The sequence below is a fragment of the Streptomyces hokutonensis genome (assembly GCF_042751305.1).
Taxonomy (GTDB): domain Bacteria; phylum Actinomycetota; class Actinomycetes; order Streptomycetales; family Streptomycetaceae; genus Streptomyces; species Streptomyces hokutonensis_A.
In genome coordinates this window covers 188,674-245,594 of the sequence record NZ_JBHYWD010000002.1, presented here as the reverse complement: position 1 = coordinate 245,594, position 56,921 = coordinate 188,674, and the positions used below count along the sequence as shown (strand labels likewise).

Annotated in this window: 48 protein-coding genes (1 of these 48 running past the window's edge); 26 read left to right on the top strand and 22 right to left on the bottom strand. The window is 71.1% G+C overall.

All coding sequences use genetic code 11. The features are described from left to right. Positions 1-189, top strand: the end of a protein-coding gene (hemC, locus tag ACFXC1_RS07235) for a hydroxymethylbilane synthase (protein ID WP_381239974.1). The gene continues 747 nt to the left of window position 1, outside the view; only the last 189 of its 936 coding nucleotides appear in the window; its start codon lies beyond the left edge, outside the window; the stop codon is at positions 187-189. Positions 190-201: 12 nt separating this feature from the next. Here hemC and ACFXC1_RS07230 read toward each other — a convergent pair whose 3' ends face one another. The 4 genes from ACFXC1_RS07230 to ACFXC1_RS07215 all read right to left on the bottom strand — a co-directional run bounded on the left by ACFXC1_RS07230 (position 202) and on the right by ACFXC1_RS07215 (position 3,039). Then, complete coding sequence (locus ACFXC1_RS07230; RefSeq protein ID WP_381239971.1) at positions 202-717, bottom strand: hypothetical protein; 516 nt, start codon at positions 715-717, stop codon at positions 202-204. 189 nt (positions 718-906) lie between these two features. Then, positions 907-1,767, bottom strand: coding sequence for an ABC transporter permease (locus ACFXC1_RS07225; RefSeq protein ID WP_381239968.1), 861 nt, complete (start codon positions 1,765-1,767; stop codon positions 907-909). Continuing rightward, on the bottom strand, positions 1,727-2,587 hold the full coding sequence (locus ACFXC1_RS07220; RefSeq protein ID WP_381239965.1) for an ATP-binding cassette domain-containing protein: 861 nt from the start codon (positions 2,585-2,587) through the stop codon (positions 1,727-1,729). Before ACFXC1_RS07220 ends, ACFXC1_RS07225 begins: the two co-directional genes overlap by 41 nt. Further along, the gene (locus tag ACFXC1_RS07215; protein ID WP_381239962.1) at positions 2,584-3,039 is read right to left on the bottom strand and encodes a MarR family winged helix-turn-helix transcriptional regulator; all 456 of its coding nucleotides are present in this window, start codon (positions 3,037-3,039) and stop codon (positions 2,584-2,586) included. Before ACFXC1_RS07215 ends, ACFXC1_RS07220 begins: the two co-directional genes overlap by 4 nt. Before the next feature lie 144 nt (positions 3,040-3,183). Here ACFXC1_RS07215 and ACFXC1_RS07210 point away from each other — a divergent pair, with 144 nt between their 5' ends. Further along, on the top strand, positions 3,184-3,987 hold the full coding sequence (locus ACFXC1_RS07210) for a VOC family protein (RefSeq protein ID WP_381239959.1): 804 nt from the start codon (positions 3,184-3,186) through the stop codon (positions 3,985-3,987). A 3-nt stretch (positions 3,988-3,990) separates the two neighbouring features. On the opposite strand, the gene glgX is transcribed toward ACFXC1_RS07210, so the two are convergent. Further along, positions 3,991-6,126: a glycogen debranching protein GlgX gene (gene glgX, locus ACFXC1_RS07205; RefSeq protein ID WP_381239956.1), complete on the bottom strand. Its 2,136-nt coding sequence runs from the start codon at positions 6,124-6,126 to the stop codon at positions 3,991-3,993. Continuing rightward, positions 6,123-6,626, bottom strand: coding sequence for a pep a2 (locus ACFXC1_RS07200; protein ID WP_381239953.1), 504 nt, complete (start codon positions 6,624-6,626; stop codon positions 6,123-6,125). Before ACFXC1_RS07200 ends, glgX begins: the two co-directional genes overlap by 4 nt. A gap of 298 nt (positions 6,627-6,924) precedes the next feature. On the opposite strand from ACFXC1_RS07200, the gene ACFXC1_RS07195 reads away from it, so the two are divergent. From ACFXC1_RS07195 to ACFXC1_RS07170, 6 genes are all read left to right on the top strand, one after another. Beyond that, positions 6,925-7,233 carry a DUF5133 domain-containing protein gene (locus tag ACFXC1_RS07195; RefSeq protein ID WP_381239950.1) on the top strand — a complete coding sequence of 103 codons (309 nt, stop codon included), beginning with the start codon at positions 6,925-6,927 and terminating at the stop codon, positions 7,231-7,233. 72 nt (positions 7,234-7,305) lie between these two features. After that, a complete protein-coding gene (locus ACFXC1_RS07190; RefSeq protein ID WP_381239948.1) occupies positions 7,306-9,297 on the top strand; it encodes an alpha-1,4-glucan--maltose-1-phosphate maltosyltransferase in 1,992 nt (663 codons plus the stop codon). After that, on the top strand, positions 9,294-11,012 hold the full coding sequence (gene treS / locus ACFXC1_RS07185; RefSeq protein WP_381239945.1) for a maltose alpha-D-glucosyltransferase: 1,719 nt from the start codon (positions 9,294-9,296) through the stop codon (positions 11,010-11,012). Before ACFXC1_RS07190 ends, treS begins: the two co-directional genes overlap by 4 nt. 28 nt (positions 11,013-11,040) lie before the next feature. Beyond that, positions 11,041-12,402 (top strand): maltokinase N-terminal cap-like domain-containing protein, encoded by a 1,362-nt coding sequence (locus ACFXC1_RS07180; RefSeq protein ID WP_381239942.1) that lies wholly within the window; start codon positions 11,041-11,043, stop codon positions 12,400-12,402. 248 nt (positions 12,403-12,650) lie between these two features. Next, positions 12,651-14,822: a 1,4-alpha-glucan branching enzyme gene (gene glgB, locus ACFXC1_RS07175; protein ID WP_381241119.1), complete on the top strand. Its 2,172-nt coding sequence runs from the start codon at positions 12,651-12,653 to the stop codon at positions 14,820-14,822. Positions 14,823-14,958: 136 nt separating this feature from the next. Further along, positions 14,959-16,875, top strand: a complete 1,917-nt coding sequence (locus ACFXC1_RS07170) for an AMP-dependent synthetase/ligase (protein ID WP_381239939.1) — start codon at positions 14,959-14,961, stop codon at positions 16,873-16,875. 156 nt (positions 16,876-17,031) lie between these two features. Here the strand turns inward: ACFXC1_RS07170 and ACFXC1_RS07165 are convergent, their stop codons facing one another. Then, complete coding sequence (locus ACFXC1_RS07165; protein WP_381239936.1) at positions 17,032-17,856, bottom strand: methyltransferase domain-containing protein; 825 nt, start codon at positions 17,854-17,856, stop codon at positions 17,032-17,034. 251 nt (positions 17,857-18,107) lie between these two features. On the opposite strand from ACFXC1_RS07165, the gene ACFXC1_RS07160 reads away from it, so the two are divergent. The 4 genes from ACFXC1_RS07160 (at position 18,108) to ACFXC1_RS07145 (ending at position 22,685) form a co-directional block, all read left to right on the top strand. Then, complete coding sequence (locus ACFXC1_RS07160; RefSeq protein ID WP_381239933.1) at positions 18,108-19,484, top strand: NAD(P)/FAD-dependent oxidoreductase; 1,377 nt, start codon at positions 18,108-18,110, stop codon at positions 19,482-19,484. 47 nt (positions 19,485-19,531) lie between these two features. Then, a complete protein-coding gene (locus tag ACFXC1_RS07155; protein ID WP_381239930.1) occupies positions 19,532-21,775 on the top strand; it encodes an FUSC family protein in 2,244 nt (747 codons plus the stop codon). 29 nt (positions 21,776-21,804) lie between these two features. Next, positions 21,805-21,984: a hypothetical protein gene (locus tag ACFXC1_RS07150; protein WP_381239928.1), complete on the top strand. Its 180-nt coding sequence runs from the start codon at positions 21,805-21,807 to the stop codon at positions 21,982-21,984. A gap of 251 nt (positions 21,985-22,235) precedes the next feature. After that, positions 22,236-22,685: a cyclic nucleotide-binding domain-containing protein gene (locus ACFXC1_RS07145; protein WP_381239925.1), complete on the top strand. Its 450-nt coding sequence runs from the start codon at positions 22,236-22,238 to the stop codon at positions 22,683-22,685. 8 nt (positions 22,686-22,693) lie between these two features. Here the strand turns inward: ACFXC1_RS07145 and ACFXC1_RS07140 are convergent, their stop codons facing one another. Together ACFXC1_RS07140 and ACFXC1_RS07135 are read right to left on the bottom strand one after the other, a co-directional pair. Then, entirely contained in the window at positions 22,694-24,004 is a 1,311-nt protein-coding gene (locus tag ACFXC1_RS07140; protein WP_381239923.1) for an MFS transporter, read from the bottom strand. An 80-nt stretch (positions 24,005-24,084) separates the two neighbouring features. Beyond that, the gene (locus ACFXC1_RS07135; protein WP_381239921.1) at positions 24,085-24,696 is read right to left on the bottom strand and encodes a LysE/ArgO family amino acid transporter; all 612 of its coding nucleotides are present in this window, start codon (positions 24,694-24,696) and stop codon (positions 24,085-24,087) included. Positions 24,697-24,765: 69 nt separating this feature from the next. Between ACFXC1_RS07135 and ACFXC1_RS07130 the strand changes: the two genes are divergently transcribed. Continuing rightward, positions 24,766-25,662 (top strand): LysR family transcriptional regulator ArgP, encoded by an 897-nt coding sequence (locus ACFXC1_RS07130; RefSeq protein ID WP_381241117.1) that lies wholly within the window; start codon positions 24,766-24,768, stop codon positions 25,660-25,662. On the opposite strand, the gene ACFXC1_RS07125 is transcribed toward ACFXC1_RS07130, so the two are convergent. Further along, positions 25,659-26,435, bottom strand: a complete 777-nt coding sequence (locus tag ACFXC1_RS07125) for a TetR/AcrR family transcriptional regulator (RefSeq protein ID WP_381239918.1) — start codon at positions 26,433-26,435, stop codon at positions 25,659-25,661. The genes ACFXC1_RS07130 and ACFXC1_RS07125 overlap by 4 nt on opposite strands. A gap of 99 nt (positions 26,436-26,534) precedes the next feature. Here ACFXC1_RS07125 and ACFXC1_RS07120 point away from each other — a divergent pair, with 99 nt between their 5' ends. Continuing rightward, a complete protein-coding gene (locus tag ACFXC1_RS07120; protein ID WP_381239915.1) occupies positions 26,535-27,755 on the top strand; it encodes a saccharopine dehydrogenase family protein in 1,221 nt (406 codons plus the stop codon). Positions 27,756-27,761: 6 nt separating this feature from the next. Here the strand turns inward: ACFXC1_RS07120 and ACFXC1_RS07115 are convergent, their stop codons facing one another. From ACFXC1_RS07115 to ACFXC1_RS07100, 4 genes are read right to left on the bottom strand one after another with little or no spacing between them, the layout of a single operon-like run. Then, entirely contained in the window at positions 27,762-29,588 is a 1,827-nt protein-coding gene (locus ACFXC1_RS07115; protein ID WP_381239912.1) for a HAMP domain-containing sensor histidine kinase, read from the bottom strand. Continuing rightward, positions 29,585-30,283: a response regulator gene (locus ACFXC1_RS07110; RefSeq protein ID WP_381239909.1), complete on the bottom strand. Its 699-nt coding sequence runs from the start codon at positions 30,281-30,283 to the stop codon at positions 29,585-29,587. The genes ACFXC1_RS07115 and ACFXC1_RS07110 overlap by 4 nt, the downstream gene beginning before the upstream one ends. Before the next feature lie 18 nt (positions 30,284-30,301). Then, on the bottom strand, positions 30,302-31,054 hold the full coding sequence (locus ACFXC1_RS07105) for a L,D-transpeptidase family protein (RefSeq protein WP_381239906.1): 753 nt from the start codon (positions 31,052-31,054) through the stop codon (positions 30,302-30,304). 41 nt (positions 31,055-31,095) lie between these two features. After that, positions 31,096-32,520 (bottom strand): M1 family metallopeptidase, encoded by a 1,425-nt coding sequence (locus ACFXC1_RS07100; protein ID WP_381239903.1) that lies wholly within the window; start codon positions 32,518-32,520, stop codon positions 31,096-31,098. A gap of 168 nt (positions 32,521-32,688) precedes the next feature. Here ACFXC1_RS07100 and ACFXC1_RS07095 point away from each other — a divergent pair, with 168 nt between their 5' ends. After that, on the top strand, positions 32,689-33,039 hold the full coding sequence (locus tag ACFXC1_RS07095; protein ID WP_381239901.1) for a DUF488 domain-containing protein: 351 nt from the start codon (positions 32,689-32,691) through the stop codon (positions 33,037-33,039). 30 nt (positions 33,040-33,069) lie between these two features. On the opposite strand, the gene ACFXC1_RS07090 is transcribed toward ACFXC1_RS07095, so the two are convergent. Together ACFXC1_RS07090 and ACFXC1_RS07085 are read right to left on the bottom strand one after the other, a co-directional pair. After that, positions 33,070-34,743, bottom strand: coding sequence for an FAD-binding dehydrogenase (locus tag ACFXC1_RS07090; protein WP_381239900.1), 1,674 nt, complete (start codon positions 34,741-34,743; stop codon positions 33,070-33,072). A gap of 17 nt (positions 34,744-34,760) precedes the next feature. Beyond that, a complete protein-coding gene (locus ACFXC1_RS07085) occupies positions 34,761-35,387 on the bottom strand; it encodes a TetR/AcrR family transcriptional regulator (protein WP_381239898.1) in 627 nt (208 codons plus the stop codon). A 114-nt stretch (positions 35,388-35,501) separates the two neighbouring features. On the opposite strand from ACFXC1_RS07085, the gene ACFXC1_RS07080 reads away from it, so the two are divergent. The 3 genes from ACFXC1_RS07080 (at position 35,502) to ACFXC1_RS07070 (ending at position 38,284) form a co-directional block, all read left to right on the top strand. Further along, positions 35,502-36,131, top strand: a complete 630-nt coding sequence (locus tag ACFXC1_RS07080; RefSeq protein ID WP_381239895.1) for an alpha-ketoglutarate-dependent dioxygenase AlkB — start codon at positions 35,502-35,504, stop codon at positions 36,129-36,131. 158 nt (positions 36,132-36,289) lie between these two features. Continuing rightward, the gene (locus ACFXC1_RS07075; protein WP_381239893.1) at positions 36,290-37,039 is read left to right on the top strand and encodes an MBL fold metallo-hydrolase; all 750 of its coding nucleotides are present in this window, start codon (positions 36,290-36,292) and stop codon (positions 37,037-37,039) included. A gap of 9 nt (positions 37,040-37,048) precedes the next feature. Beyond that, positions 37,049-38,284 carry a DUF4032 domain-containing protein gene (locus tag ACFXC1_RS07070; RefSeq protein WP_381239891.1) on the top strand — a complete coding sequence of 412 codons (1,236 nt, stop codon included), beginning with the start codon at positions 37,049-37,051 and terminating at the stop codon, positions 38,282-38,284. A 5-nt stretch (positions 38,285-38,289) separates the two neighbouring features. Here ACFXC1_RS07070 and ACFXC1_RS07065 read toward each other — a convergent pair whose 3' ends face one another. Further along, positions 38,290-39,321 carry a LacI family DNA-binding transcriptional regulator gene (locus ACFXC1_RS07065; protein ID WP_381239889.1) on the bottom strand — a complete coding sequence of 344 codons (1,032 nt, stop codon included), beginning with the start codon at positions 39,319-39,321 and terminating at the stop codon, positions 38,290-38,292. 169 nt (positions 39,322-39,490) lie between these two features. Here ACFXC1_RS07065 and ACFXC1_RS07060 point away from each other — a divergent pair, with 169 nt between their 5' ends. Both ACFXC1_RS07060 and ACFXC1_RS07055 read left to right on the top strand, forming a co-directional pair. Next, complete coding sequence (locus ACFXC1_RS07060; RefSeq protein WP_381239887.1) at positions 39,491-40,276, top strand: TIM barrel protein; 786 nt, start codon at positions 39,491-39,493, stop codon at positions 40,274-40,276. Positions 40,277-40,348: 72 nt separating this feature from the next. After that, positions 40,349-41,365, top strand: coding sequence for a Gfo/Idh/MocA family oxidoreductase (locus ACFXC1_RS07055; protein WP_381239885.1), 1,017 nt, complete (start codon positions 40,349-40,351; stop codon positions 41,363-41,365). A 2-nt stretch (positions 41,366-41,367) separates the two neighbouring features. On the opposite strand, the gene ACFXC1_RS07050 is transcribed toward ACFXC1_RS07055, so the two are convergent. Further along, positions 41,368-42,240, bottom strand: coding sequence for a universal stress protein (locus ACFXC1_RS07050; protein ID WP_381239883.1), 873 nt, complete (start codon positions 42,238-42,240; stop codon positions 41,368-41,370). Positions 42,241-42,301: 61 nt separating this feature from the next. Between ACFXC1_RS07050 and ACFXC1_RS07045 the strand changes: the two genes are divergently transcribed. The 5 genes from ACFXC1_RS07045 to ACFXC1_RS07025 all read left to right on the top strand — a co-directional run bounded on the left by ACFXC1_RS07045 (position 42,302) and on the right by ACFXC1_RS07025 (position 49,302). Then, positions 42,302-42,655: a VOC family protein gene (locus ACFXC1_RS07045; protein ID WP_381239880.1), complete on the top strand. Its 354-nt coding sequence runs from the start codon at positions 42,302-42,304 to the stop codon at positions 42,653-42,655. A gap of 120 nt (positions 42,656-42,775) precedes the next feature. After that, the gene (locus tag ACFXC1_RS07040; protein WP_381239878.1) at positions 42,776-44,452 is read left to right on the top strand and encodes an NAD(P)/FAD-dependent oxidoreductase; all 1,677 of its coding nucleotides are present in this window, start codon (positions 42,776-42,778) and stop codon (positions 44,450-44,452) included. Continuing rightward, positions 44,449-45,906 carry an ATP-binding protein gene (locus ACFXC1_RS07035; RefSeq protein ID WP_381239876.1) on the top strand — a complete coding sequence of 486 codons (1,458 nt, stop codon included), beginning with the start codon at positions 44,449-44,451 and terminating at the stop codon, positions 45,904-45,906. Before ACFXC1_RS07040 ends, ACFXC1_RS07035 begins: the two co-directional genes overlap by 4 nt. Beyond that, positions 45,903-46,253, top strand: coding sequence for a UBP-type zinc finger domain-containing protein (locus ACFXC1_RS07030; RefSeq protein ID WP_381239874.1), 351 nt, complete (start codon positions 45,903-45,905; stop codon positions 46,251-46,253). The genes ACFXC1_RS07035 and ACFXC1_RS07030 overlap by 4 nt, the downstream gene beginning before the upstream one ends. A 76-nt stretch (positions 46,254-46,329) precedes the next feature. After that, positions 46,330-49,302, top strand: a complete 2,973-nt coding sequence (locus ACFXC1_RS07025; protein WP_381239871.1) for a helix-turn-helix transcriptional regulator — start codon at positions 46,330-46,332, stop codon at positions 49,300-49,302. 3 nt (positions 49,303-49,305) lie between these two features. Here the strand turns inward: ACFXC1_RS07025 and ACFXC1_RS07020 are convergent, their stop codons facing one another. From ACFXC1_RS07020 to ACFXC1_RS07005, 4 genes are read right to left on the bottom strand one after another with little or no spacing between them, the layout of a single operon-like run. Further along, entirely contained in the window at positions 49,306-50,487 is a 1,182-nt protein-coding gene (locus ACFXC1_RS07020; RefSeq protein WP_381241116.1) for an SGNH/GDSL hydrolase family protein, read from the bottom strand. A gap of 41 nt (positions 50,488-50,528) precedes the next feature. After that, positions 50,529-52,895, bottom strand: coding sequence for a glycosyl hydrolase family 95 catalytic domain-containing protein (locus ACFXC1_RS07015; RefSeq protein ID WP_381239868.1), 2,367 nt, complete (start codon positions 52,893-52,895; stop codon positions 50,529-50,531). A gap of 23 nt (positions 52,896-52,918) precedes the next feature. Further along, positions 52,919-54,703: an alpha-galactosidase D gene (locus ACFXC1_RS07010; RefSeq protein WP_381239865.1), complete on the bottom strand. Its 1,785-nt coding sequence runs from the start codon at positions 54,701-54,703 to the stop codon at positions 52,919-52,921. Between the two features lie 40 nt (positions 54,704-54,743). Beyond that, complete coding sequence (locus tag ACFXC1_RS07005; RefSeq protein WP_381239862.1) at positions 54,744-55,916, bottom strand: ROK family transcriptional regulator; 1,173 nt, start codon at positions 55,914-55,916, stop codon at positions 54,744-54,746. A 135-nt stretch (positions 55,917-56,051) separates the two neighbouring features. On the opposite strand from ACFXC1_RS07005, the gene ACFXC1_RS07000 reads away from it, so the two are divergent. After that, entirely contained in the window at positions 56,052-56,795 is a 744-nt protein-coding gene (locus tag ACFXC1_RS07000) for a hypothetical protein (protein ID WP_381239860.1), read from the top strand. Positions 56,796-56,921: the final 126 nt, after the last annotated feature.

Genomic DNA, 56,921 nt, shown 5'->3' with positions numbered 1-56,921 from the left:
GGGTACGCCCAGGTCGACCGGAGCGGTGAACTGTCGCTGCGCGCCTGTGTGTTCACCCCGGACGGCAAGACCCGGCTCAACGCCCACGAGTGGGCGGGCCGGCTGGACCCGGCGACGCTCGGCACCTCGGTGGCGGTGGCGCTGCTGCGGCAGGGCGCCCGCGAGATCATCGACGGCATCCCGCACTGACGCCCGAGAGGCTCAGGGGGTGCCGGGTTCCGCTTGGTCGCGGAGGAAGTTGCTCACCTGGTGCGCCAGGCCGTCCCGCCCGGCACAGGCCGCGACGGCCTCCTCGCACAGCCCGATACCGCCCGCCCACAGGCGCCGCTCGGTCCACTCCTCCTCGACCCGCAGCTGCACCTGTACGTCCACCTGTGTCAGGGACGCCTCCGGACCGGCCGCGTACAGGACGGCTGTGGCGCGGCGCAGCGGATAGACGTCGAAGCCCTCGATGAACTGCGAGCTGCGCCAGTCGATGAAGGCGCTCTCGCCGTCCGGACCGACCCTGATGTCGATCTGGCCGTCCTCCAGGTGGATGCCGAGGTGCCGGGTGCCGCGGTTCTCGACGGTGACACGGAGAGTGAAGTACGTCAGCCCTTCGGCGGCGTCGTCGCGTCCGCGCGGCGGCTCGGCTGCCGCCAGGCTGTGGACGCGGACACGCAGACCGGCATGTTCGTCGTACTCGTGCCAGTCCCCGACCACGTTCGGCTCGTACACAATGCACCCTCTCGACCTCAGAGAGCTGCTTCCTATCTGTGTGCTCAGCGCACTGTCAAATGAGCAGAATGCGCTGTGGCCAGCGTTTTCGCCCGCTTGATCACTGATCAAGCCGTGCGCAGCAAGAATCCGGTTTCCGGCCACCGAACCGTGCTCGGGGGCGTGCCGCACATCACGTCCCCGGCAAGATCAGCGAGCCAGCCGTCCGAGCAGGGAGGAAGCGGCCGCGATGCCCAGCGCGGCGGCCACCAGAAGGACGGCGAAGTCGGTGCCCACATGCGACGGGGTACCCAGAAGGAGCCCGCGCAGGGCGTCCACTTCGTAGCTGAGCGGGTTCGCCTTGCTCACCGCCTGCAGCCAGCCGGGCATGATCGCCACCGGGTAGAGGGCGTTGGAGCCGAAGAACAGCGGCATGGTGATCGCCTGTCCGAAACCCATCAGCCGGTCCCTGCTGAGCACGATGCCGGCGATGGTCATCGAGAGGCAGGAGAAGAAGGCCGAGCCGAGGATCACGATCGCCCCGACGCCGATCAGCTTCAGCGGGTTCCAGGTCAGCGCCACCCCGAGGCTCGCGGCGATGACGACCACGACGACGGCCTGGATCAGCGACTTCACACCGGCCGCGAAGGCCTTGCCGGTGATCAGCGCCGAACGCGGGGTGGGGGTGACGAGGAGCTTGTTGAGGATGCCGGCGTCGCGCTCCCAGATGATCTGGATGCCGTAGAAGATGGCGATGAACATCGCGGACTGGGCGATGATGCCCGGGGCGAGGTAGTCGATGTAGGGGATGCCGCCGGTGGGGATCGCCTTGATGCGGGTGAAAGTCTGGCCGAAGATCAGCAGCCAGAGGGCCGGTTGGACGGCCCGGGTGTACAACTCGGTGCGGTCGTGGCGGAGTTTCTGGAGTTCCACCGCGCACATCGCGATCACGCGGGCGGGCAACAGGCGCCAGCCGGACCGGGGTTGGGGCGGGGTGAGCAGCAGGTTCAGGTCGTACTCGGGTGCGGGGTCAGCCGACGCGGTTCGCGGTGCGGCGGGTGCTTCGGACATCGCGGAAACCTCCTGACCGGTCTTCGAGACCGCTGCCGGCGATGTCCCGGAAGACGTCCTCGAGGGTGGGCAGCGGATCGGTGGCGGGCGCACCGTCGGCGCGGCGGCGTTCGCCGAGGCCCTCGCGGAGCTGGACCGGGGTGCCCAGGGCGCGGATGCGGCCGCGGTGCATCAGGCCGACGCGGTCGCAGTACTGGTCGGCCTCGTCCATGTAGTGGGTGGTGACCAGGACCGTCATGCCCGTCGCCTCGCGCACGGCGTTGATGTGCTCCCACACGCTGGTGCGGGCGATCGGGTCGAGGCCGATGGTGGGCTCGTCGAGGATGAGCAGCCGGGGCGCGCTGACCAGGGCCTGCGCGAGTTCGAGGCGGCGGACCATGCCGCCGGAGTAGGTGTTCGCGAGCCGGTCGGCGGCGTCGGTGAGGTCGACGGCCCGTAGCGCCTGGGCGACGCGGGCAGCGCGTTCTCTGCGCGGGACGTCGAAGACGCGGGCGAAGAGAGCGACGTTCTCGCGGCCGGTGAGCCCGCTGTCGGCGGACAGCTGCTGTGGGACGTAGCCGAGCATGCGGCGTACCGACATCTGCTCCTTGGCCGTGTCGTGGCCGAAGACGTGCACCATGCCCGCCGGGACCGGCAGGAGGGTGGTGATACAGCGGATGGCCGTGGTCTTTCCGGCGCCGTTGGGGCCGAGCAGTCCGAAGACCTCGCCCTCCCCCACGGACAGGTCGAGCCCGTCCACCGCGGTGGTCTCGCCGAAGGAGTAGGCGAGCCGGGTGCAGCTGACGGCTGCGGACCGCCCGGTGGCAGTGTCCTGCGTCATGAGTCCTCGGCCTCCTCGTGCAGATTGACGGCCAGCTGGTGCAGGGCCGGGATCGCCGCGCGCAGCGCGTCCCGGTCCGCCTGGTCGAGACGGTCGACCTGCGCTCGTACGAGGGCCGCGCGCCGTGCGTGCCAGTCGCCGAGGCGGGTCTTGGCCGTCTCGGTGAGCTGGAGGCGGGCGGCGCGCCGGTCGGCGGGGTCCGTCTCGCGGATCAGGAAGCCGTCCCGGGCGAGCTGGTTGACCAGGGTCGACACCGAGTTGCTCGCGAGGAACAGCTCCTTGGCCGCCTCCGAGATGCCGATACCGGGCCGGACCTCGACCAGGCGCAGCAGCTCCACCTCGGCGCCGCGCAACCGCGGCATGGTCATCTCGCTCCGCAGTCGCCTGCGGATCAGCCGCTGGACCCCGACGAGCGCGTCGGCCAGCTCTTCCGGGAATTTCTCCGTCTCCACACCCGGAGATTACCTCTTTAGCAGAGGTAACTAACCCAAAAGGATGGTCAAGACACCCGCTCGGGAGGCAGCGGAACCGGTTCCGGTTGGACACTGAGGAGGAGACCGGTGGCCGCCGGTCCAGGAGATCGGAACGCGACTGCCATGAACCACGACAGGACAACGTCCCCCGGAGAACCTGACTCCGTCTCCACCCGCACGGTGTTCGGCGCCCCCTGCTGGGTGAGTCTCACCAGCCGCGACGTGGATACCACCGAGGCGTTCTACGAGGCCGTGTTCGGCTGGAAGTGGCGCTCGGCCCGGCTCGGCGACCAGTTCCGGATCGCCACGGCGAACGACATTCCGGTGGCCGGCCTGGGCGCGGTGGCCTCGATGTGGCAGATCCCGGTGGCCTGGACGCCGTACTTCGCCGTGCCCGACGCGGATGTGGCCGCGGCAAGGGTCCGCGAGCGCGGCGCCACGGTCGCCGTGGGCCCGCTCTCCTTCCCGCCCGGCCGCGCGGCCCTGCTCGGCGACCGGGACGGCGCGACCTTCGGCATCTGGGAGGGCGACCTCATGGGCGGCTGGGAGACCTGGCGCCGCTCGGCCCCGGCCTTCGTCCGCCTGCACACCCGGGACGCCTTCGACGCGGCGATCTTCTACGGCGAGGTCCTCGACTGGGCGTCGGCGGACCCGGCGAGCTGCGAGGTGCGGTACGAGGGCGGCGAGGTCGTCCTGCGCAGCGGCGGCAATGTCGTGGCGCGGATCGAGTCCGGCGCGCTGGAGGCGGCTCCCGACCCGACCGTCCGCCCGCACTGGCAGGTCCACTTCGCGGTCTCGGACATCCGGTCCTCCTCCCGGGTCGTGGCCTCGCACGGCGGGAGCGTCCTGCGGGAGAACGCCCACGAGGCCGTGCTGCGCGACCCGGACGGCGCCCAGTTCACGGTGACCTCGCGCGGGGCCCCCTGACGCTCAGCGCCGGGCGGGCCGCGAGAGCAGCACCAGACTGCGCGCCTCCACGACCATCTCCGTGTCGGCCTTGTGTTCCGTCTCGTCCGGGGTGCCCTGCGGTTCGGCGGTGTCGATCAGGGTCGTCCAGCGCTCGCCGTAGGTGACGTCCGGGAGACGGAAGTCGACCGGCTCCCAGTAGCTGTTCAGCAGGAGCAGGAAGGAGTCGTCGACGACGGGCCCGCCGTGCGGGTCGCGTTCGGCGATGGCGTCACCGTTGAGGAAGACCCCTACCGAGTGCGCGTCCGAGCGCTGCCAGTCCTTGTCGGTCATCTCGCGGGCGTCGGGCAGCAGCCACACCAGGTCGGGCAGCGGCTGTCCGGGGTGCACGGCGGTCTCGCCGCGGAAGAACCGGCGCCGGCGCAGCACGGGATGGGCGGCGCGCAGCCCGATGACGTACCGCGTGAACGCTGCGAGTTCGCGCTGCTCGTCGGTCAACTCCCAGTCGATCCAGGAGACTTCGTTGTCCTGGCAGTAGGCGTTGTTGTTGCCGCGTTGGCTCCGGCCCAGTTCGTCGCCGTGGCTCAACATCGGGATGCCCTGCGAAAGGAGCAGCGTGGCAAGGAAGTTGCGCTGCTGCCGGGCGCGCAGCTCCAGCACGCCGGGGTTGTCGGTCTCCCCCTCGGCCCCGCAGTTCCAGGACCGGTTGCCGCTCTCGCCGTCCCGGTTCCCTTCCCCGTTGGCCTCGTTGTGCTTGTCGTTGTACGACACCAGGTCGCGCAGGGTGAACCCGTCGTGCGCGGTGACGAAGTTGACGCTGGCGCGGGGTCGGCGCCGGCTGTGCTGGTAGAGGTCGGAGGAGCCGGTGAGCCGGGACGCGAACTCGCCGAGCGTGTGCTCGCCGCCGCGCCAGAAGTCCCGTACGGCGTCCCGGTACTTGCCGTTCCACTCCGACCACAGCGGCGGGAAGTTGCCCACCTGGTAGCCGCCCTCCCCGACGTCCCACGGCTCCGCGATGAGCTTGACGCGGCTGATCACCGGGTCCTGCTGGATCAGGTCGAAGAACGCCGAGAGCCGGTCCACCTCGTGGAACTGCCGGGCCAGCGTGGCCGCGAGGTCGAAGCGGAAGCCGTCGACATGCATCTCGGTGACCCAGTAACGCAGCGAGTCCATGATGAGCTGGAGGACGTAGGGGTGCCGCATCAGCAGGCTGTTCCCGGTGCCCGTCGTGTCGTAGTAGTGGCCCCAGTCGCCGTCCACCAGGCGGTAGTAGGAGGCGTTGTCGATGCCCCGGAAGGAGAGGGTGGGGCCCTTCTCGTTGCCCTCGGCGGTGTGGTTGTAGACGACGTCGAGGATCACTTCGAGCCCGGCGGCGTGCAGCGCCTTCACCATGGACTTGAACTCGGTTACCTGTCCGCCGCGTTCGCGGTGTGCGGCGTAGGCGTTGTGGGGCGCGAAGAAGCCGATGGTGTTGTAGCCCCAGTAGTTGGACAGGCCCCGGTCCTGGAGCACTCCGTCCTGGATGAACTGGTGCACCGGCATCAGCTCGACGGCGGTCACCCCGAGCGAGACGAGATGGTCGACGACGGCCGGGTGCTCGAGCCCCGCGTAGGTGCCCCGGAGTTCTTCCGGGACCTCCGGGTGGGTGCGGGTCAGCCCCTTCACATGGGCCTCGTAGATCACTGTGTCGGCGTACGAGCGCCGGGGCGGGCTGTCGTCGCCCCAGTCGAATGCGGGGTCGGTGACCACGCCGAGCATGCCGTGCCCGGCGCTGTCGCCGGGGGCGGGTCCGGCCGAACGCTCGTACAGCGAGGGGTCGTTGTCGATCTGGCCGTCCACCGCCCGGGCGTACGGGTCGAGGAGCAGCTTCGCCGGGTTGCAGCGGTGTCCTGCGGCCGGAGCCCACGGGCCGTGCACCCGGTAGCCGTAGCGCTGCCCGGGCCCGACGCCCGGCAGGTAGCAGTGCCACACGAAGCCGTCGGCCTCGGTCAGCCGGACGTTCCGGTGGCTGCCGTCGTCCTCGACGAGGACCAGGTCGACGCGTTCGGCGACCTCGCTGAAGAGTGCGAAGTTGGTGCCCTTCCCGTCGTAGGAGGCACCCAATGGATAGGGGTGCCCGCTCCACACGGACACCCCTTTCCGGCGCTGGCTCGCGGTCACCGGGCGTCCTCCAGGACGCCGAGCACCGGGCGGGCCGGCAGCGCGGGCGGTACCGCGCGGGGAAGTTGCAGCATCTCCCGCAGGCGCGGCGCGGGAGTGGTGGGAACACGCGGGACGCGTTCGCCGCTGGGGGCGCGCTGCGAGAACCAGATGACCTTGCTTCCGGTCTCGGTGGCACAGCAGCCCCAGCCGTCGCTCATCGCGGCGATCCGGGCAAGGCAGGGACGGAGATCCTGGTCCGGGCGCAGATCGCGGTCGTTGTCGCCGATGGCGGTGATCAGGTGCTGGCCGTTCCACCAGAGCTCGATCGACGCGTCCTTGTCCGTGGCGTGCTCGTCGATGGCCCGCAGCAGCAGCTCGGCGCCGCGGCAGACGGGGTCCACGAGAACCTCCAGGTCCCAGAGGCGGAGATGGGCGGCCAGGATGCGCCTGACCTGCCCGACCCGTTCCGGACTGACTTCCACGTCGAGGTGGTAGTAGCAGGGCACTGCGGTCTTCATCTTCGTTGGCTCCCTACCGGCGAAGCTCGCGCTTCCCCTCGCCCTGCGGGGCCGGGGCCCCGAACACGAAGCGTGAGCACTGATCGCTTCTGAGTCAGCTCCAGAGTGCGAGCGCTAGGCCATTCGTGCAACACGAGCGACCCATGAGGTAGTTGAAGATCCAACAAGACGCTTGGTCATCACCTGTGCACCATGAGTGAAAGCCTCGACTGCCGTGCCGGAGCCATGCCGCTCCGCGCACGGCCGCCACCCGATGGTCGGGAACCGCGGTCCGCCGAGGCGGAAGGTGAACAGCGCCATGCTGCTACCCGCCAAAGCCGAAGTGGCCCGCCAACTGCGGCGCTACCGGGCGTGGGAACGCGTGATGCTCGCATCGCCGGGCGACCGGACGGTACGGGCCACCTTCGAGGACTCGGGCTACACCCTGTGCGTGCTCATGGGGAAGCGCTGCGCGCGCGAGGCCGCGGAAGCCGCCGAACGCTATCTGCACAGCAGCACGGGCTCGTACCTCCAGGAGCAGAACGGACGCCCCCGTACGACGGCCGTCGTACACCGCGGGCCACCGGTCACCGTCGCCGTCGACCGGCGTTCCCCGGCGGGAAGGTAGTCCCCCTTCCGGCGCAGCTTGGCCCCCCACCGGGTGAACAGCCCGGCCACGAGCACGGCGGAGGTGAGACCCATGAACGCGACCCCGGCACCGATCGGCCGCATTCCGGTACGTGACGTGCGCCCGGCCGTGGAGAGCGGCGCGCGCCCGGCGAAGGCGGTGGTCGGCGAGACGTTCGAGGTCACGGCCACCGTGTTCCGCGAGGGCCACGACACGATCGGCGTGAACGTCGTTCTCCACGACCCCGACGGCCGCCCCGGCCCGTGGACGCCGATGCGCGAACTCGCCCCCGGCAGCGACCGCTGGGGCGCCGAGGTCACCCCGGACGCGCCGGGGCGCTGGTCCTACGTCGTGGAGGCCTGGGGCGATCCCATCGCCACCTGGCGCCGGGCCGCCCGCATCAAGATCCCGGCCGGCGTCGACGTCGGCCTGATGCTGGAGGAGGGCGCGGAACTCCACGCGCGCGCCGCCACCGGGGTGCCCGAGGGACCGGCACGGGCCGCGGTGCTCGCCGCCGCGGAGACGCTCCGCGACGACTCACTGCCGGTGGGGACGCGGTTCGTGGCCGCGTTGACGCCGGCGGTGCAGGGAGCGCTGGAGCGATATCCGCTGCGGGAGTTGGTGACTGCTTCGGAGCCTCGTGCGCTGCTGGTGGAGCGGGAGCGGGCGCTCTACGGCTCCTGGTACGAGTTCTTCCCCCGCTCCGAGGGCACGGCTGCCGAGCCCCACGGCACGTTCCGTACGGCCGCGCGGCGGCTCGATGCAATCGCGGCGATGGGCTTCGACGTGGTGTATCTCCCGCCGATCCATCCGATCGGGACGGCCTTCCGCAAGGGTCCGAACAACACGCTGTCCGCCGGGCCCGAGGATGTCGGTGTCCCCTGGGCGATCGGCTCCCCCGAGGGCGGCCACGACGCGATCCACCCCCGGCTCGGCACGCTGGAGGACTTCGACGCGTTCGTCGCCCGCGCCGGTGAGCTGGGCATGGAGATCGCGCTCGACTTCGCCCTCCAGTGCTCGCCGGACCACCCCTGGGTGGACAAGCACCCGGAGTGGTTCCACCACCGCCCCGACGGCACCATCGCCTACGCGGAGAACCCGCCGAAGAAGTACCAGGACATCTACCCGATCGCCTTCGACCGCGACATGGACGGCCTGGTCGCGGAGACGCTGCGGGTGCTGCGGCACTGGATGGACCACGGGGTGCGGATCTTCCGCGTCGACAACCCGCACACCAAGCCGGTGGTGTTCTGGGAGCGGGTCATCGCCGACATCAACGCCACCGACCCGGACGTGATCTTCCTGGCCGAGGCGTTCACCCGCCCCGCGATGATGGCCACCCTCGCCCAGGTCGGCTTCCAGCAGTCGTACACCTACTTCACCTGGCGCAACACCAAACAGGAACTCACCGAGTACCTGACCGAGCTCTCGGGCGAGGCGGCCGCCTACATGCGGCCCAACTTCTTCGTCAACACCCCCGACATCCTCCACGAGTTCCTCCAGCACGGCGGCCGCCCCGCCTTCGAACTCCGCGCGGTGCTGGCGGCGACGCTCTCCCCCACCTGGGGTGTCTACAGCGGCTACGAACTGTGCGAGAACGCCGCTCTCCGGCCGGGCAGCGAGGAGTATCTCGACTCCGAGAAGTACCAACTCCGGCCCCGCGACTGGACGTCCGCCGAGCGGGAAGGCCGTAGCATCGCTCCCCTCATCGCCTCGCTCAACGCGATCCGGCGTCGCCACCCGTCGCTGCACCGGCTCAGGAATCTCCGCTTCCACCGGACGGACAACGACGCACTGATCGCGTACAGCAAGACCACGGGCGTGGACACGGTTCTGGTGGTCGTCAACCTCGATCCGCACCACACCCAGGAGGCCACGGTCTCGTTGGACATGCCGCAACTCGGCCTGGAATCACACGAATCCATGTCGGTGCACGACGAACTGACGGGTGAGTCCCATCAGTGGGGCAGGACCAACTATGTGCGTCTGGAACCCGGCCGGGCTCCCGCGCACGTGTTCCACGTCCGGCGGTCCACACAGAGCGGAGGGTCAAGAGCTTCATGACTGTCAACGAACCGGTCCACGACACCTTCGAGGACACTCCCGCCAAGGACCGGGACCCCGAGTGGTTCAAACGCGCCGTCTTCTACGAGGTCCTGGTCCGCTCCTTCCAGGACAGCAACGGCGACGGCATCGGTGACCTCAAGGGCATCACCGCCAAACTCGACTACCTCCAGTGGCTCGGCGTCGACTGCCTCTGGCTCCCGCCGTTCTTCAAATCCCCGCTCCGCGACGGCGGTTACGACGTCTCCGACTACACCGCCGTCCTCCCCGAGTTCGGGGACCTCGCCGACTTCGTCGAGTTCGTGGACTCCGCGCACCAGCGGGGCATGCGGGTCATCATCGACTTCGTCATGAACCACACCAGCGACCAGCACCCGTGGTTCCAGGAATCCCGCAGGGACCCCGACGGGCCGTACGGCGACTACTACATGTGGGCCGACGACGACAAGCAGTACCCCGACGCCCGCATCATCTTCGTCGACACCGAGGCGTCGAACTGGACCTTCGACCCGGTCCGCAAGCAGTACTACTGGCACCGCTTCTTCTCCCACCAGCCGGACCTCAACTACGAGAACCCGGCCGTCCAGGAAGAAATCCTGGCCGCCCTCCGCTTCTGGCTGGACCTCGGCATCGACGGCTTCCGGCTCGATGCCGTCCCGTACCTCTACGCGGCCGAGGGCACCAACTGCGAGAACCTGCCCGCCAGTCACGACTTCCTGAAGCGCGTCCGCCGCGAGATCGACGCGATGTATCCGGACACGGTGCTGCTGGCGGAGGCGAACCAGTGGCCCGAGGACGTCGTCGACTACTTCGGCGACTTCCAGAGCGGCGGCGACGAATGCCACATGGCGTTCCACTTCCCCGTCATGCCCCGCATCTTCATGGCCGTACGCCGGGAGTCCAGGTATCCCGTCTCGGAAATCCTCGCCAAGACCCCCGCGATTCCATCCGGTTGCCAGTGGGGCATCTTCCTGCGCAACCACGACGAGCTGACCCTGGAGATGGTCACCGACGAGGAACGCGACTACATGTGGGCCGAGTACGCCAAGGACCCCCGCATGCGCGCCAACATCGGCATCCGCAGGCGTCTGGCGACTCTGCTGGACAACGACCGCAACCAGATCGAGCTGTTCACCGCCCTGCTGCTCTCCCTGCCCGGCTCGCCGATCCTCTACTACGGCGACGAGATCGGCATGGGCGACAACATCTGGCTCGGCGACCGCGACGCCGTCCGCACCCCCATGCAGTGGACGCCCGACCGCAACGCGGGCTTCTCCTCCTGCGATCCGGGGCGCCTCTTCCTGCCGACGATCATGGACCCCGTCTACGGCTATCAAGTCACCAACGTCGAGGCGTCGATGTCGTCGCCCTCCTCGCTGCTGCACTGGACCCGCCGCATGATCGAGATCCGCAAGCAGAATCCGGCGTTCGGCCTCGGCTCCTACACGGAGCTCCAGTCGACGAACCCGGCGGTGATCGCGTTCCTGCGCGAGTACGAGGACGATCTCGTGCTCTGTGTGCACAACTTCTCGCGGTTCGCGCAGCCGACCATGCTGGATCTGCGGGAGTTCGACGGCCGGCATCCCGTGGAGCTGATCGGCGGGGTGCGCTTCCCCGCGATCGGTGAGCTGCCGTATCTGCTGACGCTCGCGGGACACGGCTTCTACTGGTTCCGGCTCTCGCGAGCCGCTCCCCGCAACGGCCGACGACTTTGAGGATGTGCCCGCGAAAGGACGCGTCACCATGCCGAAGACCGCACCCCTCCGACCGAGCGGCCCCGCCGTCGACCGGCCGCCGGCCACGCTCGCCGGACTGCTGCGCGAATGGCTGCCCGGGCAGCGCTGGTTCGCCGGCAAGGACCGGCCGGTGGCCGACCTCGACGTGCTGTCCACCACTGAACTGTTCCCGGGCTGCCTCCATCTGCTGGTGCACGCCTCCCACACGGGAGTTCCCGCGCCGGGCGGCACTCCCCCGCCCGGCGACTGCTACCAACTCCTGCTCGGCGTAAGGGAACACGTCTCGCCGAGGCTCGCCCGGGCCTTCGTCGGCCGGGTGGAGGAAGGCCCGTTGGCCGGACTCGCGGTGTACGACGCCTTGCAGGACCCGCGCTCGGCCGAACTGCTGCTGGAGCGGCTGCGGCACCCCGGTACGGCGGGCCCCCTGCGCTTCGAGGCGGACCCGTCGATGCCGGTGCCCGGCGGACTCGCGCCCCGGCTGCTGGACGCCGAGCAGTCCAACTCGTCGCTGGTGTACGGCGACCGGTTCATCCTGAAGGTGTTCCGGCGCATCCAGCCCGGCGTCAATCCGGACCTGGAGCTGCCGGGGGCGCTGGCGGCGCAAGGCTGCACCCGGGTCCCGGCGCCGGTGGCGTGGTTCCGGACGGCTCAGCCATGGGCCGCGACGCTCGGTGTGCTCCAGCCGTTCCTGCCGGACGCGTCCGACGGCTGGGCGCTGGCGCTGCGCGCACTCGCCGTTGGAGATCAATTCACCACAGAGGCTCACGAGTTGGGGCAGGCAACCGCCGATGTCCATCTCGCGCTGGCCGCGGCTTTTCCGTCCGAGAGCGCGACGGGAAACGAACACACGGCCGCCGCAATGACCGAGCGTCTGGAAGCCGCCGCGCACTCCGTTGCCGCCCTGCGGCCGTCCGTGCCCGGGCTGCGGGCCGCGTTCGGCGCCCTGGTCGGCCGTGACGCCGGGCCGCCCGCCCAGCGGATCCACGGCGATCTGCATCTCGGGCAGGTGCTGCGGGCCGGCCGCGACTGGTTCGTCATCGACTTCGAGGGCGAGCCGTCCAAGCCGCTGGCCGAGCGGCGCAGCGCGCAGTCACCGGTGCGGGACATCGCCGGGATGCTGCGTTCCTTCGACTACGCGGCCAGGCAGCGCCGTCCCTGGCGCCCCGAGTGGGCGCGCCGCTGCCGGGAGGCCTATTGTGCGGGCTACGCGGCCCGGGCCGGCTGGGACCCCCGCACCAAGCACGCCCTGCTCCGCGCCTACGAGACGGACCGGGCGGTCTACGAAGTGCTGTACGAGGCCAGACACCGCCCGGACTGGCTTCCCGTACCCATGGCGGCGATCGAGCGACTCGCCGTCCGAGGAGGCTGAACTCCGTGGCCCTGCGCGACACTTCACCTTCGGAGGCGGGCGGTCCGGCCACGCCCGGCGGCCCGGCCACCCCGGACGCGGGCGGCCCGACCGGGCCTGACGCGACGGAGACCGGCTCGCGGCCCGTCACGGAGGCTCCGGAGTCGGCCGGCTCACCCACGGCGGCCGTCCTGGAGACAGGCGAACCAACCGGGCCCGCCACTCCGGAGACCGGCGCCCCGGCCGCGCCCGCGGCCGTTCCGGTTCACCTGGGCGCAGGTGGTCCCACGGCGTCCGCCCCGCTGGACCCGGCCGACCGCGAGCGCCTGCTGTCGGGCGCCCACCACGACCCGCACGCGCTGCTCGGCGCGCGTCCGGTATCGGGCGGGATCGCCTTCCGGGCGCTACGGCCGTACGCCCGGGCCGTGAGTGTCGTGATCGACGGGATGCGCAACCCGCTCGCCTCTGAAGGGGGCGGTCTCTTCTCCGGCGTGCTGCCGCTCGACGCGATCCCGGCGTACACGCTGCTGGTGTCGTACGCGGAGGGCGACGAGCACGAGGTGCACGACCCGTACCGCTTCCTGCCCGCGCTCGGGGATCTCGATCTGCACCTGATCAGGGAGGGGCGTCACGAGGAACTGTGGAAGGCGCTCGGCGCCGAGCCGATGACCCACGAGGGAGTCTCCGGCACGCGCTTCTCCGTGTGGGCGCCGAACGCCCAAGGGGTGCGTGTCGCCGGGGACTTCAGCTCCTGGGACGGGACGGCCTTCCCGATGCGGTCGCTCGGTTCGTCGGGTGTGTGGGAGCTGTTCCTGCCGGGAGTGGGCGAGGGCGCCCGCTACAAGTTCGAGATCACCTCGCGGCACGGCGACCGCTTCCTCAAGGCGGACCCGATGGCCCGCCGTACGGAGGTGCCGCCCGCCACGGCGTCCATCGTGACGGCCTCGCACCATGAGTGGGACGACGCGGAGTGGATCGCCCGCCGGACGGAAACACCGGTCCACGAAGCGCCGTTCTCCGTGTACGAGGTGCATCTCGCGTCCTGGCGGCCCGGGCTGACGTACCGTCAGCTGGCCGTCGAACTCCCCGCGTACGTCAACGACCTGGGCTTCACCCACGTCGAGTTCATGCCCGTGACCGAGCATCCCTTCGGCGGTTCCTGGGGCTACCAGGTCACCGGCTTCTACGCCCCGACCGCCCGCCTCGGCACGCCCGACGACTTCAAGTTCCTCGTCGACGCCCTGCACCAGGCCGGAATCGGCGTGATCATGGACTGGGTGCCGGCGCACTTCCCCAAGGACGACTGGGCGTTGGCCCGGTTCGACGGGGAGCCGCTGTACGAGCCCGGGGACGCGCGGCGGGCCGAGCACCCGGACTGGGGGACGTACGAGTTCGACCTCGGGCGGACCGAGGTGCGCAACTTCCTTGTGGCGAACGCCGTGTACTGGTGCCAGGAGTTCCACATCGACGGCCTGCGCGTGGACGCGGTCGCCTCGATGCTCTACCTCGACTACTCACGCGACTCGGGCCAGTGGACCCCGAACGTCCATGGCGGGCGCGACGACCTGGACGCGGTCGCCTTCCTCCAGGAGACGAACGCGACCGTGTACCGCCGGGTGCCCGGTGTCGTGACGATCGCCGAGGAGTCCACCGCCTGGGACGGCGTGACCCGCCCCACCGACACCGGCGGCCTCGGCTTCGGACTGAAGTGGAACATGGGCTGGATGCACGACTCGCTCGGCTACATGGCGCACGAGCCCGTCCACCGCAAGTTCCATCACCACGAGATGACCTTCTCGATGGTGTACGCGTACAGCGAGAACTACGTCCTGCCGATCTCGCACGACGAAGTGGTCCACGGCAAGCGGTCCTTGGTGTCGAAGATGCCCGGCGACTGGTGGCAGCAACGCGCCAGCCTCCGCGCCTACCTCGCCTTCATGTGGGCCCACCCCGGCAAGCAACTCCTCTTCATGGGCCAGGAGTTCGCCCAGGGCGCCGAATGGTCCGAATCCCACGGCCCCGACTGGTGGCTGCTCGACCCGGCCTACGACGCCTCGCCCGACCACCGGGGTGTCCAGAGCCTGGTCCGCGATCTCAACACCGTCTACCGCCGCACACCCGCCCTCTGGCAGCTCGACACCCAACCCTCCGGTTTCCGCTGGGTATTGGGCGACGCGGCCGAGGACAACGTCTTCGCGTTCCTGAGGTTCGACGCCGGGGGCGCGCCGCTTCTCGCCGTCAGCAACTTCTCCCCCGTCGTCCGCCACGACTACCGGCTCGGGGTCCCGGAGGACGTCCCGGCCTGGCGCGAAGTCCTCAACACCGACGGCGCCGCCTTCGGCGGCAGCGATGTGATCAACCCGGATCCGGTCAAACCGGAGGACGGTCACATCCGGCTCACGCTCCCGCCCCTGGCGACGGTGTGGCTGACACCGGGGTGAATCCGCTCGCCGCCAAACTCGGTAAGGGCACTTCCCTGTTCCCCTCACCAATCGCTCACACCTGGGCTACATTCGAGCACCGTCGATAACAGCAATGATCGGCAGAGTCACGCCCCGTACAACCCAGGAGCAGCGCATGCGCGACTTCGCCGTCGCTCCACCCCCCACCTCCGCCCTGTCCACCCTGACCGGCGGCCTCGCCGACAGCGTCTTCGAGACCGCGGCCGTCAATCCCACCCGTCCGCTGATCGCGCGCCGCCCCGACCCCTCCGTCGCCGTGTGGGAGGAGGTGACCGCGGTCGAACTGCGGGACGAAGTCGTCGACGTGGCAAAGGGGTTGATCGCCTCCGGGATCTCGCCGGGCAGCCGGGTCGCGATCATGGCCCGCACCCGTTACGAGTGGACGGTGTTCAGCCACGCCCTGTGGGCCGTCGGCGCCGAGGTGGTGCCGGTCCATCCGACGTCCTCGCGCGAGCAGGTCGAGTGGATCCTGCGGGACGCCAACTGTGTGGCCGTGGTCGTGGAGGACGAACAGGGCATCATGACGGTCGGCACGGTGTGTGCCGCGCTGCCGCTGCTGCGACACGTCTGGCAACTGGACTCCGGGGCGCTGGCCCAGCTCGTGGAGCGGGGCACGTACATCCCGCAGACCACGGTGGACTCGCTGCGCCGGATCGTGATGCCGGACTCGACCGCCGTCGTCGCCTACACCTCGGGCACCTCGGGCCGGCCCATGGGCTGCGCGCTGACCCACCGCAGCCTCGCCAGCCCATGCGACATCTTGCTCTCGGGCTGGCCGAACACGGCGGCGCCCGCGGGGGAACAGCCGGCCGTGCTGGCCTTCCTGCCCTTCTCGCATGTGTACGGCCTGATGATCCAGGGCCTGTGCACGCGTGGCGGCTGGCTGATGGCCCACGAGCCGGAGATGACCGAGGCCGCTCTGGTGTCGGGGCTGCGGTCCTTCCGGCCCACCTATCTCTACGCCGTGCCGTCGGTCTTCGAGAAGATCTACAAGAACATGTTGCGGACGGCCCAACAGCTGGGCCGCGGCGCGCTGTTCGAGCGGGCCGCGGCGACCGCGCGGGAGTTCGCGGCGGCCGAGGAGCGGCTGAGACTCGGCCGGGGCTCGGGCCCCGGACTCGATCTGCGGCTGCAGCACGCCGTGTTCGAGCGGACGGTCTACCGCAAGCTGCGCGCGGGCCTGGGCGGCCGGGTGGTCGGCGGCACCTCGGGCGGCTCTCCGCTGAACCGTGAACTGTCCTTGTTCTACGCGGGCATCGGCATCATGGTGCACGACGGCTACGGGCTCACGGAGACCGCCGGCGGGATCACCATGCAACCGGCGGGCCGCGAGAAGATCGGCACCGTGGGGCAGGCGCTGCCGGGCACCGAGATCCGGGTCGCGGAGGACGGCGAGATCCTGGTGCACGGTCCCTCGGTGTTCCAGGGCTACATCAACGACGAGCGGGCGACCCGGGCGACCATGCACGCGGGCTGGCTGGCGACCGGGGACATCGGGCGGCTGGACACCGAGGGGTATCTCACGATCACCGGCCGCAAGAAGGACATCATCATCACCAGCAGCGGCAAGAGCGTGGCGCCGGCCGCCCTGGAGAACCGGCTGCGCATGCATCCCCTGATCCATCAGGCGGTGGTCGTCGGCGACGACCGTCCCTGTGTGGGGGCGCTGCTGACCCTGGACCCGGAGTTCGTGGCGCACTGGCAGGCCGGCCTCGCGATGCAGAGCGACGCGCGGGGCCGGGAGGCCCGTGAGGAGAACGCGCTGCGGGAGGAGATCACCCGGGCCGTGGCAGCCGCCAACAGCCCGGTGGGGCGTGCCGAGTCGATCCGGGTGTTCCGGGTGCTCCCGCAGCCGTTCGACGTCGCGGGCGGGCTGCTGACGCCGTCGATGAAGCTGCGCAGGGACGCCATCGTGCGGAAATACGCGTTCGAGATCGACGCGATGTACCAGGCACGCGCGCGTGCCCCGCGACTGCCGCCAGTGGAGGAGCAGGTCACGGGGTGGGAGGACGCGGACAACGTGTTCCGGTGAGGTCACCGGCACACGGGGTCGCTCCGGGCGGCGGGCCCGCCGGTCGCGCGAAGCAAAGACCGCGAGCATCGGTGACCGGCGACGACGCTGCTGGACCCCACGCCTTCGGGCCCCTGCCGGGCCCCGCCGGACAGGCCCCAGGTCACCGGCCTGCGATCACTCCGGGCGGTGGGCCACGACCGCGAACATCGTCACCGACATGTGCAGCGCGCCCTGTTCGGCCGCCTCGCTGAGGTCGGCGTACGCGCGATCGCGCTGAGCCTCTGTGAGCGCGCCGCGGCGCACCGCGGACTCGCCGAGCATGCGGATCAGCGGCCAGACGACCGACCGGTGGTCCTGGAGCAGCGCCTGCGAGCCGCGGTCGTCGACGACGAATCCGGCCGCGCTGAGCTGGCCGACGAGCCGGCGTCCCGCGTAGGGGTTGGCCGCGCCGGTGAGGGCGCCCGAAGTGAGCGCGGACATGATCTCCGGGTCGCCGGGGTGCAGGATCGTGGTCGCCCAGTCGGTGTCGAGGAGGGCCACGCGCCCGCCGGGGCGCAGCGCGCGGGCCATCTCGGCGACGGCCTTGTCCGGCTCGGCGAGGTGCTGGAGGACCCGTTCGCACCAGACGACGTCCACGGAGGCGTCCGGGACGGGCAGGGACAGCGCGTCGCCGTCCGTGAAGCGGGCCGGGTTGCCGGCCTCGGCGGCGCGCTCCTGGGCGATCGTCCGCAGCCCGGGATTGGGCTCGACTCCGAGCGCCGACCCCGTCGGGCCGACAGCCGCGGCGAGTTCACGGGTCGTCGAGCCGGTGCCGGACCCGATGTCGAGGGCGCGCTCGCCGGCACGCGGGGCGAGTGCCTCGTGCGCCCAGGCCCGCAGGCGTCGTACGCCGGGATTGGCCTCCTGTATGTCGAGCGCGGCCACCAGCCGCGGCACGCCGCCGGGGTCGATGTTCTGGGTGCGGAAGCCGGACCCCGGCTCGGGCTGAGTGTGCGACATGGCGTGCACTCTACGGTCCGAAGCGGTCACCCAAGAGCGGGTCGGGGCCGGTTCACGTACGCCATTTGTTCACGCGCCCGGGGCGTACGCCGGGCGTCGGCGGGGCATGCTGGTGCCCACGCGTTCGTCTGCCTGCCGCGCTCAGCTGGCGGAACGGCTCCCGGCACGGTGGGATCGATGTTGGTGTGCGAAGCAGCGATCCAGGGGCAGGCGTACGGCGTCGAGGCAGACCGCCTGGAGCCGCAGAAGGGATGAACACCGTGACACGACCGAGGATCCTGGTGGTTGGCGCAGGCTTCGCAGGAGTTGAGTGCGTTCGCCGCCTGGAACGGAAACTGAACACCGACGAGGCCGACGTCACCCTGGTGACGCCGTTCTCCTACCAGCTCTATCTCCCCCTGCTGCCGCAGGTCGCCTCCGGCGTCCTGACCCCGCAGTCGATCGCCGTCTCGCTGCGCCGCAGCAAGAAGTACCGCACCCGGATCATCCCGGGCGGTGCCATCGGTGTGGACATCAAGGCCAAGGTCTGTGTGATCCGCACGATCAACGACGAGATCGTCAACGAGCCCTACGACTACATCGTGCTGTCCCCCGGCAGCATCACCCGCACCTTCGACATCCCGGGGCTGACGGATCACGCCTTCGGGATGAAGACCCTCGCCGAGGCCGCCTACATCCGCGACCACGTGATCACGCAGCTCGACCTCGCGGACGCGAGCGACGACCCGGCGGAGAAGGCCTCGCGGCTGCAGTTCGTGGTGGTCGGCGGCGGGTACGCCGGCACCGAGACGGCCGCCTGTCTGCAGAAGCTGACGCACGCCGCCGTCAAGCGCTACCCCCGGATCGACCCGGGCCTGATCAAGTGGCACCTCATCGACATCGCGCCGAAGCTGATGCCCGAGCTGGGCGACAAGCTCGGCAAGAGCGCGCAGCAGATCCTGACCAGGCGCGGTATCGACATCTCCCTGGGTGTCTCCATCGCCAAGGCCGGGCCGGAGGAGGTCACCTTCACCGACGGGCGCGTGGTGCCGACCCGGACGCTGATCTGGACGGCCGGTGTGGTCGCCAGCCCGCTGATCGCCACCCTCGGCGCGGAAACGATTCGCGGGCGGCTCGCGGTCACCGCCGACATGAACCTCCCCGGACACGACGGGGTGTTCGCGCTCGGGGACGCCGGCGCGGTGCCGGACGAGGCCAAGGGCGATGAAGGCGCGATCTGCCCGCCGACCGCGCAGCACGCGATGCGGCAGGGCAAGGTCGTCGCCGACAACGTGATCGCGACCCTGCGCAACCAGCCGCTGAAGCCGTACGTCCACAAGGACCTCGGGCTGGTCGTGGACCTCGGCGGCAGGGACGCGGTGTCCAAGCCGCTCGGCATCGAACTGCGCGGCCTGCCCGCCCAGTTCGCCGCCCGCGGCTATCACTGGGCGGCATTGCGCACCAACGTCGCCAAGGTCCGCGTCGCGACGAACTGGACGCTCAACGCGCTGGCCGGCGACGACTTCGTGCGCACCGGCTTCCAGGCCCGCAAGCCGGCCACGCTGAAGGACTTCGAGTACACCGACTCGTATCTCTCGCCGGAGCAGGTGCGGGCCCAGGTCGAAGGGACCGGGACCCAGGAGCCGTAGCATCGGTGGTACGGATCTTGAAGTGAACCCGGGGAGAGTACGGCGGCGTGAGGGCAGCGGGACGGGCGGCGTGGGCACGGCTGTGGGATCGGGTCGCGGCGTCCGATCCCGGACTGCTGCGGCTGACGGCCGGGCTGCGGACCGTGGCCTCGATCGCGCTCACGCTGACCGTGCTCTCCCTGCTGCACGCCTCGGTGCCTCATCTGGTGGCCGGGGCGATGGCGGCGATGGTCTCCACGTTCGCGATCCGCGAGAAGCAGCGCGCGCAGCAGGCGGTGACGCTCGCGCTCGGCCTGCCGGTGGCGCTGGCCTCGGTGTCGCTGAGCGCGCTGCTGAACTCGCGGGTGGTCGCCGGTGACGTCTTCTTCGTCCTGCTGATCTTCGGCGCGGTCTACAGCCGCCGCTTCGGCGACCGCGGCACCGCGCTCGGCCTGATCGGCTTCCAGATCTACTTCCTGTCCCTGTTCATCGGCGCGACCGTCTCCGCACTGCCCCGGCTGTACGGCGTGATCGGCGTGGCCTTCGTGTGCAGCGCGCTGGTGCGGTTCGCGCTGGTGCCGGAGACGCCCACAGGGACGCTCGACCGGCTGCGGCGGGCGTTCCGGGCGCGGTTCGCCCAACTGGTCACTGCGCAGCTCGCGTTGCTCGACGCCGGCCCCGACGACATGGAGAAGGCTCTCGACGACGTACGGGAGGGGACCGCTCGGCTGCACGAGACGGCGCTGCTGATCCAGGGCCGGCTGGAGGACGGGACCTCCGACGAGGCGGTGGCGCGGCTGGTGCAGCGGCGTATCGCCGACGCCGAGATCGCCGCCGAGCGGCTGGGGCTCCTGCTGCTGACCGCGCGCAGCGCCGAGCGGGGCCACACCCTGACCCTGCATCTGCCGGGCGCGCCCGTGCCGTCGGCCGACCGGCTGCCGGTGCGGGACGAGACGACCGACACCTTGCGCCACGAGCTGGAGGCGCTGCGCCTGCTGGTCCTGCGGCCCGCGGGCGCGGACTCGGGCACCGGCCTGGCCCGTGTGCGCAACCGGCTGCTGGGCTATCGCGAGGAGGAGAACCTCCCGCCCGCATCGGACGCCGTGCAGGACGTGTTCCGGGGCATCGGTGAGGCCGCGCGTGCGGTGCTCGGGTTGCGGATCGCCGTGGACGGGCCGCAGGACGAGTCCGAGGACACGCCCGCGACGACCCGCTCGCGCGAGGAGCTGGACGCGGAGGACGTCGCCATCACAGGCAGCGAGGAGGCCGAGGACGCGGAGCGCACCGGGCTGCGGCGGCCGACGACACGCGCTGCCGTGCAGGTGGCGGTGGGGTCGTCGCTGGCGATCATCGGCGGCGAGTTCCTGTCCAGCCAGCGCTGGTACTGGGCGGTGCTGACCTGCTGGATCGTGTTCCTCAACACCTCGTCCACCGGAGAGATCCTGGTCAAGGGCTACCGGCGGCTGCTCGGCACGGTCCTCGGTGTCGTGGCGGGTATCGGTCTCGCGGGCCTGGTCGGGCACCACACCTGGACCGCGTTCGCGCTGGTGCTGCTGTTCATCTTCGCGATGTTCTACACGGCACCGCTGTCGTACACCCTGATGTCCTTCTTCGTCACCGCGATGCTGGGCCTGCTCTACACGCTGCTGCACACCTACAGCGCGTCGGTGCTGGTGCTGCGGGTCGAGGAGACGGCGCTCGGCGCGGCCTGCGGGGTGGTCGCGGCGGCGCTGGTGCTGCCGGTGCACACGGACCGCCGTACGAACGAACTGCTCGGGACGGTGCTGGCGCGGCTCGCGGAGGTCACCGAGGCCTCCGTCGAGCAGCTCAGCGGTGGAGCCCCGGCCGAACTCCTCGACAAGGCACGGGACTTGGACCAGGTGCTGGCCGACCTGAGCGCTTCGACGCAGCCGCTGACGCACCCGATCACGCCGCTGCGGGCGCGCCGGGACACCGCCCGGTTCGTCGTCGCGCTCCTGGAGACCTGCGCCTATCACGCGCGGTATCTGGCGGCGACCGCCGAGCTGCTGCCGACGCATCCGTCGATCGCGGCGGATCCCCGGCTGCGGGAGGCGGGGCGGCGGATCGTGCACAACATCGAGGTCATCGGCGCGCATGTCGCCGACGGGGACGCCGTCGGCCTGATCGAGACCGGGCCGAGCATCGCGTCCCTGCTGCGGCCCGGCACCCCCGGGACCCCGCGCTACGGCCGGGTCACCGACCGTGTGCTGCGGCATCTTCAGCGTCTCGACGAGGCCGTGGTCGGTCTGGCGCGACCGCTCGGTGTGCCGATTCCGGCGCCCGCGCAGTGAACTCCGCGCGCTGGGGGTAGACGTCCGGCATGACTGATGTCGTGGACTCGGGTGAATTGTTGCGGCGCATCCAGCGGGCCAGGGCCTTCGCCGCCCAGGAGGCGCACTCGTGGTCGGAGCAGGGTGACCCGGTACGGGAGGTGGCCTACGAGGCCGTTCTGCGGGTGCTGGACGAGATCGTGGCCCCCGGCCGGCATGCCGAGAAGTGAAACCGGTCACGCGACCGGTTCAGCTGGGTACGAAATGCCCGCTGATGGTTTACGGTTCATTCATACGTGGTCACGGAGTCGACCGTACCGTCCTCCGCCGCCACCGCTTAACGGCCCTGGCTGGTCTCCCCCGTCCAGCCAGGGCTTTTTCACGCCCCGATTCCGTCCCCCGAGGTGCCCGGGACGTCGACAGCGGCTGAAATGGGCGTAGGGAGAATTCCGGAACCGCTGCCGGCGAGGAGCCCTGTGCCATGACCCAAGCGATAAAACTGCTGACCGCCCTGCCCCAGGCCCAGCGCGAACGGCTGATGGAGCTCGCGCAGGAGGTGTCGTTCGCCGAGGACTCCAGAATCTTCGAGGCGGGCGGCACGGCCGACCGCTTCTGGGTGATCCGCTCCGGCGCGGTCTCGCTCGACCAGCGGGTGACGCCCGAGCAACGGGTCACCGTGGGCACGCTCGGGGCGGGCGACCTGCTCGGCTGGTCGTGGCTGTTCCCGCCGTACCAGTGGGACTTCGGCGCGGAGGCGTTCAGTGCCGTGCGCGCCTACGAGTTCGACGCGGCCGCCGTTCTCGCGCTGTGCGTGGAGGATCCGCTGCTTGGGCTCTCCCTGGTGCGGATCGTCGCGGAGATCCTCGCGCACCGGCTGGAGCTGACCCGGGGCAAGCTCATGGAGCACTACACGCTCCACGGGCATGTCTGAGCGCACCCTCAGATGCGGTAGCGGCGCAGCGCCGGGACCGCGAAGGCCAGGGTCAGCATGATGACCACGACCAGGATTCCGCCGCCCGCGACGGCCGTGCGGGGGCCGAAGGCCGAGCCCGCCGTGCCGTGCAGGACGTCGGCCAGGCGGGGGCCGCCCGCGACGACGACGGTGAAGACGCCCTGCATACGGCCACGCATCTCGTCGGTGGCGGCGGAGAGCAGGATCGCCCCGCGGAACACCATGGAGACCATGTCGGCGACCCCGGCGGCGGCGAGGAAGGCCACGCCGATCCACAGGTTGCTGCTCAGCCCGAACCCGGTGATGGCCACGCCCCAGGCGACGACCGCGCCGATCACCATCCAGCCGTGCCGCCGCGCCCGCGAGAACGTGCCCGAGAACAGCCCGCCGACCACCGCCCCGATCGGGATCGCCGCGAACAGCATGCCGAGCGCGAGGCCCTCTCCGTAGGGCGCGTAGGTCTGGGCGGCGAGCTGCGGGAACAGGGCGCGGGGCATGCCGAAGACCATCGCGACGATGTCGGCGAGGAACGACAGCAGCAGCACCTTGTGCAGCGAGATGTAGCGGAACCCGGCGGCCACCTCGCGCCATCCCGCGCGGCGCGGTGTGGCGGACTCCTGGGGCGGCAGCGCGGGCAGCCGGACGACCGCCCACAGCGTGACGCACAGCGCCAGCGCGTCGATCAGATACAGCTCGGGCAGGCCGATGACCGGGATGAGGGCGCCCGCGAGGAGCGGTCCGACGACCTGGCCGGTCTGCATCACGGTCGAGCCCAGCGCGTTGGCGGCGGCCAGCTGCTCGGCGGGGACCAGACGGGCGATGGAGGCGTTGCGGGCGGGCGCGTTGAGGCCCCAGAAGGCCTGCTGCATCGCGAGCAGCAGCATCAGCGCGGCCACCGATTCCAGCCCGGTGACGGCCTGGAGCCAGAACAGCACCGAGGTGACGGCTATCCCGCTGTTGGTGATCAGCAGCAGTTTGCGGCGGTCCATGCTGTCGGCGATCGCGCCGCCCCACAGCGCGAACACGATGAGCGGCAGCAGGCCGGCCATGCTGGCGGCGCCGACCCAGGCGGAGGAGCCGGTGATGTCGTAGATCTGCTTGGGTACGGCGACGGCGGTGAGCTGGCTGCCGACGGCCGTGACGATGGTGGAGGACCACAGGGGGCGGTAGGTGGGGATGCGCAGCGGGCGGGTGTCCATCGCCCAGCGGCGCCAGCCGCGCCGGGGTCCGGTCGCCGGTTCCGCGTCCTTCTCGGCCTTGGGTTCGGTGCCGCTGTCGGTGCTCTCGCTGGTGTCCACTGGCTTCCTGGCTGCTCGCTACATCTAATCGACCAGGGTTCACTATCGCAGCACCGGCTGTGGCTGCCGAATCCGCGATCTCACGCTCCGGCGACGAGAGTTGCCCCGAGGCCGATCATCGTCGCGGCGACCAGGCCGTCCAGCACGCGCCAGGCCGAGGGCTTGGCGAGAAAGCGGCTGAGCAGGCGAGCGCCGAAGCCGAGCGCGGTGAACCAGCACACGCTGGCGCACACCGCGCCGAGTCCGAAGGTCCAGCGCAGCGGGCCGCGGTCGGCGGCGATCGAGCCGAGCAGGAAGACGGTGTCCAGGTAGACGTGCGGGTTGAGCCAGGTCATCGCCAGACAGGTGAGGACGGCCCGGCGGCGCGAGCCGGTCCCCTCGCCCTCGGCGCGCAGGGCGGCGGGCCGGAACATCCGGCGGGCGGCGAGGACTCCGTAGACGAGCAGGAAGGCGCCGCCGATCAGGCCGACCGCCCTGAGCGCGCCCGGCCAGGCGACGACGACCGCGCCGACCCCGCCGACGCCCAGCGCGATGAGGAGGGCGTCGGACAGGGCGCAGATGCCGACCACGGCGAGGACGGCCTCGCGGCGGATGCCCTGGCGCAGGACGAAGGCGTTCTGGGCGCCGATGGCGACGATGAGCGAGAGGCTGGTGCCAAAGCCGGCGGCCGCTGCGGAGAGGGCGTTGGTCATGCTCTCGACGCTAGAGAGGCGGACATCAGGAGTACAGCTAAAGATTCTTACGTAACATTAGCGCTCGTGATGGTTTCGGAGCTCCCCCTCGACCAGGTGCGGACGCTGCTCGCGGTGGTCGACGAGGGCACGTTCGACGCGGCGGCCACCGTTCTGCATGTGACGCCCTCGGCGGTCAGCCAGCGGGTGAAGGCCCTGGAGCAGCGCACGGGCCGGGTCCTGCTGCTGCGCACCAAGCCGGTGCGGACCACCGAGTCCGGCGAGGTCGTCGTCCGCTTCGCCCGCCAACTCGCCCGCCTGGAGCGGGACGCGCGCGCCGAGCTGGGGATGAGCGACGCCGGGGAGCCGACCCGGGTGTCGATCGCGGTCAACGCGGACTCGCTCGCCACCTGGTTCCTGGGCGCCCTCACCCGCGTCCCGCGCGAACTCAAAGTCTGCTTCGAACTCCGCCGCGAGGACGAGGCCCATACGGCGGCCCTGCTGCGCGAGGGGCTGGTGATGGCGGCGGTGACCTCGTCGCCGGACGCGGTGCCGGGCTGCTCGGTGCGGACGCTGGGGCGGATGCGCTATCTCCCCGTCGCGAGCCCGGAGTTCCGGGACGCATGGCTCGCCGGCCCCTTGCGGGACGCCCTGCCCGAGGCACCGGTGGTGACCTTCGACCGGCTGGACGACTTCCAGGACGCCTTCGTACGGCGGGTGCGGCGCGGGCAGGGCGGGGCGAGTGCGGTACGGCATCTCGTGCCGACCTCGGAGGGGTTCGTCGAGTCCGTCGCCGCCGGGCTGGGGTGGGGCATGGTCCCGGAAACGCAGGCCGAACCGCTGGTGCGTGCGGGTGAGTTGGTGAATCTCGCGCCCTCGCGGGCGGTCGACGTACCGCTGTACTGGCAGCAGTGGAAGCTTGATTCGCCGGCGTTGGCCGCGGTGGCCGATGCGGTAGCCACCAGGGCCGCGGGGGCGCTGCGCTAGGTGGGGTCGTCTGTCAGCTGCTGCGCCGTCGTGGCTGGTCGCGCAGTTCCCCGCGCCCCTTTGGGGCGCTGCCCGAACGATGGCAATTGGGCGGCGACGCTGTCCAACAGCATCTCCAGGGCCGTCGGGTAGGCGCTCTGGACCATGCGGGTCGCCAGGAGCGGTGCCGCCTCCGCGATGCGGGGGTGGGTGGTGCGGGGCAGGCGGGCGTAGGTCGAGCGCCACATGTCCTCGTCCGCGCGGAGCGAGGCGCTCGGCAGTGCCAGGGACGCCGCGTCGAGGGCGGCGAAGGCCAGGGTCTGGTCGATGAACGCGTGGTAGATCCGGACGGTGTCCGGCAGCGGGAGGCCGGCCGCGCGCAGGACGTCGAGTACGGCCTCGTCGGCGGCGAGTTCGTTGGCGCGGCCGGTGACACGGCTCGCCGTGAGCTGGGCGGCCTGCGGGTGGGCGACGTACGCGGCGTGGATGCGCAGGCCGATCGCGCGCAGGTCGGCCCGCCACTCCCCCGTCGGCTCCCAGCCGCGCAGCGCCTGCCCTACCAGGGCGTCGCCGATGGCCAGGGTCAGTTCGTCCATGCCCCGGAAGTAGCGGTAGAGCGTGCTGGGGTCGGCGTCCAGGGCGAGGCCGAGGCGGCGGGCGGTGAGGCCCGCGCTGCCGTGTTCGCGGAGCATGCGCAGGGCCGTGTCGACGATCAGCTGCTCGGACAGGACGGTGCCGCTCTTGGTGGGACGACGCCGTCGCCGCTTCTCCTCGGACACCACCGGTTTCGGCATCTCGATCTCCCTCGGCGCCTTATGCCAACGCCATTGACCTTATCCGGACGACCGGCGTTGTATCACCGGTGAGATATCGGCACTGAAGGAGTTCTTGCCATGCGTGTACTGCTCGTGGGAGCCGGTGGTGTGGGTGGCGCGATCACCCGGATCGCGGCCCGGCGTCCGTTCTTCGACGCGATGGTGGTCGCCGACTACGACCTGTCCCGGGCGGAGGCGGCCGTCGCCGCGCTCGGGGCCGAGGGTGCCCGGTTCCGCGCCGAGCGGCTGGACGCGAACGACGAGGAGGCCGTCGTGGCGGCCCTGCGCGCGCACGAGTGCGATGTGCTGCTCAACGCGACCGACCCGCGCTTCGTCCTCCCCCTGTTCCGGGCGGCGCGGGCCGCCGGGGCCAACTACCTCGACATGGCTATGTCGTTGTCCCGGCCGCATCCGGAACGGCCGTACGAGGAGTGCGGGGTCAAGCTCGGGGACGCGCAGTTCGAGGACGCGGCCGAGTGGGAGAAGGCGGGCGCGCTGGCCCTCGTCGGGATGGGAGTGGAGCCGGGGCTCTCGGACGTGTTCGCGCGGTACGCCGCCGACGAACTCTTCGACGAGATCGAGGAGATCGGCATCCGCGACGGCGCGAACCTCACCGTCGACGGCTACGACTTCGCCCCCTCCTTCTCCATCTGGACCACGATCGAGGAGTGCCTGAACCCGCCGGTGGTCTACGAGGCCGACCGCGGCTGGTCCACCACGGAACCGTTCAGCGAGCCCGAGGTCTTCGACTTCCCCGAGGGCATCGGCCCGGTGGAGTGCGTGAACGTGGAGCACGAGGAGGTGCTGCTCGTCCCGCGCTGGGTCGACGCGAAGCGGGTCACCTTCAAGTACGGGCTCGGCAACGAGTTCATCGAGACCCTGAAGACCCTGCATCTGCTGGGGCTCGACCGCACCGAGCCGGTCACCGTGCCGAGCGCTTCGGGCCCGGTCGCCGTGTCACCGAGGGATGTCGTCGCCGCCTGTCTGCCCGATCCGGCGACTCTGGGCGACCGGATGCGCGGCAAGACCTGTGCGGGCACGTGGGTGCGGGGCACGAAGGACGGGGCGCCGCGCGAGGTGTACCTCTACCACGTGGTCGACAACGAGTGGTCGATGGCGGAGTACGGCTCCCAGGCCGTGGTGTGGCAGACCGCGATCAACCCGGTGATCGCGCTGGAGCTGCTGGCCACGGGCGCGTGGACCGGCTCGGGTGTGCTGGGTCCGGAGGCGTTCCCGGCCGGCCCGTTCCTGGACCTGTTGACGGCGTACGGCTCGCCGTGGGGTCTGCGGGAGCAGTGACCCGGCTCAACTGCCCTCCGGCGAGGGCGAGTCGGGAAGCCTCAGGGTGAACGTGGAGCCCGTGCCGGGTGTGCTCGCCGCCTCGACCGTGCCGCTGTGGGCGGCGGCCAGGTCACGGACGATGGAGAGGCCGAGGCCGCTGCCCCCGGTGCGGCGGCTGCGGGACTGGTCGGCGCGCCAGAACCGTTCGAAGACGTGCGGGAGGTCCTCGGGCGCGATGCCGGTGCCGGTGTCGGTGACGGTCAGGACGGCCCGGTCGTCCTCGCGCCACGCGGTGAGGGTCACCGTGCCGTCGACCGGTGTGTGGCGCAGCGCGTTGGACACGAGGTTGCCGAGCACCTGGCGCATGCGGACCGGGTCCGCGTCCAGCCAGAGGGTGCGGTCCGCCTTGGTGAGCAGGGCGACCCCGGCCGTGTCGGCGGTGACGCGGTACGCGGCCGCGACCTGGTCGAAGAGGTCCTCGACGCGCACGGGTTCGCGGTGCAGCCGCAGGGTGCCGGCGTCGGCGGCGGCGAGGTCCTGGAGGTCGTCGATGACGCGCTGGAGGACCATCGCCTCCTCGTGCAGCGAGCCGAGGAGCGCCGGGTCGGCTTCGACGAAACCGTCCCGGGTGACCTCCAGCCAGCCCCGGATGTTGGTGAGCGGGCTGCGCAGTTCGTGGGCGATGTCGCTGACCATGGCCTTGCGCTGGGCCTCCATGCGTTCACGGCGGTCGGCGAGGTCGTTGAAGGCCTCGGCCAGGATGCCGGTCTCGTCCCGGGTCTTCACCGGTACCCGGACGTGCAGCTCCGGCGGCTGCTGGGCGGCCTCGGTCAGCGCGCGCAGGGGCCGTACGAGCCGCGTGGCGACGACCGCCGTCACCAGGACCGTGAGCGCCAGTACGGCCGCCGCCGCGCCGACGACCTTGGCCTTGTTCGCCGGGGAGACGTCGAAGCGGGGGGCGGTGGTGTCGCCGCCGCCCAGGAAGAGTTCGGCCACCGGGGCTACGTAGGGGGCGAGTTGGGCACGGCGGGCGTTGTCGGTGCAGGCCTGCGCCTTTCGGATGTCGGCCGCGTCACCCAGCTTGTTGTACGCACCCGTGACGTAGCGGGAGCCGAGGCTCTTGTCGAAGACGTCGACGCCGAAGTACGGGACCTTGAAGCTCAAGCCTCCCTCCTTCAGGCAGGGTTGGGCGCGCACGAGCAGGTTCTTCAGCGCCTTGCTCTCGGTGAGGGTCGGGGTGTTGAGCTTCCCGTCGGCACACTGCTCGGGCACATGGTCGTTGGCGTCGTTGCCGTCCGCGTCGGTGAGGACGGGACGGCCGCTCGGCGTCATCGTGATGGTCGTGTCGATTCCGGCCTGGGCGAAGCACGCGAGCCGCTCCTTGGCCAGCCCCATCAGCCGGGCCCGCTCCCTCGCGCTCACCCGGTACGGGCCGACGACTCGCGGGTCGAGACCGCTGAGCTGTGCGCCCGCTTCCGTGTACGTGTCGGTGTGCAGCGGGTCGACGCTCGCGGCGGCGCGGGGCGGCAGGGAGGTGCCGTGCGGTGCGGAGTCGGCGATGAGGGTGCGGTCGGAGGTCGTGAGGGCGATACGCCGGCCCATCTTCTTCGACAGGGCGCGGACGGTGGGTGCGACGCCCTTCCACTCGGGGTGGGTCGCGGCGTATCCGCTGAGCTGCGCGAGGATGCGCATGTCGTCGGCGAGGTCCTGGCCCTGTTCCTCCCGGATGGCCCGGGTGGTGGTCTCCACCGCCAGCCAGGCGGTCGCCCCGACCGAGCAGAGAGCGATCAGCACGGTGGCGACGAGCAGCCGGACCAACAGCCGCTTGCGCAGCGGTATCCGGGGCCTCACGCGCGACCGCCGCGCAGCTTGTAGCCGACGCCGAACACGGTCAGCAGCCGGGCCGGTCTACGCGGGTCGGCCTCTATCTTCCGGCGCAGGTTCATGATGTGGACGTCGACGGCCCGTTCCGTGGACGCCCGGTCCAGGCCCCGGGTGTACTGGAGCAACTGCCGCCGGGAGAAGACCCGTTCGGGCTCTGCGGTCATCGCGAGCAGGATCTCGAACTCGGCCGGTGTGCAGTCCACCGGTGTCCCGTCGCAGCGCACCTCGTGCCGCGCGGGATCGACGGAGAGTCCCGCCGCCCGTACGACGGTGTCCTCCTGTCTGCTGTCGGTGGTACGGCCGCTGCGGCGCAGGACCGTGCGGATGCGGGCCATCAGTTCGCGCGGGCTGTAGGGCTTGGTCATGTAGTCGTCGGCGCCGAGTTCCAGGCCGAGCAGGATGTCGTCCTCGGTGGAGCGGGCGGTCAGCATCAGGACGGGGATGTCGTCCTCGCCGCGCAGCGCCCGGCACACCCCGAAGCCGTCGATCACGGGCAGCATGAGGTCGAGCACCACGAGGTCGGGCCGGAGTTTCCGGGCCGCGGTGATGGCGGCGGCCCCGTCGTGGACCACGGTCGCGGTGTGGCCTTCGGTCAGCAGGGAGCGTCGTATCAGCTCGGCCTGCATCTCGTCGTCCTCGGCGACCAGCACATGTGCGCACATTGGGCGGATCCTAGGCGGTCAGTGCGAGAGGGACGCGGCGTCGCCCATGACGACGACGGGATGCCGGGCCGGGTCGAGGGTGCGCAGCAGTTCCTCCATGTGGTCCTCGGCGATGCTGACGCAGCCGTGGGTGGGGCCGCCGTGGTCGACGTGGATCCAGATGCCGCCGCCGCGCGAGGCGCCGAGGGGGCGGGTCCAGTCGAGGGGTGAAGTGCCGGGCCGCCGGTTGTAGTTGATGGCGATCACGTAGTCGAAGGACCCGGCGAGGGGTTCGCCCTCGAAGCCGGTGCCGGGCGAGACGAATCCCGAACCCTGGTCGTACGACAGCTTGGTGCCGGGGTCCTTGAGGAGTCCGCCCGCGTCCGTGAGCGGGTAGACACCGATCGGCGAGCGCAGGTCTCCGGCCATGTGGTGGTTCGACCAGCCCCTGAGCGCGTTGTGCGCGGCCCAGCTCGCGGTCTGCTGCCAGCCGTCGTCGGTGCGCTCGTACAGGGCGAGGGTGGAGACGGAGGAGTTCGCGCCGCGGCCCGTCACCAGGACGACCTGCTCGGTGCCGGCCGGTATTCGGGCGAGCATCCTGGGCCCCACGCCCGGGAGTTGGCGGGGGGCCGCCTCGGCCGATATCTCCGACGACGGGGACGGCGAGGACGAGGGAGCGGCGGCAGGAGCGGGGCCGGACGCGTGGTCCGTCGCCGCCACCGCACCGCCGCCGCATCCCGTCAGAAGAAGGGATGCGGCGACGAGTGCGACCGGGGACATACGAGTGATCATGAGTCGACGATGACCGACACATGTGAGGAACTCGTCAGCTCCTACGGCTGGGCCGGCTTGCCTTTCGTGTAGAGCCAGGTGTGGAAGAGGGCATCGAGTCGTCTGCCCGATTTCTTCTCCGCCAGGCTGACGAACTGTGCGGTCGTTCCGTGCCCGTAGCGGTGTCCGCCCGCCCAGGCGCGCAGGATCGCGTAGAAGGTCTTGTCGCCGACGGCCAGGCGCAGTTCGTGCAGTGCCATGGCTCCGCGGGCGTACACGGGTGTGCCGAAGATGTTGGCGCCGCTGCCCGGGTCGCCGGGCGGGAACGCCCACAGGTCGTCGGTCGCCGCGCGGGCGTACAGCGCGTCGAAGGTCTGCTGGGCGGTCTTGCCGCCGTGCTGCTCGCTGTAGAGCCACTCCGCGTAGGTGGCGAAGCCCTCGTTGAGCCAGATGTCCTTCCAGGAGGTCAGCGAGACGGAGTCGCCGAACCACTGGTGGGCGTTCTCGTGCACGAGGGTGCTGAGGTCCGGCGCCGAGTCGTAGACGGGTCGGCCCTGCGTCTCCAGGGCGTAGCCGACGTCCGGGGCGTGGTCGACGATCGACCCGGCCGAGCGGAACGGGTAGGGGCCGAACAGCTTGCTCTCCCACTCCAGGACGGAGGGCAGCTTCTTCAGCACGGGCGCGGCGGCGGTGGCCTCGCGGGGGTCGACGGCGTTGTACACCTTGACCCCGTCCCGGGTGGTGTACTGCTCGACCTTGAACTTCCCGACCGTCGCGGTGGCGAGGTAGGCGGCCATCGGCTCGGGCGCGTGCCAGCGGAACGTGGTCTTCCCGTGAGCCGTCCTCTGGCTCTGGAGAACGCCGTTGGCGACCGCGGTGCGTCCCTGCGGGACGGTGATCGTGAAGTCGTACGACGACTTGTCCTTGGGGTGGCTGTTCGCCGGGAACCACGTCATGGCGCCCTGCGGCTCGCCGGCCACGAAGGCGCCGTCGTCGGTGGCGATCCAGCCGTCCGCCGAGCCGTCCGGGTCGGTGACCTGCTTGGGGATGCCCTTGTAGGTGACGGCGATCCGGAACTCCTGCCCCTTGCGCAGGGCCCGGCGCGGAGTGACGACGAGTTCCTGTCCGTCGCGGCGGAAGCCGGCCTTGACGTGGTCGACGGTCAGGCCGGTGATCGTCAGGCCCTTGAAGTCGAGGTCGAAGCGGGTGAGTTTCTCGGTGGCGCGGGCGGTGAGGACCGCCTTGCCGTCGAGGTGGCGGCTCGCCGGGTCGTAACGGAGCGTCAGGCCGTAGTGGGCGACGTGGTAGCCGCCGTTGCCGGAGAGCGGGAAGTACGGGTCGCCCGCGCCGGACGAGCCGATCGTGGTGGCTCCGGCCGGCGCTGCGGCGGCCAGCAGGGCCGCGACGGCGACGGGGACGGTGGCCACGACGGCGCTGCGGCGGAGGACGGCGGTGCGTCTTGTGGACGGCTGCCGGAGGTCTGTCACATGCGCTCCTACAGAGTGAGGGGGGTGATCATTCGTCTCAGAGACTAGGCGGCCCACACCCTCGGAATCCCTCATGTGCGGGTCAAGTTACGCCGCGTCGCCCCCGCGCCGAGCGTGTCCCCGGACGTAGGCTCGCGGGCATCACCGCCACCCGAGGGAGCCCCGCCCGTGACCGTACGCGTGCGCCGTGTCTACGATCCGCCCGAGCCGGAGGACGGCGTCCGCGTCCTGGTCGACCGGCTGTGGCCGCGCGGCCTGTCCAAGGACGCGGCCCGCGTCGACGAGTGGCCCAAGGCCCTGACCCCGTCGGACCAACTGCGCCGCTGGTACCACGCGGGCGAGGGGTCCTACGAGGAGTTCGCCCGCCGTTACGAGGCGGAGCTCGCCGAGCCGGAGGCGGCCCAACTCCTGCACACCTTGCGGAACTTGGTCCGTATGGGGCCGGTGACCCTGCTGACGGCGGTGAAGTCGCCGCAGGAGAGTCACGCGGCGGTGCTGGCCCGCCTCCTCGACAGCTGAACGGCTGAGGAGACGGGCCGTGGTGCCCTGTCAGGCGGTCTGCTTGGCCGCCGCGCGGCCCGCGGCGCGGCCGGAGAAGAGGCAGCCGCCGAGGAAGGTCCCTTCGAGGGCGTTGTAGCCGTGCACGCCACCGCCGCCGAAGCCGGCCACCTCACCCGCCGCGTACAGTCCGCCGATCGGCTTTCCGTCGGCGCCCAGCGCGCGTGAGTCCAGGTCGGTCTGGATACCTCCGAGGGTCTTGCGGGTCAGGACGTGCAACTTGACGCCGATCAGGGGTCCGGCCGCCGGGTCGAGGATGCGGTGCGGGGTGGCCACGCGGCCCAGGCGGTCGCCGATGTAGCGGCGGGCGTTGCGGATGCCCTGGATCTGGGAGTCCTTGCTGTAGGGGTTGGCCAGCTGGAGGTCGCGGGCCTCGATCTGGCGGCGTACCACGGCCGCGTCGAGGAGCGGCTTGTCGGTCAACTGGTTCATTTTCTCGACCAGTTGCTCCAGGTTGCCGGCGGTCACGAAGTCCGCGCCCTTGCGCAGGAAGGCGTCCACCGGGCCGGGCGCGCCCTTGCCGAGCAGCCGGTCGCGCAGCACCGCCTTCTTGTCCTTGGCGGTGATGTCGGGGTTCTGCTCGGAGCCCGACAGCGCGAACTCCTTCTCGATGATCTTCTGGGTGAGGATGAACCAGGAGTGGTCGTGCTCCGCCAGGTCCGCCGTCGTACGCAGGTACTTGAGGGTGTTGAGGGTGTCGTAGCCCGGCAGGCACGGGTCGGGCAGGCGGCGGCCGAGGGCGTCGAACCACAGGGAGGAGGGGCCGGGCAGGATGCGGATGCCGTGGCCTGGCCAGACCGGGTCCCAGTTCTGCAGGCCCTCGGTGTAGTGCCACATGCGGTCGCGGTTGACCAGTCGTACGCCCGCCTCGGCGCTGATGTCGAGCATCCGGCCGTCGACATAGGCGGGGACGCCGGTGACCATCTCGGCGGGCGGGGTGCCGAGGCGCTCGGGCCAGTAGCGGCGGACGATGTCGTGGTTGGCGCCGATGCCGCCGGTGGTGACGACGACGGCCTGGGCGGTGAGTTCGAACTCGCCGATCGCCTCGCGGCTGGAGGCGACGCCCCGGGCCGAGTCGTCCTCCGCGAGGACCGTGCCGCGGACACCGCGCGCCTCGCCCTCCTCGACGACCAGCTCGTCCACCTGATGGCGGTAGAAGAAGGTGAGCAGTCCGTCGCGGGCGGCCTGCTTGGCGTAGTTCACGAAGGGTTCGACGACTCCGGTGCCGGTGCCCCAGGTGACGTGGAAGCGCGGGACGGAGTTGCCGTGTCCGTGGGCGCGCAGGTCGCCGCGTTCCGCCCAGCCGACGGTGGGCAGCAGCTTGATTCCGTGGCCGTCGAGCCAGGTCCGCTTCTCGCCGGCCGCGAACTCGACGTAGGCGCGCGCCCAGCGCACCGCCCAGGAGTCCTCGTCGTCGACGCGGTCGAAGCCGGCGCTGCCCTGCCAGTCGTTCCAGGCCAGGTCGAAGGAGTCCTTGATGCCGAGGCGGCGCTGTTCCGGCGAGTTTACGAGGAACAGCCCGCCGAAGGACCAGAACGCCTGCCCGCCGAGGTTGGCGGCGTTCTCCTGGTCGACGAGCGCGACCCGGCGCCCCCGGCTGGTGAGTTCATGGGCCGCGACCAGACCGGCCAGACCGGCTCCGACGACGATGACGTCCGCATCCATGGCGACCGTTGCCTTTCTCATTCGGGGGCGCGGCTGCCGTCGGTCAGCAGCGCGGTGAGCAGTTGCTTGAGCCAGACGCGGGCGTGCTCCACGTCCTTGTCCAGCAGGAGTTGGGTGGTGACGCCGTCGTACGCGGCGACCACGGCGTACGCCGCCGCGTCCAAGTCGCCCAGCACGGCGGGGAGTTCGGCGAGGCCCCGGGCACGGGCGAGGCGGTGCGCGATCGCCCCGCGCAGCCGGGCCCGGTGTCCCAGCAGGGTCCCCGCCACGGCGCTGTCCCGGGCCGCGTGCACCAGGAAGTCGGTCTTCACCAGGAGCCAGTCCAGGTCGAGGAGCAGCACGTCGGTGACGCGGTCCACGGCGGCCGGGACATCGAGGTCGGGGCCGTCGAGGGCGAGCGCGCCGGCCACCTGCTCGGCGATCAGCTCGGCGCGCTCCTGGTAGAGCGCGAAGAACAGCCCGTCCAGGCTGTCGAAGTTCGAGTAGAAGGCGCCTCTGCTGTAGCCGGCGGCCTCGCAGACCTCCTCGATGGAGACCCGGCCGAAGCCTTTCGCGGCGAACACGGCGAACGCGGCGTCCAGCAGATTGGCCCGCGTGCGCACCCGTCGCCTGGTCACCCGCTTGGCCGTCGCCTCCGCCACCATGCCCGGACCTCCGCGTCCCGATGTTCGATACGCGAATGTATCCGATACATCAACGTATCGAAAGAGCCGTATTCACATGGGAACAGATATTCGAATAAGGGGTACGCTTGTCCCATGACCGCGCACCACCTCCAAGGCTCCCTCTTCGACCAGACCGACCGGCTCCGCCTCGGCCCCCTCAACGGGATCCGCCGCACGGCACTGGGGCTCGGCGCCTGGATCGACGTGCTGCCCGGCTGGCTGAGCGGCGCCGACGCCCTGTTCGAGGAGCTGGCCGACGGGGTGCCGTGGCGCGCCGAGCGGCGTCAGATGTACGACCAGGTCGTGGCCGTACCCCGGCTGCTGGCCTTCTACGGCGAGGACGACGCGCTGCCGCATCCGGTGCTGGCCGAGGCCCGGGACGCTCTCTCGGCTTACTACGCAAGGGAGTTGGGCGAATCCTTCACCACGTCCGGGCTGTGCTACTACCGGGACGGCCGGGACAGTGTCGCCTGGCACGGTGACCGCATCGGGCGGGGTGCCCGCGTGGACACGATGGTGGCGATCCTCTCCGTGGGCGCGCCCCGCGACCTGCTGCTGCGTCCGCTGCGCGGTGGCGCGTCGGTGCGGCACGCGCTGGGGCACGGCGATCTGATCGTGATGGGCGGCTCCTGCCAGCGGACCTGGGAGCACTGCGTACCGAAGACCACCCGAGCAGCGGGGCCGCGCATCAGCGTGCAGTTCCGCCCGCACGGCGTGCGCTGAGGCGGAGAGGCGGCCGCTTCGGACGCGCGCGGGGGCCGCCTCCGGCGGACGGTGCCGGAGGCGGCTTCCCCCGCGCGCGCAAGGACTCTACGCGTCTGGTTGGCTGGATCCCGAATGACTGGCCGGATCCGAACAGCACCACCAGGCAAGGAACGATCATGCGGGCAGAAGTACGCCAAGTCGCCGACGCCGTCTACCTCGTGCACGGCAGCAACACCAACTGGGTGATCCTCACCGACGGCGACACGGCCGCGCTGGTGGACACCGGGTATCCCGGGGACCGCGGGCTCGTGCTCGACTCCCTTGAGCAGGTGGGGAGTTCGGCCAAGGCGGTCGTGGCGGTGCTCCTCACCCACGCCCACAACGACCACCTCGGTTCGGCGGAGTACCTGCACAGCGCCCACGGCACGCCCGTCTACGCGCACGAGGCCGAAGTGCCGCACGCCCGCCGGGAGTTCCTGCAGCAGGTGACCGTGGGCGGCGTGCTGAAGAACGCCTGGCGTCCCGGCGTACTGCCGTGGGCGGTGCACACGATCCGCGCGGGAGGCATGGAGCAGCATCCGGTCGCCGCGGCCGAGGCGTTCCCGGCCGGAGGCGGTCCGCTCGACCTGCCCGGCCGGCCCGTCCCCGTGCACACCCCCGGCCACACCAGCGGGCACTGCGTGTTCCATCTCCCGGACAGCGGGATCGTGATCTCCGGGGACGCCCTGGTCAGCGGCCATCCGACCTCGCGGATCAAGGGCCCCCAGCTGCTGCCCGGCATGTTCCACCACGAGCGCGAGCGTGCCGTCGCCTCGCTGGACGTCATCGAAGCGCTCGACGCCGACACTCTGCTGCCCGGCCACGGCCCCCTGCACACCGGTCCGATCCGTGAGGCGTCGCAGCGCGCCCGCGAACTCGCGTTCTAGGGTCACCTCATGGCACTGCAGATCAACGCGACCAACCCCGAGCATCCGGTGCTCCTGCTGGAGCTGCCCTGGGACGTTCCGCTGGAGGAGTGGCCCGACGAATACCTGGTGCCGCTGCCGCGCGGCATCTCCCGGCACGTCGTGCGCTACGCCCGCGCCGGCAGCGAGGTCATAGCCGTAAAGGAGCTGGCGGAACGGCCCGCGCTGCGCGAGTACGAGCTGCTCCGCGACCTGGACCGGCTCGGCATCCCCGCCGTCGACCCCCTCGCCGTGGTCACCGGGCGTGCCGACGCGGCCGGCGAACCACTGGAACCGGTGCTGATCACCCGGCACCTGGGCGGCTCGATGCCGTACCGCTCGATGTTCGAGACGACGCTGCGGCCTGCCACCATGCACCGGCTGATGGACGCGCTGGCCGCGCTGCTGGTGCGGCTGCATCTGGCCGGGTTCGCGTGGGGCGACTGCTCGCTGTCCAACACGCTGTTCCGGCGGGACGCGGGCGCCTACGCCGCGTATCTCGTGGACGCGGAGACCGGCGACCTGCACGCGCGGCTGAGCGACGGGCAGCGGGAGTACGACCTCGATCTCGCCCGCGTCAACATCAGCGGGGAGCTGCTCGACCTGGAGGCGTCCGGGGCGCTGCACCCGTCCGTCGACCCGATCGAGTTCGGCATGGAGATCTGCGCCCGCTACCAGGGGCTGTGGGAGGAACTGACCCGGGTCTCCGTGTACCCGGCGGGCAAGTACTACTTCATCGAACGCCGGATCCGGCACCTCAACGAACTCGGCTTCGACGTGGCCGAGATGCAGATCGAGCACTCGTCGAACGGCGACACCGTCACCTTCGTGCCGAAGGTCGTCGACGCGGGCCACCACCAGCGTCAACTGCTGCGCCTGACCGGCCTGGACGCCGAGGAGAACCAGGCGCGGCGGCTGCTCAACGACCTGGAGAGCTGGATGGCCACCCAGGACGACTACGCCCCGGGCGATCCGCTCGCCGCTCGGCCCGAGGTGCTCGCGCACCGGTGGGTGCGGGACGTGTTCCGGCCCACCGTGCGGGCCATACCGCTGGAGCTGCGCGGGTCGATGGACCCGGCCGAGATCTACCACGAACTGCTCGAACACCGTTGGTATCTGGCCGAGCGGGCGCAGCACGACATCGATCTCGACACGGTGGTCGCGGACTACATCAGCAACATCCTGCCGAAGGTGCGCGAGAGTCTGGAGCCGGCCTCGGCGGAGTAGCGGGTTCAGTCCGTCCGGGGCGCGCCCGTGGTGCCCCGGACCACGAGTCGCGGTGCGACGACCTGTTCGCCGTCGGGTACGGCCTCACCGTCGAGGCGGGCGATGGCGCGGCCGACGGCGAGCTGCGCGAGCCGTGGGATGTCCTGGGCGACGGTGGTGAGGTCGATGTGGGCGAGCCGGGACAGGCTGGTGTCGTCGAAGCCGACCACGGAGATCTCGCCGGGAACGGCGACACCGGCCCGCAGGAAGGTGTCGAGTACGCCCGTGGCGCAGCGGTCGTTGAAGGCGAGGACCGCGCTGGGCCGGGGGTTCTCCGCGAGCAGGGTGCGGGCGGCGCGCGCGCCGTCGTCCTCGGTGAGCCCGCCGGGCAGGACCCGGATGTGCTCGTCGAGGCCGTGGCGGTGCATCGCGGTGCGGTAGCCGCGGCGGCGGTCGGCGGCGCCGGGCGCCCGGCCGCCGTCGATGTGGGCTACGGCGCGGTGGCCGAGCGCCACCAGGTGGTCGACGGCCTGGCGGGCGCCCTCGTCGTCGGCGGTGCGGACGACGTCCACGGCCGGCGGAGCGGGCCGTAGCCGCCGCGCGACCGAAACGACCGGGACCTGGGTGGCGAGGTGCGCGAGGCGGGTGGCCGGAACCTCGGGGCCGAGCAGGACCAGTGCCTCGCAGCGGTCGGCGAGCAGTGCCTCCACGGCCTGTCGCTCACCGCGCGTGGGCGCCACCGCGCTGAGCGCCACCTGGTAGCCGGCGGGCTCGGCGGCGGCGTAGATGCCCTCCACCAGGTCGGTGTGGAAGGGATGGCGCAGCCCGAACTGCACGCCGAGCAGGCGTGAGCGGTTGCTGCGCAGCACCCTGGCCCGGGTGTCGGGCCGGTAGCCGAGCTCCTCGGCGGCCTTGAGCACCCGCTCCCGTGAGGCGGTGCTCGCGCCGTAGGCCCCGCGCATCACGATCGAGACCAGCGCGACGGAGACTCCCGCCCGGGCCGCGACATGGGCCAGGGTGGGCCGCTTGCCGTCGGGGAGCTCGGGGGTGGCCGGCACTGAGGTCCTTACGGTCGGGGGGTCGTCGCCTGTCGAGATCCTAGCTGTTCGAGAGGGTTCTGCAACGTTCTAGAAGCATCCCCCGCGAAGCCTTGACACACGCATCCGGCAATGGCGTACTACTGCCATCTAGAACGTTCTAGATGCGCAGCTGGAAGGGCGAGCGATCATGTACACGTTGGCGGTCTGTGCAGAGATGGTCTTCCGGGACCTGCCGATCCACGAGCGGGCGCGGCGCATCCACGAAGCCGGTTTCCAGGTCGAGATCTGGGACTGGACCCGGCACGACCTGGACGCGCTCACGCGCACCCCGGCCGAGTTCTCGTCGATGACGGGCTACATCCGGGGCAGCCTCACCGACGAGGCGGGTGCCGCCGAACTCCTGCGCACCGCCGAGGAGTCGGTCAAGGCCGCCGACCAACTCGGCTGCCCGCGCCTGAACTTGCACGGCACCGGCCTCAACTCCGAGGGCCTGCCGGTGATTCCGGTACGCGGTGAGCCAACGGGCCCGATGTGGATCGCGGCCCACCGCACCCTGACCCGCCTCGCCGAGCTGGGCGAGAGCGCCGGGGTCACCTTCACGCTGGAGAACCTGAACGCCGCGGTCGACCACCCCGGCGTCCCATTCGCGACGGCCGCCGACACCCTGGCCCTGGTCAAGGCCGTGGACCGCCCCGGCCTGCGGATGAACCTCGACCTGTACCACGCGCAGATCGGCGAGGGGAACCTCATCGAACTCGTCCGCAAGGCACACCGTTTGGGCCTGATCGGCGAGATCCAGGTGGCGGACGTACCCGGCCGCCAGGAGCCCGGCACCGGCGAGATCAACTACCCGGCGATCGCCCGCGCCCTCGCCGACCTCGGCTACGACGGCACGGTCGCGATGGAGGCCTGGGCCTCGGACGCCGACAGCGAACGCGCCCTGGACCGCTTCCGCACGGCGTTCACGGTCTGAGCCGGCACCGCCCCCGCACCGCGTTCACGATCTGCCCCGCCACCGCTTCCCACGGCCTCACGGAGGACCCGCATGACCACCCAACTCCCCCTATCCGTCGGCCTCGTGGGCGCGGGCCGCATGGGCTCCTTCCATGCCGAGACCCTCGCCCGCCGGCTGCCCGGCGTCCGCCTCGCCGCCGTCGCCGACCCGGCTCCGGGCGGCGCACGGCGCCTGGCCGACCGACTCGACTGCCCCACCGCGTACACCGAGATCGGCGACCTGTTCGCGGACCCGGCGGTCGACGCGGTGGTGATCGCGACACCGGCCCGCACCCACGCCGACCTGGTCGAGGCGGCGGCACGCGCGGGCAAGGCGGTCTACTGCGAGAAGCCGATGGCAACGACCCTCGCCGACGCCGACCGCGCCATCGCTGCCGCCGCCGAAGCGGGCGTACCACTCCAGGTCGGCTTCAACCGCCGCTACGACGCCGGGTTCCGGGCCGCGCACGACAAGGTGGCCGCGGGCGCCATCGGCACCCCGCAGCTCCTGCGCTCGCTCACCCGCGACCCCAAGCTGGCCGACCCCTCCCCCATCCCGCCGTGGACGATCTTCCTCGAAACCCTCATCCACGACTTCGACACCCTGCGCTACCTCAACCCGGGCTCCGAACCGGTCGAGGTCTTCGCCATGGCCGACGCCCTGGTCCGCCCCGACTTCAAGGACCGCGGCCTGCTCGACACGGCCGTGGTCACGATCCGCTTCGACAACGGCGCCCTCGCCACCGCGGAGGCCAACTTCCAGGCGGTGTACGGCTATGACGTGCGCGGCGAGGTCTTCGGCTCGGCGGGCATGCTGACGATGGGCGACATCCGGCGCACCCATCTGACGTCCTACGGCGCCGACGGCATCGCGGCCGAGACGATCGCCTACGACCAGGACCTGTTCCACGAGGCGTACGCCGCCGAGCTGGCCGACTTCGCCGACAGTGTCCGCACGGGGCGTACCCCGTCGGCCACCGGCGCCGACGCCCGCGCCGCGCTGGCGATCGCGCTGGCGGCCATCAGGTCGGTGGAGAAGGGCGTACCGGTACGCATCGAGGACATCTGAGGTCAAGGAGTGGGCACCACGGCCACCGGGCACTCCGCGTGATGCAGCACCCCGTGCGCGACCGAGCCGATCCGCGCGCCCACCGCCGTACGGTGGGCGCGCCGCCCGACGACCATCAACTGCGCGCGCCCGGCCATCGACAGCAGCACCTGCCCCGCGCTGCCCATCTCGGTGTGCTCGACGACGGGCACATCGGGGAAGCGCTCCCGCCACGGTTCCAGCGCCTCGGCGAGGGCCTTCTTCTCGTACGGCTCCAGGCCGCCGGCCTCGTCGAGGAGCTTCATCGAACCCGGGCTGTAGGCGAAAACGGGAGGCAGGGTCCACGCCCTTACGGCCCGTACGGTCGCCCCACGTGCCGCCGCCGTCTCGAACGCGAAGCCGAGCGCGGCGGCACTGTCCTCGGCGTCTCCCTGCTGCCCCACGACGATCTCGCGCCCGCCGGCTTCCCCGGACGCCTCGTCCCCGGCGCGCACGAGCACGACGGGCCGTACGGCGTCCGCGATCACCTGCTGTCCGACGGACCCGAGCAGGAAGCCGACGACGGGCCCGTGTCCGCGCGAGCCGAGGACCAGCACCTCGGACTCGGCAGCGGCGGCGGTCAGGGTGTCGACGGGGTCGCCCTCCAGGACGTCGGTGGTCACGTCCAGGCCCGGGTGGCGTTCCGCGAGCGTCCGGGCGGCCTCGGCGGCCGCGTCCCGCACCCAGCGGTCCTGGGTCTCCCGGTCCCCCGTGTCGAGGGTGTGGTGCTCCTCGTACCGCCACACATGCGTCACACGCAGCGCCAGTCCCCGCCGTACGGCCTCCCGGCCCGCCCAGGCGAGTGCGGCGAGACTCTCCGCCGATCCGTCGACCCCTGCCGTGATCGGGCGTGTCATTCCGTGGCCTCCCTGTGGTGCGGTCACCTGTGTCGGGCCCAGTCTTCACTACCCTGCGCGCATGACCTTGGAGTGGGAGCAGGTGGTCGTGGACGCGGCCGACCCCGTCGCGCTGGGACGCTGGTGGGCCGAGGCGCTCGACTGGGTGGTGGTGGGCGAGGCGCCGGACGAGTTCGAGATCCGCCCGGAGCCGGAACGCCTGCCCGGGCTGCTGTTCGTGCCGGTGCCCGAGCGCAGGACCGTCAAGAACCGGCTGCATCTGGACTTCAGGCCCGACGACCAGGAGGCCGAGGTGATCCGGCTGCTGGCCCTGGGCGCGCGGACCGTGGACATCGGGCAGGACGAGCAGTCGTGGGTGGTGCTGGCGGATCCGGAGGGGAACGAGTTCTGCGTGTTGCGCTCCCGGAGCCGCTGAGCCGCCGGTCTCGGGCGTAGCGGAGCGCGCCGGGGCGATCGAACATACGATGATGGGGAGCCGGCGCGGTGACAACGGCGCCGCCGTGCCGTGAAGCCGACCACTCGGGGTGGGAGACGTATGGCACAGGCCGCCGAATCCGCGCGGACCGTCATCATGACCGTGGACGACGATCCGGGAGTTTCCCGTGCCGTCGCCCGTGACCTGCGGCGGCGCTACGGCGAGTCGTACCGCATCGTGCGCGCGGAGTCGGGCGAGTCCGCGCTGGACGCGCTGCGCGAGCTGAAGCTGCGCGGGGATCTCGTCGCGGTGATGCTGGCGGACTACCGCATGCCGCAGATGAACGGCATCGAGTTCCTGGAACAGGCCCTCGACATCTATCCGGGCGCCCGTCGGGTTCTGCTGACGGCGTACGCGGACACGGACGCGGCGATCGACGCGATCAACGTCGTGGACCTCGACCACTATCTGCTGAAACCCTGGGACCCGCCCGAGGAGAAGCTCTACCCGGTCCTCGACGACCTCCTGGAGGCGTGGCGGAACAGCGACTACCGGCCCGTGCCCGCCACCAAGGTGGTCGGGCACCGCTGGTCGGCGCGCTCCTCGGACGTGCGGGAGTTCCTGGCCCGCAACCAGGTGCCGTACCGCTGGTACTCGGCGGACAGCCCGGAGGGGCTGCGGCTGCTGTCCGCCGCCGGCCAGGACGGGCAGCGGCTGCCGCTCGTCGTCACGGCCGACGGGTCGGTGCTGGTCGAGCCGGAGGCGCCCGAGCTGGCCGCGGAGGTGGGGCTCGCGACCACGCCCACGGCCGACTTCTACGACCTCGTCGTCATCGGCGGCGGTCCCGCCGGGCTGGGCGCGGCCGTGTACGGGGCCTCGGAGGGGCTGCGGACCGTCCTCGTGGAGCGGTCGGCGACCGGCGGGCAGGCCGGGCAGAGTTCGCGGATCGAGAACTACCTCGGCTTCCCGGACGGTGTGTCCGGGGCACAGCTCACCGACCGGGCAAGGCGACAGGCCACCAAGTTCGGCGCCGAGATCCTCACCGCGCGCGAGGTCACGGGGCTGGAAGTCAACGGGTCGGCCCGGGTGGTGCGTTTCGCGGACGGTTCGGCCGTCGCCGCGCACGCCGTGATCCTGGCGACCGGTGTGTCGTACCGGCAGCTGGAGGCGCCCGGCACGCCCGATCTGACGGGCTGCGGGGTCTACTACGGCTCGGCATTGACCGAGGCCGCGTCCTGCCAGGGCCACGACGTGTACATCGTCGGCGGTGCCAACTCGGCGGGCCAGGCGGCGATGTACCTGGCGCGGGGCGCCAAGTCGGTGACCCTGCTGGTGCGCGGGCCCTCGCTGGCCGCGTCGATGTCGTACTACCTGATCCAGCAGATCAACGAGGCGGAGAACATCTCCGTGCGCACCGGCACCGTCGTCGACGCGGCGCACGGCTCCGACCATCTGGAGCAGCTCACCCTGCGCGACACGGAGACCGGGGCGACCGAACTCGTCGACGCGCAGTGGATGTTCGTGTTCATCGGCGCGGCCCCGCTGACCGACTGGCTGGACGGTGCGGTGCTGCGCGACGAGCGCGGGTTCATCCTGGCCGGGCCCGACCTCAGCGCGGACGGAAAGCCGCCCGCGGGCTGGGAGTTGGACCGGTCGCCGTACCACCTGGAGACCAACATCCCCGGCGTGTTCGTGGCGGGCGACGCGCGCGCCGAGTCCGCGAAACGCGTCGCGTCCGCCGTCGGAGAGGGAGCCATGGCCGTGATGCTCGTCCACCGCTACCTGGAGCAGTCATGAGCGGAAAGGTGCTGCCCTGCAGCCCGCAGGAGATCGGCACGCTGTTCCTGTTCGAGAAGCTGACGCCGGAGCAGCTCGGCCGGCTGTGCTGCGACGGGCAGGTGGAGCAGTTCGAGGCCGGGCCCGTGTACACCGAGGGCGACCCCGCCACCTGCTTCTACGTCATGATCGAGGGCACCGTGGTGCTGTCGCGCCGCGTCGGCGAGGACGACGTGGAGGTCGCGCGGACTTCGCAACGCGGCGTCTACACGGGCGCGATGCAGGCCTACATCGGGGACCGGGTGCAGCAGGTGTACCTCAACTCGATGCGGGTGACGGAGACGACGCGGTTCTTCGTGCTGCCCGCCGAGACCTTCGCGGCCATCATGAGCGAGTGGTTCCCGATGGCGGTCCATCTGCTGGAGGGGCTCTTCTTCGGCCAGAAGAGCAGCCAGTTGGCGATCAGCCAGCGTGAACGGCTGCTGGCGCTGGGCTCGTTGTCGGCCGGGCTCACGCATGAACTCAACAACCCGGCCGCCGCTGCCGTCCGGGCCACCTCGACGCTGCGGGAGCGGGTGGCGAAGATGCGGCACAAGCTCCGTGTCATCTCCTCCGGCCCGTACTCGCGGGAGGACCTCGCCAACCTCATCGACATCCAGGAGCGCACGGCCGAACGGGTCGCCAAGGCACAGACGTTGAGCCCCCTGGAGGCCTCGGACCGTGAGGACCAGCTCACGGACTGGCTCGACGACCACGGTGTCACGGAGTCCTGGCAGATCGCGCCGACGTTCGTGCAGGCCGGCCTCGACGTCGAGTGGCTCGACCAGGTCGCGGCGGCCGTGGACGAGGAGACCCTGCCGGGAGCGATCGGCTGGCTCAACTACACGGTCGAGACAGAGCTGTTGATGACGGAGATCGAGGACTCCACGACCAGGATCTCGAATCTGGTCGGCGCCGCCAAGCAGTACTCGCAGCTGGACCGCGCGCCCTACCAGGTCGCCGATGTGCACGAACTCCTCGACAGCACACTGCTGATGCTCGGCGCGAAGGTCGGCGACCGGATCAAGGTCGTCAAGGAGTACGACCGGACGCTCCCGAAGATCCCGGCCTACCCGGCGGAGCTCAACCAGGTGTGGACGAACCTGATCGACAACGCGGTCTCCGCCATGAACAGCGCGGGCGGGGAAGGCACGTTGACGGTGCGGACGGCGCTGGTGCGCGATCAGCTGATGGTGGAGTTCCGTGACACGGGGCCGGGTGTTCCGGCGGAGATCCGCAGCCGTATCTTCGATCCGTTCTTCACCACCAAGCCGGTGGGCGAGGGCACGGGCCTCGGTCTGGACATCTCCTGGCGGATCGTCGTGAACAAGCACCACGGCACGCTCCAGGTGGAGTCGGTGCCGGGCGACACCCGCTTCCAGGTCCTGCTTCCGCTCACCGCCACGGACAACGAGACGCCCGAGGAGTCCGCATGACCGACATCACCGGAATCGACCCCAGTGTCCCGCCGAGCGGTGCAGGCTGCGTGGAGTGCGAGGCGGCCCAGGGCTGGTGGTTCCATCTCCGGCGGTGTGCGCAGTGCGGTCATGTCGGCTGTTGCGACGACTCCCCCTCCAAGCACGCCACGGCCCACTACCAGTCCACGGGCCACCCGTTCATCCAGAGCTACGAGCCGGGCGAGGACTGGTTCTGGAACTTCAGCACCTCCGAGCTCTACGACTCCGGGCCCGAACTCACCGCCCCGGTGAGCCACCCGAAGGACCAGCCGGTGCCGGGTCCGGCGGGACGCGTGCCGGCGAACTGGGCCGAGACACTGCGCTGACCCCGACTGCCGGGCGGGAGCCGCCTTCCGCCCGGTGGCCAGGTGCGTTGTCAGCGGCGCGTGCCAGGATGGGGGCGTGTCGCAATCCGTAGCAGCAGCGCCGCTCATCGGCCGGGACGACGAAGTCGCCCGCCTCGCCGGTGTACTGGAGCGTGCCCGGGCGGGCACGGCCGGGGCGGTGCTGATCGCCGGGGACGCTGGCGTCGGCAAGACCCGGGTCCTCGACGAGGTGGCGGCGCGGGCGACGGACGCCGGCATGACCGTCCTGACCGGGCACTGTGTCGACCTCGGCGACGTCGGACTGCCCTATCTGCCGTTCACCGAGATCCTCGGAGCGCTCGCCGGGGACGACCGTTTCGCCGCCGCCCTGGCCGCGCATCCGGCGGTCGACCGGCTGCTCGGCGCCGGCACGGACGCGGCACGCGACGCGGGCGGCAGACTTCGCCTCCTCGAGGGCATCGCGGGACTGCTCGCCGACCTCTCCGACATCGCTCCCCTGCTGCTGGTCCTGGAGGACCTGCACTGGGCCGACCAGTCCTCCCGCGACCTCCTCCGCTTCCTTCTCAGCCGGGGCATCCTCCAGCGCCCGGCGGGCGGCGCGCCCACCCACCGCCTAGCGGTGTTCGCGTCGTACCGCGCGGACGACCTCCACCGACGCCATCCCCTACGGCCCCTGCTCGCCGAGTTGGTGCGGCTGCCCGCCGTGGAGCGCCTGGAGCTGCGGCCCATGAGGGACGCGGAGGTCGCCCGGCTGGTGCGCGCGCTGCGCACGGGCCCGGTGCCGGACGGCACGGTCCGCCGGATCGTGGAGCGCGCCGAGGGAAACGCCTTCTACGCCGAGGAGTTGCTCGCGGCGACCGACATGGAGGCGGGCGGGGTGCCGAGCGGTCTGGCCGACGTCCTGCTGATCCGTTTCGAGCAACTCTCCGACACCGCCCAGCTGGTGCTGCGCACCGCCGCCGTCGCGGGTCGCCGGGTCGAGTACGACCTGCTGCGGGACGCGGTCCAACTCCCGGAGGACGAGCTGGAGTCGGCGCTGCGGGAGGCCGTCGAGCGGCAGCTCCTGGTCCCCGGGCACGGCGACACATACTCCTTCCGGCACGCCCTCGCCCGCGAGGCGGTCTACGCGGATCTGCTCCCCGGCGAGCGCTCCCGGCTGCACGGCTCCTTCGCCCGCCTCCTCGCCGGGCGCGGGCACCCCGCCGAGAGCGCGGCCGAGCGCGCCCACCACTATCGCGAGAGCCACGACCTGGCCGAGGCCCTGGCCGCTTCCCTGGAGGCCGCCGACCACGCCCAGCGCGTGGGCGCGCCCGCCGAGGAGCTACGGCATCTCGAAACCGCCCTCGATCTGTGGCGGTCGGTCGACCCGGCGGCCCGACCGTCCGGCGAGGGCATCGACAGCGTGACCCTCACCCTGCGCGCCTCCGCGGCGGCAGCGCACGCCGGGGACGCGCACCGCGCGGTCTCCCTCACCCGGTCCGCGCTCGCCGGGATCGGCCAGGACACGGACGCCGAACTGGCCGCCCGGGTCCGCTACACGCTGGCCGGCAACCTCATGGGCGTCGACAGCCTCACCGCCGCGTTCGCCTACAGCAGCGAGGCCCTCGCGATGATCCCGGCCGAACCGCCCTCGCGGACCTGGGTGTGGGCGGCGGCCACCCATGTACTGACGGCGCGGCAGGTCGGTGAGGACGAGATCGCGCTGCGGGTCGCCCGGCAGGCCCTGCGTATCGCCGAGGAACTCCAACTGGTCGACGCCCGGGCCGATCTGCTGATCTCGCTGGCCACGCTCGAAAAGGGCGGCCGGCGCACGAAGGAGGGCCGCGAGCGCCTCGCCCAGGCCCGCGAGCTGGCCCGGCAGGCCGGGCATGCGCCCGTGGAGATGCGCGCCCTGTTCCATCTGGCCATCGGCAACTTCGAGTCCGGGCACCTGGAGGAGTCCCTGCCCTGGCTCACCGAGGGCCTGGACCGGGCCCGTCGCGCCGGACTGCTGTCCTCGCCGTACCCGCTGGAGATGCGCTATCTCCAACTCCTGGTGCTGTACACACTCGGCCGCTGGGACGAGTGCGACAAGGTCGCCACGAGCGACGCGAAGGTGTTGCCGCGGATGGGCGGCTTCACCATGGGACCCGCGCTGTATGTGGCCCTGGCGCGCGGGGACCTGAGGGCCGCCGACCGGGCGCGTGCCCTGCTGGAGGGGCCGTTCGACTGGATGGCCGCCATGGTGGCGGGCATCGCGCTGACCGACGCCGGTGGCCTGCGGGACGATCCGGAGGCTGCCGTGGAGGCGATGCACTCGGCGGTCGCGGCGCTCACCGACGATTCCGGCCGGCGTCCCGACCTGACGGTCCGGCTCGCCGCCCTCGCCCTCGCCCCGGTCGCCGACCGGGCCGCCGCGCTGCGGCTGACGGGCGACGAGGCGGGGGTGGGGCGATGGACGGAGACCGCGACGGAACTCGTAGAACTGGCACGGGCCGTGGCACAAGAGGGCGACGGCCACCGGCCGCAGGGGCCGGAAGGAATGGCCTGGCTCGCCCGCGCCGAGGCGGAGTGGACGCGAGCGACCACGGGACCGGACGCGGCGGCCTGGGAGAAGGCGGTGACCGCGTTCGACTACGGCGATGTCTACGAACGCGCGCGCTGCCAATTCCGGTTCGCCGAAGCCCTGTTGGCGGCCGACCGACGCGAGGAGGCCGCCGCCCAGGCCCGTGCGGCCCGGGAGACGGCCGTCCGGCTCGGTGCCGCGCCCCTGCTCGCGCGGCTGGAGGCGCTCGTCCGCCGTGGCCGCCTCGGCGACCCGGTGGCGGACGGCGGGGACGCCGGGGAGCGCCCCTCGCCGCTGACGGCCCGCGAGCAGGATGTGCTGCGCCTGCTCGCGCTAGGCCGCAGCAACCGCCAGATCGGTGAGGAGCTGTTCATCACCGGCAAGACGGCGAGCGTCCATGTCTCCAACATCCTCGCGAAGCTGGGCGCCGCGAGCCGTACGGAGGCGGTGGCGATCGCCTACCGGCAGGGGCTGATCACCCCGGAGGCGACGGCGTCCGGCTGAGGTTCACCGTCCGCAGTCGAGAGCGGCGAGGTCGACCGCGTCGGCCATGGCCTGCATTCCCTTGTCGTTCGGGTGCAGATGGTCGCCGCCGTCGAAGAAGGGCAGCATCCTTTCCTGGTCGTATGGGCTGCGGAGGATGTGGTCGAAGTCGGTGACGGCGTCGAACTCCCCGCTGTCCTTGATGAACTGGTTCACCTCCTGGCGTACCGCCTCGCCCGCCCGGTCCCATTCGGACCAGCCCTCGAACGGTCCGACCGTGGCGCCGACGACACACTTCCCGGCCGTGTGCGCCCGGGCGATGATCTCGCGGTAGCCGACGATCAGGTCCTGGGCGGTGACGCCGCTGTGGGCCTTGATGTCGTTGACGCCTTCGAACAGGAACACCGTGCGGACACCGGGCTGCGACAGGACGTCCCGTTGCAGCCGGTTGAGGGCGCTCTGCCCGGCGCCGTCAGCGAGCACCTTGTTGCCGGAGATCCCTTCGTTCGCGACTCCCTTGACGGTCGTGCCGGCCCGCTGGAGCCGTCGGGCCAGGTAGTCGGGCCAGCGTCGGTTCTGGTCGGTCGTGCTCGCCCAGCCGTCCGTGATGGAGTCGCCGAGGGCGACCACGCCGCCGGTGTCCGCGCCGGTCCGTACGGTGACGGCGTCGAGGTAGTACCAGGAGCCGATGGTGTCGGTCCAGGCCGTGCCGCTCTCCTCGGACGTGTGGTCGCCCTGGGTCGCGTACGACGTCTGCATGGCGAGTCCGTGACCGGTCGCCGGGCCCGCCGCGTCCGGGCTGTGGATGCTCACCACCAGGTTGGTGGCGGCGGGCAGTGCGCCGGTCAGCGAGTCGCTGTACGCGGTCGCCCCGGCGGGGACGGTGACCGACCGTCCGCCGCCGAAGGTGAGCCGCCGGTTGGAACGGGGCACCAGCGCGGCGCCCTCCTTCTGCACGCCCGCGTAGACGCTGTCGAAGGTCACCGGCCGGTCGCCGAAGGCGTTGGAGAGCCGGATCCGCAGATCGGTGCCCGCGGCACTGGTGTGCACGATCAGGCGGTAACTGCGGCCGGCTACTCCGTCGCCCATGCGGTCGGCGCTCGCTCCCCAGGTGACGACGGTGTGCGAACCGGCCGAGGGCTCCGCAGGGGCCGTGGGCTCCGGCTGTGCCTGCGCGGGCACGGCCTGAAGAACCACGGCCATCATCAGGAGAGCCAGCCCACGGCTCAACCGTGCCCGTCCGCCCGTCACCGCGCGAAGTCCCGCAACGTGACGGATCCGCCCGGCGTCAGCCGCACCGTCTGTGTGCTGGTGCCGAAGGCCACCGTCGTGGTCCGGCCGTTGATACTGCGGATCTTCACCTCGGTCGGCCTCCCGTTCTTCCAGTGGAGGTCCACGACGAAGCCGCCACGGGCACCGACACCGGTGACGGACCCGGACTCGGCCCACGCGTCGGGGAGGGCCGGGAGGAGTTCCAGATGCCCGGGCCTGGAGTAGAGGAGCATCTCGATCATGGCGGCGGGGGTGCCGAAGTTGGCCTCGATCTGGAAGATGCCACGGCCCACCTCGACCTGGTAGATGTCGAAGAGGTTGGAGGCGGTGCCGTTGCTGCCGTCGGTGGACGGGCGGAGGTTGTTCACCACCAACTGGTACGCCTTCTCGGCGTTCTTGAGCCGCGACCAGCACAGACTGCGCCAGGCGTTGGCCCAGCCGAAGCTTTCCATGCCGCGGGCGGTGAGCAGAGCGGTGGCGCCGTCGACGATGCCCTTCGGGGTGGAGCCGTCGGGGCGGATGCGGTCGCCGGGGAAGAGTCCGATGAGCGGGGACAGGTGCCGGTGTGTGGTCTCGCCGAGGTTGTCCGGGGACATCCACTCCTCCAGCCAGCCCGTCTTGGGGCTGACCACCGGGAGGTACAGCTTCTTGCGGAGTCCGGCGATCGTGCCCGCGTAGCCGGTGTCCTTCTTCAACTCGGCCGCCGCGACGCAGTAGTTGCCGAACAGCGCCCACACCAGTTCCTGGGCGTAGGTGATGCCCTTCGCGTCGAGCGGACCCTGTTCGGGCGACCAGTCGCTGTCGGCGATCAGCACCTCCTTCGAGCTGCCGGGCAGGGTCGTGGTGAGCAGCCGCGCCTCCCAGAACTCGACGGCGCCCTTGAGAAGCGGGTAGATCTTCGCGAGGTGCGCGCGTGAGCCCGTGAACTCGTAGTGCTCCCAGAGGGTGTTGCTCAGCCAGGCGTTACCGGCCGGGTGCCACCACCAACCTCCGCCGCCGTAGGGGTTGGTGGAGATGGCGACGGTCCAACCGGCGTTCTGCCCGCTGGAGTTGCGGTAGCGGTTGCGGGAGTCGTTGAAGAGTCTGCGGGTGACGTCGGCCCAGTCGGGAAGCTGGGCGACGCAGTAGTCGGTGAACGCGTCGAAGCACTGGGAGAGTCCGGCGCGGTCGGCCATCCAGTAGTTCATCTGGATGTTGATGTCGGTGTGGTAGTCCCCCATCCAGTCGGGGTCGTTGCCGTCGAGCCAGTTCCCCTGGAGGCCCATCGGCAGACTCCCCCGGGAGCCGGCGATCATCAGATACCGGCCGAACTGGAGGTAGGAGGCTTCGAGTTCGGGGTCGGGCACGCCCTCGCGGGCCCGGGCCTGGATGCGCTCCCAGGTGTCCAGGGCGCGCTGGTCGTCGGACGAGGTGCCGAGCGAGATGCCCAGCTGCCCGAACAGCGTGCCGTGGTCGGCGACATGGGTGCGCAGCAGAGTGTTCGCCGAGTGCTTGGCGGCTGCGGCGACCTTGGTGCGGGCCAGCTTCTGCGGGTCGAGGGACGGATCGCGGTAGTGGGCCGCCGAATTGGGCGCGTAGTTGGTGCCGCCGCTGAGCACGACGGTGACGTCCTTGCATCCGGAGAAGGCGACGCGCGTGCCGTTCACCGTGACGCTGCCGCCGGTGCCGTACGCCGTGACGGCGGCGCCGTAGCGCAGGCCGTTGGCCAGGGTGCCGCCGAACGAGCGGGCGTCCGCAGCGGGTTCGCCGTGCGTGCCCGCCAGGTCGACGGTGCCGGTGTAGCGTCCGCCGCCGTTCTGGGTGAAGTGCAGGACGATCACGTCGTCGGGGCGGCTGGCGAACAGCTGCCGCTGGTACGTCACTCCGGAGCGGACGTACGAGGTGGTCGCCACGCCCTGCTCCAGGTCGAGGGTGCGGCGGTAGCCGGAGACCGCGCCCAGGTCGTGGTCGGGGATGTCGACGGTGAGCCGGGCCAGCAGGGTGAGGGAGCCGAAATCGGCGCGGCCGTAGGGGAATTGGCCGTCCGAGTCGAGGGTGTCGTTGAGGCCGCCGGTCCACATGGTGGCGTCGGTGATGAGGAGGACCTCGTGGCCGGGGTCGTTGCCGGCGAGGGCGCCGAGCCGGCCGTTGCCGACGGGGAGACCCTGTTCGATCATCGAGTTGTCGTCGGCGGGGGCCTGCCACCACAGGGTGTTGGGTGAAGTGCCGCCGCGGTAGGTGGAGTTGGCGGGTCGCTCGGGTGCGGCCGAGGCGGTGAAGGCGGGCAGGCCGGCGAGGGCGCCGGTGGCCGCGGCGAGGGCGAGCAGATTGCGTCTGGGCAGGTCGGGCAGTGCACTGGACATGATGGGTCTCCGCAAAGGTCGGCTCAGGAGGAGGACTTGGGCACGTCGATCCGGTCGATGTCCGGTGCGTAGCTCGAACCGCTGTCGAAGGTGATGGTGTTGGCGCCCGCCTTCAACGTGACCGGCACGCTGACCGATCCGACGGTCCCCCAGTCGCCGGTGGACGGGAACTTGTGGCTGGTGGCGCCGTTGCCGTTCGCGGAGATCGCGACCGAGCGGGAGTCGCCGCTGACGTAGGCGATCTTCACCTGGTAGGTGCCTGCCTTGGCGGCGACGACGTTGTTGACGGTGAGCTTGCCGCCGAGGTAGAGGTTGCCGACCTTGTGGGCGCCCGAACAGGCCGAGCAGTCCGCGATGTTGGCGTTGCCGCTCAGGGTGTTGGTGGTGGCCTCGGCCTCGTAGGCGGTCGAGGTGACGGCGCTGCCGTGCGGGGTGACGGTGAAGAGGCGGGAGCCGTGGGCGGGCAGGGCCTCGGTCACCTTGTTGGTGAAGGAGCCGAGGTCCTCGTGGTTCCAGAGGTCACGGACGTCGGCCTTGCCTTTGAAGCCGAGGGTCGCCCAGTTCGCGGAGACGGCGGCGGGGGCGCCGGCGAGGTTGAACAGGGCGACGGTGTAGGTGCCGTTGGGGTTCTTGGCGGCCCACACCTGCTGGGCGTCGGACGGGGTGACGGGGCGGGCGGGCGGCGCGTCGCTCTGGTCGACGGCGATGACCTCACGGTTGGTGAGCAGGGAGAGGCCGTAGTCGTCGAGCTTGGTGAGGTCGTCGCCGGTGAACAGCGGGGACTTGGCGACGGCCCAGAGGGTGGCGTAGCTCTGGCGTTCCGCCTTGGTCAGGCCGTCCATCGCGCCGTTGCCGACGTCGAGGGAGTCGAGGTCGTTCCAGCCGCCGGGGCCTGCCCTGTCGGTCCAGGCGGGGGCGTCGTCCCAGCGGTCGTCGACCGAGTTCTCCCAGCTGACAAGGGTGTTGCAGTAGCACTCGACGTCGGTGTCGATGCGCCAGCCGTTGGAGTACTTCTTCCAGTCGGCGGCGTGCCCGTAGTCGAGGGACCAGGAGAGTTCGAGGTGGATGGGGCGTCCGGTGGCGGTGATGGCCTTGTTCCAGGCGGCCACGTCGGCAACGTTGTCGTATTGATCACCGCTCTTGCCCGAACCGGGGCCGACACCGTCCAGCTTGAGGAAGTCGTAGCCCCAGCCGGCGATCAACTGGGCCTGGGAGTCTATGTACTTCTGGGCGCAGGGCCGCGAGAAGTCGATCTTGTAGGCGCTGTCCCAGCCGTTGGTGGTGCGCAGGTCGCTGTAGACGATGTCGGCGGTGGTGCAGCCGTCGGCGTTCCAGATGGGCGTCTTCCCGTCGCCGTAGGCCCCCTTCTCCAGGCCCGCGGGCAGATAGATGCCGGCTTTGAGGCCCTTGGAGTGGATGCGGTCGGCGACGGCCTTCATGCCGCTGGGGAAGCGGACCGGGTCGGCCTTCTGGCGGCCGTACTCGTCGAATCCGGACTTCCAGGTCTTGTCCATCCACCAGCCGGCGTCGATGTTGACGTGGTCGTAGCCGTACTTCTTCAGCTTGTCGGCGAGCGCGTCCGTCTGCTTGTTGACGTTCGCCTCGGTGAGGTAGCTGTAGTCGCCGTCCGGGTTGAGGCCGGGGTACTTGGACGACTGCATGCTCCAACTCGACCAGCCCATATAGGGCTTGGCCGCTACGGCGGGTGCGGTGTCCGCGTGCGCGGTGGGGAGGTGGGTGGCGAACCCTGCGGTGAGGGCCAGGACCACCATGGCTCTCAGGGCGCGAACGGGCGTGAGGGAGTACATCGTTGGGCTCCTCGTGCGGGTCGGAGGGTGATCGTGCGGGCTAGTCGGCGGCTCGGATGAAGGACTGGATCGCGGTGGCTGCGGCCCCGCGCGCCCACTCGTCGAAGGGCAGCGGGCGGGTGCGCACGTCGCAGCGGGCGGCGGAGCCGAAGGCGGCCTCGGCGAAGGAGTCGCGGATCTGCTCGGCGAACAGGTCGTAGGCGGCGAGGCCTTCGCCGGAGATGATCACGCGTTCGGGGCCGAGCAGGTTGGCCACGGTCGCGATGCCCCGGCCGATCGCCTCCCCGGCCCGTGCGTAGACCTCGCGGGCTCCGGCATCGCCCCGGTGGGCGAGGGCCACGGCCTCCGAGGTGTCGGCGACCTGAACACCCGTCACCTCTCTGACGCGGGCGACGATCGCGGCGTCCCCGGCGATCGCCTCGACGCAGCCGCGGTTGCCGCAGTAGCAGCGGGGCCCGGCGGGATCGACGACGACATGACCGATCTCGCCCGCGACACCGTGGGCGCCGGCGACGACCCGGCCGTGCACGACCAGTCCGCAGCCGATGCCCGCGCCGACGGTCACCACGGCGAAGTCCGTGAGCCCGGCGCCGGCGCCGAACCACTGCTCGGCGACGGTCAGCGCGCGCACGTCGTTGTCGACGGTGACCGGCAACCCCGTTGTCATGGCGGCCAGTTCGGCGAGCGGCACGTCACGCCACTCCAGGAACGGCGAGTAGCGGACGACCCCCTCTCCGCGGTCCACGTCGCCGGAGACCGCGAGACCGAGGCCGACCACCTGGATGCCCAAGTCGTCCGCCTCGGTGCGGAGTTCCTGGGCCAGGTCCCCGATCGAGGCCAGAACCGCCCGGGGGTCGCGGTCGGTCAGCGGCACGTGGCGGGCGACCCGGATACGGCAGCACAGGTCGGTGAGGACGCCGATGATCTCGTCGCCGGTCACCTTGACCCCGATGAACAGCGCGCGCCCACCGTCGACCCGTACGAGGTTCGCGGGCCGCCCCAGCGCCGGAGCCGCGTCCTCGTCGGCGCCCTCCGTCAGATACCCCGCCCCGATCAGCGGCCGGACCGCCTTGGTCACGGCCGCCGCCGAAAGACCGGCCCGGCGGGCCACCTCGAGACGGGTGAGGGGGCCGTGGGACAGCACGGTCGTGAACACCTGTGAGGCGGCCGGCGTGTGGGCCGGGAACGACTCGGTGTGGGGGATCAAGCGCATGGCCGGAACCTAGATGGCTTCTTTTCCGTCGTCAATGAAAGAAGCAGGATTCGTCCGGTCCAAGTTGACGGCAGGTCCAACGGAGCCGCCCGCGGCCGGAGTCGCGTTGTCAGTGCCGGGCGGCACAATCGCCGTATGACGACGATCGACTGGTCCGAGCTGACCCACGCCTACGGCAGCGCCGAGGACATCCCCGGCCTGTTCGCGCGCCTCGGCGGCTCCGAGGACGACGCGGTGTGGCAGGAGTTGTGGGGTTCCCTGTGTCACCAGGGTTCGGTGTACGACGCGAGCTGGGCCGCGATGCCCGTGCTCGTCGACATCGCGCTGGAGCGGGCACCGGGCGGGGCGATACAGGCGGTCACCATGGCCGGGCTGATCACCACGGACCCGGACGAGGACTGTCACAAGCGCTATGCGGGCGAGATAGGCCAACTGCTCGATGTGGCACGCCGGTTGCGCGCCGACCCGACGCAGGACGCGCACACCTTCGTCTATCTGCAGATGGCCGTGCTCGCCTTCGAGGGCGGCGAGGTGTGGGCCGAGGCTTTGGAGGGTGTGAACAGCGAGGAGTACGACCTCGAATGCCCCGAGTGCGAGGAGGGCCTGTACGTCGCGTTCGGTTCGTACGGCATCTTCACGTCGGCCGGCGACTACGTGACCGGCACGGGCAAGGAGGAGAACACGGAGGGGCGGACGGAGTTGATACCGGCCACGGCCGACGTACTCGACGGCATCGGTGCGCGGCTGCACGGCGAGGCGGTCGAGTTCGGGCAGACGGAGGTCGCGACGGCGTTGACGTATGTGTTCGGGAAGGCGAGCTGCCCTTCCTGCGAGGCCGAGTTCACGGTGTCGGAGGAGGTCGAGAAGCAGTGGATCTGAAGCGACCGGACGTGGGGGGGGGGCCCCCCGGGGGGGGGGCCCCCCCCGGGCCCACCCCGGGGGCCCCCGCGGGGTGGGGGGCGCGCGCGGGTACCCCGGCCCCCCCCCCGGGGCCGCGGGGGGTGC

Bases quoted from the DNA above. Each gene is read 5' to 3' on its own strand.
- ACFXC1_RS07225 (WP_381239968.1), bottom strand. From the start codon at position 1,767: ATGTCCGAAGCACCCGCCGCACCGCGAACCGCGTCGGCTGACCCCGCA.
- ACFXC1_RS07220 (WP_381239965.1), bottom strand. From the start codon at position 2,587: ATGACGCAGGACACTGCCACCGGGCGGTCCGCAGCCGTCAGCTGCACC.
- ACFXC1_RS07210 (WP_381239959.1), top strand. From the start codon at position 3,184: ATGAACCACGACAGGACAACGTCCCCCGGAGAACCTGACTCCGTCTCC.
- ACFXC1_RS07200 (WP_381239953.1), bottom strand. From the start codon at position 6,626: ATGAAGACCGCAGTGCCCTGCTACTACCACCTCGACGTGGAAGTCAGT.
- ACFXC1_RS07195 (WP_381239950.1), top strand. From the start codon at position 6,925: ATGCTGCTACCCGCCAAAGCCGAAGTGGCCCGCCAACTGCGGCGCTAC.
- ACFXC1_RS07190 (WP_381239948.1), top strand. From the start codon at position 7,306: ATGAACGCGACCCCGGCACCGATCGGCCGCATTCCGGTACGTGACGTG.
- treS (WP_381239945.1), top strand. From the start codon at position 9,294: ATGACTGTCAACGAACCGGTCCACGACACCTTCGAGGACACTCCCGCC.
- ACFXC1_RS07180 (WP_381239942.1), top strand. From the start codon at position 11,041: ATGCCGAAGACCGCACCCCTCCGACCGAGCGGCCCCGCCGTCGACCGG.
- ACFXC1_RS07170 (WP_381239939.1), top strand. From the start codon at position 14,959: ATGCGCGACTTCGCCGTCGCTCCACCCCCCACCTCCGCCCTGTCCACC.
- ACFXC1_RS07165 (WP_381239936.1), bottom strand. From the start codon at position 17,856: ATGTCGCACACTCAGCCCGAGCCGGGGTCCGGCTTCCGCACCCAGAAC.
- ACFXC1_RS07160 (WP_381239933.1), top strand. From the start codon at position 18,108: ATGAACACCGTGACACGACCGAGGATCCTGGTGGTTGGCGCAGGCTTC.
- ACFXC1_RS07150 (WP_381239928.1), top strand. From the start codon at position 21,805: ATGACTGATGTCGTGGACTCGGGTGAATTGTTGCGGCGCATCCAGCGG.
- ACFXC1_RS07145 (WP_381239925.1), top strand. From the start codon at position 22,236: ATGACCCAAGCGATAAAACTGCTGACCGCCCTGCCCCAGGCCCAGCGC.
- ACFXC1_RS07135 (WP_381239921.1), bottom strand. From the start codon at position 24,696: ATGACCAACGCCCTCTCCGCAGCGGCCGCCGGCTTTGGCACCAGCCTC.
- ACFXC1_RS07130 (WP_381241117.1), top strand. From the start codon at position 24,766: ATGGTTTCGGAGCTCCCCCTCGACCAGGTGCGGACGCTGCTCGCGGTG.
- ACFXC1_RS07125 (WP_381239918.1), bottom strand. From the start codon at position 26,435: ATGCCGAAACCGGTGGTGTCCGAGGAGAAGCGGCGACGGCGTCGTCCC.
- ACFXC1_RS07120 (WP_381239915.1), top strand. From the start codon at position 26,535: ATGCGTGTACTGCTCGTGGGAGCCGGTGGTGTGGGTGGCGCGATCACC.
- ACFXC1_RS07110 (WP_381239909.1), bottom strand. From the start codon at position 30,283: ATGTGCGCACATGTGCTGGTCGCCGAGGACGACGAGATGCAGGCCGAG.
- ACFXC1_RS07105 (WP_381239906.1), bottom strand. From the start codon at position 31,054: ATGATCACTCGTATGTCCCCGGTCGCACTCGTCGCCGCATCCCTTCTT.
- ACFXC1_RS07090 (WP_381239900.1), bottom strand. From the start codon at position 34,743: ATGGATGCGGACGTCATCGTCGTCGGAGCCGGTCTGGCCGGTCTGGTC.
- ACFXC1_RS07085 (WP_381239898.1), bottom strand. From the start codon at position 35,387: ATGGTGGCGGAGGCGACGGCCAAGCGGGTGACCAGGCGACGGGTGCGC.
- ACFXC1_RS07080 (WP_381239895.1), top strand. From the start codon at position 35,502: ATGACCGCGCACCACCTCCAAGGCTCCCTCTTCGACCAGACCGACCGG.
- ACFXC1_RS07075 (WP_381239893.1), top strand. From the start codon at position 36,290: ATGCGGGCAGAAGTACGCCAAGTCGCCGACGCCGTCTACCTCGTGCAC.
- ACFXC1_RS07070 (WP_381239891.1), top strand. From the start codon at position 37,049: ATGGCACTGCAGATCAACGCGACCAACCCCGAGCATCCGGTGCTCCTG.
- ACFXC1_RS07060 (WP_381239887.1), top strand. From the start codon at position 39,491: ATGTACACGTTGGCGGTCTGTGCAGAGATGGTCTTCCGGGACCTGCCG.
- ACFXC1_RS07055 (WP_381239885.1), top strand. From the start codon at position 40,349: ATGACCACCCAACTCCCCCTATCCGTCGGCCTCGTGGGCGCGGGCCGC.
- ACFXC1_RS07050 (WP_381239883.1), bottom strand. From the start codon at position 42,240: ATGACACGCCCGATCACGGCAGGGGTCGACGGATCGGCGGAGAGTCTC.
- ACFXC1_RS07045 (WP_381239880.1), top strand. From the start codon at position 42,302: ATGACCTTGGAGTGGGAGCAGGTGGTCGTGGACGCGGCCGACCCCGTC.
- ACFXC1_RS07040 (WP_381239878.1), top strand. From the start codon at position 42,776: ATGGCACAGGCCGCCGAATCCGCGCGGACCGTCATCATGACCGTGGAC.
- ACFXC1_RS07035 (WP_381239876.1), top strand. From the start codon at position 44,449: ATGAGCGGAAAGGTGCTGCCCTGCAGCCCGCAGGAGATCGGCACGCTG.
- ACFXC1_RS07030 (WP_381239874.1), top strand. From the start codon at position 45,903: ATGACCGACATCACCGGAATCGACCCCAGTGTCCCGCCGAGCGGTGCA.
- ACFXC1_RS07020 (WP_381241116.1), bottom strand. From the start codon at position 50,487: ATGATGGCCGTGGTTCTTCAGGCCGTGCCCGCGCAGGCACAGCCGGAG.
- ACFXC1_RS07015 (WP_381239868.1), bottom strand. From the start codon at position 52,895: ATGTCCAGTGCACTGCCCGACCTGCCCAGACGCAATCTGCTCGCCCTC.
- ACFXC1_RS07010 (WP_381239865.1), bottom strand. From the start codon at position 54,703: ATGTACTCCCTCACGCCCGTTCGCGCCCTGAGAGCCATGGTGGTCCTG.
- ACFXC1_RS07005 (WP_381239862.1), bottom strand. From the start codon at position 55,916: ATGCGCTTGATCCCCCACACCGAGTCGTTCCCGGCCCACACGCCGGCC.
- ACFXC1_RS07000 (WP_381239860.1), top strand. From the start codon at position 56,052: ATGACGACGATCGACTGGTCCGAGCTGACCCACGCCTACGGCAGCGCC.